Genomic DNA, 57,671 nt, shown 5'->3' on the forward strand with positions numbered 1-57,671 from the left:
GGAATTATTGAATATCAGATAAAATTTATTCGGTTCATATTCCGGAATACGCAGCGATTTCCAGATGGGCGGGTAGCCTTCTCCCTGAGAGACAAGGATCTGGTCATTATTCCCTTGAGAAAGGCTGTTGTCTGTTGTATTCAGAACGACTATTTTATTTCTCAGATTCAGATCTCCGTTCACATCCAGTTTGGCCTTCGGAGTATCTGTATTAATACCCACCTGTCCGGACAGCAGCAGTCCTGCTCCAAGAAATAGAGTTAATATTATTTTTCTCATCAGTTGATTAATTGTTTTTATAAGTAACATACTCAATCACATCTATCTTCATAATAGATTCAAGAGTAAATGCATTGGAAACCGTGTTGGTGTCTGATATATTACGTCCTATGGCAAACTGGGATCCCGAACTGGAAGTAGAGATCTTACGACAGGCTACTTCAAGCCTTTGTGTGCCTATAGGTACATTTTGTTCAGTATAGTTAAGGGTAAAAATATACTCCTGTATTCCTGCTTTTTCGCTGTTGTTATTTGAAGCAATCCTGTCCGGACGTACCGCAACAAGCCTTCCGTTTCTGAAAACACCACAGGTAAAACTTATGTTCTGGGAAGCCTGTGCATTCGGGGCTTTTATTTCAACACCGGTCTGAAACTGATAAGTAAGTCTGTTTTTCCCGTTTTTGATATCGAAAATATTTTTCAGGCCTTCAATTTTCACCCATGTTCCTTTTGAAGTATCGGTAATATCATCTCCCACATTATTTTTGTATATGCCATCACCGGTAGCTAAGTTAGAAAGGGAACTTATCCCGTTCTGATCTGAAGACACATACGAATTGATTAATTTGTACTGCCCCTCTTCCATAAAGGAAACATTCAATGATTTCCATACAGGAGACTTTCCTTCTCCCTGTGAAACCAAAACCTGGCCGTTAAGCCCGGCTTTTCCTGCCTCGGCCGAACTTCCGCCTACTCTAAGTTCTCTTCTTAAGGTGGTCTTCCCGTTTACATCGAGAGTAGATTTAGGGGATGTAGTCCCTATTCCCACCTGCGCGCTGACACAGAATGAAACAAGTCCAAAAGCGCAACAAAATATAATTTTTTTCATAATTGGGCCACAAAGATACAAATTATCAACCTAAAAAAGCAACCCAATTAATTCTAACTATGTAGAAATAAAGCATTTACACCATCGAATTAGTTGTACAAAAAAGTAGAATTATTTCTACAAGTGATTAATCCGCTCTTTATTTTCGCTGAAAAACCCTCGTTAAGCCCTGTAATAGAAGTATTTCACGAATTATTTTTACTCATTATACTGTGATTTTCAGTCACTTTTTTATGGATCAACTGTTCAAAATAATTATTAAAATTTCTCAATAAAAAAAGATCTGAAAAGTAAATTTTCCAGATCTTTTATCTATTTTGAATAAAAATTATTTGCTTTCAGAGATTTAAAAACTATTTTTTATCAAAAAAAACGTCATTCTATCCATTTATTCATGTCCTATGATTGCCTTTAGAAGACTATTCACTTCATCCACATTTTTTACTTTTTCTTTTCTCATCATCAACTGATTACCTTCCTTTCCGATTTTTTCTTTCAGCTGAGCTTCAGTCGGATTCTGAGTTAAATAGTTGATGATATGCCTGAAGCGGTCGGTCTGATAAAATTTATCCTGAGGATTACCTGGAAAATATCCCAGGAACACCCCGTTTTTCATCACGATTTTATCAAATCCTATATCTGCTGCAAGCCATTTCAGGGAGACACTTTTTAATAAATTTACCGCCTCTTTGGGAAGCGGACCGAAACGATCAATCAGTTCAAGTTCAAACTTGTGAAGTTCTTTTTCACTGTTGATCTCTGCAATTTTCTGATAAAGCAGCAGCCTCTCCTCTGTATTAGAAATATAAAAGTCAGGTAACATTAATTCAAGATCAGTATCGATATTAACATCCTTTACAGACTTGAAGAGCTTCTGACGGTCTTCCTCATTTTCAAATAAGTTTTCAAAATCGGCATCGTCTTTCAACTCCTCCAGCGCTTCCTGCATTAGTTTCTGATAGGTTTCAAAGCCCATCTCATTGATAAAGCCGCTCTGCTCTGCTCCCAGAAGATCTCCGGCTCCCCGGATTTCCAGGTCTTTCATCGCGATCTGAAAGCCACTCCCTAAATCAGAAAACTGTTCAATCGCTTCAAGACGTTTACGGGCATCAGAAGTGATCATATCATAAGGAGGGGTGATCAGATAGCAGAAAGCCTTCCTGTTGCTTCGTCCTACTCTTCCTCTCATCTGGTGAAGATCGGCCATTCCGAAACGCTGGGCATCATTAATAAATATAGTATTGGCATTCGGAACATCCACTCCACTTTCAACAATGGTAGTAGAAACAAGAACATCATATTTTCCGTCCATAAAGTCAAGGACATTTTTTTCCAGCTGTTTTCCTTCCATCTGGCCGTGCCCTGTGATTACCCTTGCATCCGGAACCAATCTTTGGATAAGTCCTGCAATATCTTTAAGATTCTCAATCCTGTTGTTGATAAAATACACCTGCCCGTCTCTCTGAAGTTCATAAGAAACAGCATCCCGGAGCGTCTCTTCATTGAAACCGATCAAATGGGTATCAACGGGCTGTCTGTTGGGCGGTGGTGTCTTAATTACAGAAAGGTCTCTTGCTGCCATCAGGGAAAATTGCAGCGTTCTGGGAATTGGAGTTGCTGTCAGTGTAAGCGTATCTACATTACTTTTAAGAGTTTTTAGCTTATCTTTTACAGAAACACCGAATTTATGCTCTTCATCAATAATCAGAAGTCCAAGGTCTTTAAATTTCACAGAATTGCTTGCCAGCTGATGGGTCCCGATGATGATATCTACTTTTCCGTTTTTCAGATCTTCAAGTGTTTCAGATTTCTGCTTAGCAGTTCTGAAACGGTTTACATATGCAACATTCACAGGAAAATCTTTCAGTCTTTCTTTAAAACTCCTGTAATGCTGAAACGCCAGAATAGTGGTAGGAACCAGCACAGCAACCTGTTTTCCATCTGTTGCTGCTTTAAATGCTGCACGCATGGCAACTTCCGTTTTTCCGAAACCTACATCGCCACATACCAGACGATCCATCACGGTATCTGCCTCCATATCTTTTTTCACATCAATGGTAGCTTTTTCCTGATCAGGTGTATCTTCATAAATAAAGCTTGCTTCCAGCTCGTTCTGCAGATAGGAATCCGGAGTATATGCAAATCCTTTTGCTGTTTTCCGCTGTGCATATAATTTGATAAGGTCGAAAGCAATCTGTTTTACTTTCGCTTTTGTTTTCTGTTTCAAAGATTTCCAAGTTGGCGAACCAAGCTTGCTTAGGGTAATCTCTTTTCCCTCCGGACCATTATATTTCGAAATCTTATGCAGCGAGTGGATGCTCACATACAACAGGTCTCCATTTTTATACGTCAGTTTGAAACATTCCTGAATCTTTCCGTCATTATTCACTTTTACCAGTCCCATGAACTTTCCGATACCATGATCAATATGAGCAATATAATCTCCGATTTTCAATGACATCAGGTCTTTCAATGTAAGCTGCTCAGATTTGGCAAAAGTATTTTTTGCTTTATACCGCTGATATCTGTCAAAAATCTGGTGATCCGTATATACCAATAATTTATGTCCGCTGTCTACAAAACCTTCATGCAGTTCAGATTTAAAACTTTTAAAAGGGAGTTCGTGTTCCAGTTCTTCAAAAATAGACTCAAGCCTTTCTTTTTGTTTTTCTGTGGAAAACGAGATCCATGTATCGAAACCTGCATTTTGCTTTTCTTCAAGATCTTCAATAAGCAGTTCAAAATTTTTATGGAAAGACGGCTGCGGAAGCTGTTCCATTTTAATTTCTGTGAGATCTCTGAGGCCTTCCATCGAAATCCCAGCAAAATCAACCGTTGTAAATTTTTTATAATCAAATAAAAACTCCTGATCTGAAATAAACAGTTCCTGAGGTCTTCTATGAGCAATATCTTTATTCAGCGCTTCATATTTCTCAAGAGATTTTTCATAAAATGTTTTGATTTTCTGCATTCCGGTCGCTCCATTCCGGGAAATGATAAAACTCCCTTCCGGCAGAAGCTGCAGTAATGAAACCCTTGTTCCTGTCACCGAAAAATTCATATTCGAAACCAGCTGGAACTCTTTTACTTTTTCTACTGAAAGCTGGGTTTCTATATCAAATGTTTTAATACTTTCCACTTCATTTCCAAAGAAAGTAATACGGTAAGGCTTTTCGTGGGAATAAGAAAATACATCTACAATTCCCCCTCTTACTGAGAACTCTCCGGGCTCGGAAACGAAATCAGCCTGCTGAAAATGATAATGTGTAAGAAGCTCATCTACAAAATCAAAGTCCAGCTGATCTCCTGTTTTTATATGATGAGAAATGGCTTTAAAGTCTTCTTTTTTAAGAACTTTCTCCGATAAAGCTCCCGCATAGGCAACAATCACTTTGGGAGATCTCCCTGAATTGATCTTATTTAAAACCTCTGTTCTCAAAACAAGATTGGCATTCTGCGTTTTCTCAACCTGATAAGGTTCCATATGGGTTGCCGGAAAATACAAAACTTTATCTTTCCCCAGCAGATCTTCCATTTCAGTATTCGCATACAGGGCATCTTCCTTATCATCAACCAGATAAAGGATATTTTTTTTTCGTGTGAGGAAAAGCTCGGCAGTAAAAATAGAAGCTGAAGAACCAGCATTTCCCTTCACGGAAATATGCTGGCTCCCTTCCAGCTGATCAAAGATCTCTTTGCCAAATTCTTTCTGAAGCAGATCGGGAAGAAATTTTTCGTTGATAGGTTTTAGCTGCATAAATAGTAATTGTATAAACGACAAAAGCGATTTCGGAAGTTCTCCGAAACCGTGTCTGAGCGGCAAAGATACGTATATTTTTCTCTTTTTTAAGAATTCGGGTTTTGTATAAAAATTAACAAAACTTTAAAACAGATACCCAAATCTTAATTTTTTACCAATTCATTTAATTATACGTTAAAAAAATATTGTTTTTAACCCCATGGCATAAAGTTTGGAAATTTTCCTTTAACAAACTTTTAAAGAAATAGTATTATGAAAAAAGCAATTAGAATTTTAGGAATTTGTATGCTGGTATTTTTTACAGCGTTATCTTTTTCATCGTGCAGCAGAGATGATGACCCTGTAAATAATGACTTTTTTGCGGGAACCTATAAAGGCAGTGTTTCCTATAATGACGGATCTACCAACATTAATACAGACAACGGAAGTGTATTTGTGACCAAGATCGCCAGCGGTACAAAGTATAATTTTGCATTCTCTAACAGCATCCCCGATTTGAACGGAATAGAATTTGAGCAGCAAGGAGACCATACTCTGGTTATGATAGGATCTAATGCAACATCTTACATCAGAATTGATAATAATGAGCTAAAGATCTTATACATAAAAGATGGTAAAACCTGGACTGCCAACTGTACACGATAAACCAACAATTCATACTTACATCAGAGCCTGTTTAAAATAAACAGGCTCATTTTATGCCTTATATCAACGTTTTAATTTTTTTTTAAGCAGTAATAAACTTTAGTTAAGTTTAAAAACATCCGTTTTTCCAGCCCGTTTTTTGATTATCTTTACTTAAGAAAACAAACAATAAAACCCTATGAAAAAATTATTAACTGCAATGTCTTTGGTACTAGGCCTAGGGCTTGCAACTGCCCAACAGACTGCTCCTGCTTCCGGCACAGCCCCTCATCAGACTACAAAAACAGTAAAAGCTCCTGAAGCCAAAACAGCAAAACCGGCAGCCAAAATGAAAAAAGACGGTACACCGGACAAAAGATATAAGGAGAACAAAAAGCTAAAAAAAGACGGCACTCCTGACAAGAGATATAAAGAGAACAAATAAACTCAACATATAGTTGTTATTTTCATAATCAAATTTCGAAGAACCGGTGAAGTTATTCACTGGTTTTTTTTGTAACTCATAGTCTAAAGCTTCAAAAAATATGCTCAATCTGACAAATCTACGAGCGAAAATTTTTTAATACCAATTTTTTCTTCAATTCTAAACAGGATTTAAATAGAAAGAATGGCCGATATATAAGAAGATTGAAAATATATTTCACACAAGGATATTTATGTCCTGTATAAATAAGATAAACGAAACGGTATTATTTATTTTATGCTCATTTACCATCATTAAAAATCCCTAAACTTTTACACCTGAGCAAAGAAAATGGCTTAAGATTCTATACTTATTTATAAATTTGAAGCATGTTAAACTTCATCAAGAAAAATGCAGCACTGATCTGGGCAAAAAAACATGTCCGGAAAACTGAAGAATTCAAGAAAAATGCTGAACAAAACCAGGAAGCCCTGCTTCTCTCTCTTGTTAAAACTGCCCAGAAAACGCTTTTCGGGCGGGAGCATGATTTTGAGAATATCCATTCGGTACAGGAGTTTCAGAAAAGAGTTCCTGTTGCAGATTATGAAGATTTAAAACCCTATATTGAAAGAGTAAAAAGAGGGCAGGCCAATATTCTATGGACAGAAACCCCTGAATATTTTGCCAAAACATCGGGAACAACTTCGGGGTCAAAATACATTCCTATTTCCAAAGAAGGAATGCCTTTTCAGATCGCAGGTGCACAGAGTGCTCTTTTCCATTACATTGCTCAAAAGAATAACGCAGATTTCGTTAAAGGAAAAATGATCTTCCTCCAGGGTAGCCCGGAGCTGGAAGAAGTTTTCGGAATAAAAACAGGACGTCTTTCCGGCATTGTTGCCCACCACATTCCCGGTTACCTTCAAAAGAACCGTCTTCCAAGCTGGGAAACCAATATCATGGAAGACTGGGAAGCCAAGGTCGACAAAATTATCGAAGAAACAGAGAAGGAAGATATGACCCTTATCTCGGGTATTCCACCATGGCTGATCATGTATTTTGAAAAACTGACTGAAAAACATGGTAAAAAGATCAAACAGCTTTTCCCGAATCTGCAGCTTATCGTAACGGGAGGCGTTAATTACGAGCCTTACAGAGATAAAATGGAAGATCTGCTGGGTGGAAAAGTAGATACCGTACAGACCTTCCCCGCATCTGAAGGTTTTTTTGCCTTCCAGGATGATTATACGAAGGAAGGACTACTTCTTTTAACCAACCACGGAATTTTTTACGAATTTATTCCGTTAGAAGAATACGGAAAGCCCGGAGCACGACGCCTGTCATTAAAAGAGGTTGAACTTCATAAAGATTATGCTCTTATCCTGACTACCAATTCAGGTCTTTGGGCCTATTCCATCGGGGATGTAGTGAGATTTATCTGCAAAGATCCTTATAGAATTCTGGTAAGCGGCAGAACCAAACATTTCACTTCCGCTTTCGGAGAACATGTTATTGCTTTTGAGGTAGAAGAAGCAATGAAAACCGCTTTGGAGAAGTTCCCGGCGCAGATCACAGAATTCCATCTTGCACCGCAGGTGAATCCCAATGAAGGGCTTCCTTATCATGAGTGGCTGATAGAATTTGAAAAGGAACCTGAAAATATGAATCTTTTCCGAAACGAACTTGATGATCAGCTACGTAAACGCAATATTTACTATGACGATCTGATTACCGGAAATATCCTGCAGAAACTTCATATCACAAAACTGAGGAAAAACGCTTTCCATGAATATGCTAAATCCCAAGGAAAATTGGGTGGGCAGAATAAAATCCCGAGGCTGGCCAATGACAGAAAAATTGCAGATCAGTTAGAACTTCATAAATTTTAAAGATATTTTTTTAATTCCAAAAACGTATATTGGAAAAAAATTATAAATTTGAAAAACTAAAAAATAATAATGAGAGCATCTGTACTTTTAAAATCAGCTTTATTAACCTCTTTATTTGTTATCTCCTCATGTGCTACGACAAAGTACAGTGATGATATTTCAAAAAATAACTATTCTAATCTGGAAGCCGGAAGAATGTATATCGTTACCATGAAAGACGGTTCTCCGAAACAGAAAATGCTCTTTAGAAATGTAGACGGAAATAACCTCATCGGGACTGCCGGTAAGAAAGACAGTACAGAAGTAATCATTCCAAAATCTAATGTAGCTGCGGTGAAAGATAGATCTAAAGCCAGAGTAACAGCGGGTGCTACGGTAATTGGTGCTGCAGGTGTTGCCGCCATCGTGATCAGTTCACTGAGAGCAGACTAAAATAGATTTTATCTTTCAGAACTTATTTGATTTATCATTTAAAAAACAAATATACAAACAGCCTTAAATAAATATTTAGGGCTATTTTTGTGCATGATTTCTTTTACCCCGTTAAAAACATTAGAAAATATTGAATTCAGGAATCTTCTTACGGGAAGATTTTTTATTGTTTTAGCCTTCAGGATGCTTGCTACTTTATTGGGATGGTGGGTATATCAGCTGACAAAAGACCCGTTTTCAATTGGGCTGATAGGACTTTCGGAGGTGATTCCTGCGGTAAGCTGTGCGTTATATGCAGGCCATGTCATTGATATGAATGAAAAAAAGAGATTATTACTGATCTGTAACTATGCTTATATTTTCCTGATCGGACTGCTGCTGATTCCTGCTTTCTTCAGGATGGAAATGCATTTTGACGGGCATCAGACTACCTATTTTATATACGGAGTTATCTTTTTTACGGGTATTGCGCGGGCATTTATAGGACCTATTGTTCCTTCTATGATTCCTAAGATTGTAAAAAAAGAAAATCTCCCGAATGCTGTTACGCTTAATCAGGCTACATTTCTTATCTCTTCGGTATGCGGACATGCTGCAGGCGGGCTTCTGATTGGGTATTTCGGAGTAAAATGGACATTGGTAGTCATTCTTTCTCTGATATTTATTGCGTCGCTTTTCTTTTGGCAGCTGAATAAACAGTATTCGGAATATAAAAAAGAAACGGTAAATGTTGTTGACAGTATGCGTGAAGGGATTTCCTATATTTTTAAAACGAAAGAAATTTTAGGGGCGTTATGTCTTGATATGTTTGCTGTCCTTTTTGGCGGCGCTGTCGCCATGATTCCTGTTTTTGCCACAGACATACTGGATGCCGGAGCGGAAGGTTTCGGATTATTGAATGCGGCATCTGATATTGGCTCCATGTGTATCATCACTATTCTCTCGATTGTTCCGTTACGTAAAAACCAGGGAAAAATTCTTTTGGCAGTTGTTACCGGATTTGGGCTTTGCATTATTGGTTTCGGGCTTTCTAAACTGTATTGGCTTTCCTTTATATTTTTAGTGATGAGCGGAATGCTTGACGGCATTTCTGTTGTCATCCGTGGGACCATTGTACAACTTAAGACACCGGACCATATCCGGGGAAGAGTTCTGAGTGTCAATTCAATTTTTATTATGTCCAGCAATGAAATGGGTCAGTTTGAAAGCGGGCTGATGGCTAAGCTGATGGGGGTTGTACGGTCTGTTGTATTCGGGGGAAGCATGACTGTTCTGATTGCTCTACTTGTAGGAAGCACCAATCCGAAGCTGAGAAAAATGCAGTATTAATTTTTCTGACAAAATTTTTCTTTAATCAGAACAAAATTCAGAGACAATTCCCCTTTTACTTTTTCTTCTAACGTAAATACAATTCATCTACGGTTATTAAATCTTGCTATACTTTAATAGAAAGATAAAATTTGTATTACTGTAATTCATTGATAATTAAAAAAAGATTAAAATACTAAACAATTGATAATCAACAGGTGTTTTTTAAGTATATTTGATCAGGAAATATTCATTTTAATGAAAATACTATAGCAAAACGGCCTGCCCTTTTTTGTTATTTAAACCATTCGTTCAACTTTCAGGAGTGGTATTATTCATGTCTTATGGGATTACCAGGGCTATAGTTAATTCACACTAGTTTAATAAGCATTACCTTATAAAATTAAGATAAAAACATTCTGAATTTCCAGAATCATCTGTTATAAATTAATAGTTTGAGATTCAGAAACATACAATAGTTGGCCAGACTATTCGAAAATAAATCCTGTAAAAACAGGCTGCCATTAACTAAAACCTATATGAATTAACATTTTTAAATAATCAGATATGAAAAAAACTCTACTCTTTTTAATTTTATTTTTACCCATGCTCTTTTTCGCTCAGCAAGACTGCATTACAGCGATGTCGGTTTGTGGTAATTCCAATATTTCCTATATTCCCAGCGGACCCGGAGTTCAGGAATTACCTGACGGGAGCTGCGGAATTTATGAGGAAAGGTACTCTGTTTGGTATAAATTCACTATTGCAACAGCAGGAACTCTGACTTTCGTGATCACTCCTTTACAAACCGGGGCTACAGATTACGACTTTTATGTATGGGGCCCGAACGTAACCTGTGCCAATAAAGGAAATAGTATAAGATGTAATACTCTATATACATCGGGTGCTACAGGACTTAATATGACTACAACCTTTCCTTTTGCTGGTGCCGGCACAGGAAATACAAGTGATTGGGTAAGGTACATGGATGTACTACCTGGAGAAACCTATTACCTTCTGGTAAATAATTACAGTGCCAACACAAACGGATTTTCCCTTACATGGGGAGGAACCGCTACCCTGGCTTCACCTTTCAATGATCCGGCAATTACCCCTCATCCATTTGTACCTCCGGGAGTTCCGGCGGCCAATCCAGCCAACCCGTCAGAAGTAGTTATTTGTACGGACCCTGCCATTTTTGATTTTTCCACTTTAACATCAGGAATCGTAAATGGTAATGCCAATTTCGTTGTTACCTATCACACCAGCCAGAACGAAGCTCTTTCCGGAAACAATCCCATTCTGACCCCTCAAACGGTGAACACTACCGGAGTATACTATTACAGTGTTCATTATGAAGATCCTACCAATCCGAACAACCCGATAAATTCCTGCCGACAGACAGGGAAATTCAAATTCAAACAGGGGAATATAGTTGCCACAGATGCTACTTTGACGATGTGTAACAACAACGGCGCGGGAACAGCGGTTTTTAATCTGACAACCGCTAACGTATATAATGATCCAAACGGTACAGCGGTAAAAAAATATTATCCAACCATGGCTGATCTGAATGCAGGAACTAATGAGATCACCAATCCGTATGCTTACCTTTCATCAACAAATGTGATTTATGTACTGGTAACCACTCCGCAGGGATGTACTGCAACAGCCAAAATCAACTTAAATCTTTATGCTGTAGTTGCCGTAAATGATACAAGTCTCAGATCCTGCTTTATAGAATCTAATCCCGCAACCGCTTCATTTAACCTTACCAATGCAACAGTAACTTCTGTACTCGGCGCTACAAAAAGATATTTCCCGTCATTTACTGATGCTGAAAATGCAACCAATGAAATTCTGAATCCACTTACATACATTGCTCCAAGCGGCGTAATATATATAAGAGTAACCGACACCCGAGGCTGTTATTCAATTGCTAAAGTGACGTTAACGGTTATTGCGCCAGTAAAGTCAAATATTCTGGAAGATAAAATTATCTGTATTGAAGATAAAACTACTCTGGATGCAGGACCTGGGTTTGCCAGTTATGAATGGAGCACAGGAGCGACTACACAGTCCATCAGCAATGTGGGAGTAGGAACGTACTGGGTAAAACTGAATACAGGAGGATGTATTACCACACAGACTGTAAAAGTTTATGCTTCCGACCAGCCGGTAGTGTCTAATATTGATATCAGCAGCAATACCATCACAGTGAACGTGATCGGAGGAACTCCAGCCTACAAATATTCTATGGATAACATCAACTGGCAGGATTCCAATATATTTACCAACTTATCCAGAGGCGATCACAAAATCTATGTAAAAGATGCTTATGATTGCGATCCTGTTGAAATAGGCGTAGTAGTCCCCAACCTTGTGAATGTAATTACGCCAAACGGAGACGGCGTAAATGACGTGATCGATTATTCTGCCATGGCGGGTAAACAAAATCTCATATTCAGTATCTTTGACCGATATGGGACAAAAATTCATCAAGCTGATAAAAACAATGGCTATAAATGGGATGGAACCGTAACCGGCAAAAAAGTTCCTACAGGTACATACTGGTACTCCGTGACCTGGAATGAGAATGATAAAAAGAACACTTCGTTTAAATTCTCAGGATGGGTAATGGTGAAAAACAGAGAGTAATCTAATTTTAACCAATACCAGATTTATAAACGAAAAGACCGCTTCATATGAAGCGGTCTTTTCGTTTTAGCTTATTTTCATCAAGGTGATACAGTACTATTTCAACTTTAAAAGGATCAATTCCAACACGTTTTATCCATTACACAATAATTTATCTAAAAAATTGTTTTCATCTTTATAAAAAAGGATGAGAATAATAAAAACGAAAATTTCCACACACCAATCCCAAGTTAGTAATATTAAAATATAAACCCACAATACGCTTATTTTATTAAATATATCACAAATTCTTTAATTTAATTTTAATAATTTTCTATATTTGCTTAATAAAAAATTCCCCTTTATGAATAAACTTTTATTAATTTTAGGCTTTCTCATGGCTGGCTCCTGGGCATCTGCCCAAGTGTTTTCAGATCAGGCTTTACAACAGTCTGTTTTGAAGCTTAACGATGCCAGTTCAGAAAATGACTATGACACGCTTTTCAAAATATTTTCAGAAACTAACACCTCTGAAAAGTGGCAGGCTAATTATTATGCTGCTGCAACCATGTATCTGAAGACCAACTTCCTTCTGTCAAATTCTCCTAACAAAAATCTTAGCGAATCTAACGAACTGGCGAATAAACTGGCAACTCAGGCTCTTGCGTCTGAAAAGAACAATGGCGAGATTAATACCCTTTTAGGTCTCATTCATTTTCAGAAATTCAGAATAAAGACCTCTACAGATCCTCAAAAGGAACTAAAAACGGTTACAGGATATATGAAAAAAGCAGAAACGGTTTTGAAAAACAATCCAAGGCTTACGTTCTTAAAAGCAGAGCTTGCTGAAAGATCAGGCAACAAAACCGAAGCTATTAAATTGCTTCAAAAAGCAACAGCAGAATTCAATACTTCAAACTCTTCTACCGGCAGTCCAAACTGGGGCAAACAGCTAGTTGGAGCAAATTAATAATAAGATGATTGTAAGAACGCAAAAAGCTGAACTCTTGCTGTTTTCGGATTCAACACCGACAGGATTTCAAGATATACAATATATGTATAATTTTTCTTTAAAAACAGTAATAAAAAGCAACGTTCTTTTCAAAATTCAACAGTTTTAAATATTTGTTTTTTTAAATCCCCCCTTATGAAAAAAGCATTACTTGTTTTCTTAATTATATTTTCGCATATCCTATATGCACAGTCAGACTGTACCTCTGCAATGGCAGTCTGTGGAAACTCCAATATTTCCTACACCCCAAGCGGCCACGGAGACATTGAAGAAGAACTGGGAGGATGTCTGTCTGTAGATGAAACATTTTCTGTATGGTATTCTTTTACTGTAGAGACAGGCGGAACCCTTACCTTTGAAATTGTCCCTAATAATCAGGGCGACGATTATGATTTCGGGGTATATGGTCCTAATAGGCCGTGTGGTAATTTAGGAGGTCCTATCCGTTGTTCATATTCAGGAACCCCTGGAAATACCGGCCTTAGTATGACTGCAACCGATACTACAGAAGGTGCGGGCGGAGACAAATGGGTTAAATACCTTGATGTACTTCCCGGACAGACTTATTATATCGTAATTAACAATCACAGGGAAACGGCTAACGGATTCCAATTATCATGGGGAGGAACAGCTACTCTATCTTCTCCGTTTACAGATCCTGCTGTGCAGCCTTATCCATTCAATCCACCAGGAATTCCGGCTGCAAATCCAGCAGATCCAAGAGAAGTAATTGTTTGTACCAATCCGGCGATTTTTGACTTTTCAACGTTATCAACAGGTATACTTAATGGTAATCCTAACTTCAGAATTACTTATCATACAAGCCAGAATGACGCCCTGATCGAAAGCAATGCAATTACCACTCCTATTACAATTAATACTACAGGTATTTACTATTACAGTATTAGCTATACTGATCCTACGAATCCGGACAATCCAATCAACAAATGCAGGCAGACCGGTAAGTTTAAATTTAAGGATGGAAGCATTGTTGCTACCGATGCCACACTTACTCAGTGTAACAATAATAATGCGGGTACTGCAACGTTTGATCTGACCTCAGCCAATGTATTTGGAGATCCAACAGCAACTAAGAAATACTACCCTACTATGTTCGACCTGAATGCAGGTACTAACGAAATTACAGGTAGCTCTCTGTATCAGTTTGTTTCTGCGGAAGGAAAAATTTTCGTAAAAGTAACTTCTCAATTCGGATGTATTGATGTTGCAGAGATCACCCTTAAATTCCACCCGGTAGTTACTGTAACTGATGCTTTTTTAAGAACATGTTTCCTTGAAAGTAATCCTTCTCTTGGAGAATTCAATCTTACCAACGCAACAGTAACCACTGTACTCGGCGCTACGAAAAAATATTACCCTTCACTTACAGATGCAATAGATGGTACTAATGAGATTTTAGCTCCGCTTACTTACACAGCACCAAGCGGTGTAGTATTTGTAAAAGTATTCAACAACCAGGGTTGTTATGCCATTGCTAAAGTGACCTTAACGGTTATTGCACCGGTAAAATCTAATGTTCTCGAAGATAAAATTATCTGTATTGAAGATAAAACTACTCTGGATGCAGGACCTGGGTTTGCCAGCTATGAATGGAGCACAGGAGCGACTACACAATCCATCAGCAACGTGGGAGTAGGAACTTACTGGGTAAAACTGAATACAGGAGGATGTATCACTCTGCAAAAGGTAAAAGTATATGCTTCTGAACAGCCAGTAATATCTAATGTTGATATCAGCAGCAATACCATCACAGTGAACGTGATCGGAGGAACTCCGGCCTACAAATATTCTATGGATAACATCAACTGGCAGGACTCTAATGTATTTACCAACTTATCCAGAGGCGATCACAAAATCTATGTAAAAGATGCTTATGATTGTGACCCTCTTGAAATAGGTGTAGTAGTTCCTAACCTTGTGAATGTAATCACACCAAACGGAGACGGCGTAAATGATGTGATCGATTATTCTGCTATGGCGGGTAAACAAAACCTTATATTCAGTATCTTTGACAGATACGGAACAAAAATCCACCAGGCTGATAAAACCAACGGATACAAATGGGACGGAACCGTAGGAGGTTTAAAAATCCCAACCGGAACTTACTGGTACTCTGTAACCTGGAATGAAAACGACAAAAAGAATACTTCGTTTAAATTCTCAGGATGGGTAATGGTAAAAAACAGAGAATAATTCTTTAATAAACATAAAAAACCGCTCTACGGGGCGGTTTTTTCAACATAAATGCTGAATCAAATTATTTGTTTAACTTGTTTCATTAAAAAATCGTTTAAAAATGAAAAAAACACTACTTCTTTTTATCCTATTTCTATCGCAGGTATTTTACTCGCAGTCCGACTGCGTCACTGCAATTCCGGTCTGTGGGAACTCGAATATCTCGTATGACCCTAAAGGACCAGGGGTTGTTGTAGACATACCAAAACCACCGAATGTTCCTGCCAACCTTTGCCTAAAAGATGGTGAGCACTTTTCCGTATGGTATTCGTTTACGATAGGACAATCCGGTACTCTTACATTTGAAATCACCCCAAATGTTGACCCGAACGGACCTCATAATGATGCCAACAGTGCAGATTACGACTGGGCCGTATGGGGACCAAGCCCTGTCTGCGGAAGTATCGAGAGTTTAGGATCTCCTATTCGTTGTAACTACGCACCCAGAACAGGAGACTGGCCTTATCCTACAGGATTGGCATCCCCTGCACCTAACGGTAGTTACGAAGCTCCAATGAATGTAGTAGCCGGCCAGACTTATGTATTACTGGTAGACAACTTCAGTCATAATACTTTAGGGTTCTCATTAACTTGGGGAGGAACAGCTACTTTAGCATCACCTTTCAACCACCCGACACTTTCTCCTAATCCATTCCTTCCTCCGGGAGGAGCGGGGCCAACCCCTACTTCTCCTCGTGAAGTGCCAATCTGCTCACTTCCGTCTTTATATGATTTTACTACTCTTAGTAATAATATTGTCAATGGTAATGAACATTTCTCTGTAACGTACCACCGTAATAACAACGATGCTCTTACAGGTGATGCCCCTATCGAAACTCCTATTACCGTAAATGGAACATCTACTTATTTCTACAGAGTAAAGTATACTGACCCTGATGATCCAAACAATGCACTGAACAAATGTTTCATTACAGGAAGCTTTAAATTTAAAGAAGTTAAAATTACCGGCAGGGACGCAACCGTTTTAGGTTGTAATAACAAGGAAGAAGGCACAGCAAAATTCGATCTGACTACCGCAGACATATTCACAGGTACGGTTACGAAGAAGTACTACCCTACCATGGCTGACCTGAACGCAGATACGAATGAGATCACTGACCCGGCTAACTATGTTTCCAATGAAAAAATAGTATATGCAAAATTAATTTCTGTGCATGGATGTACAGCTATAGCCGCTATCAGACTATCATTCTATCCGGTTGTGAAGCTTAAAGATGCTGTTATTGAAGAATGTTATCTTGAAAATAATACTACATCATCTGTATTCAATCTTACCCTTGCAAATATTGGTGCACTTGATGCAGATATTAAAAAATATTACAAAACGTTAGAGGACGCCGTTGAAGAAACAAATGCTATTCAAAATCCTGAAAATCACATGACTGAAAGTACAGTAGTTTATGTAAGGGTAACGAATGCCACTCAATGTTACTCAATTGCTAAAATCACACTAACAGTACTTCCTCCGGTAAAATCTACCGTATTGAAAGACAAAACAATTTGTGCTGAAGCCAAAACAACATTGGATGCAGGACCTGGATTTGACGGATACGAATGGAGCACTGGTGAAAAGACACAGTCCATCAGCAATGTAGGAATAGGAGTACACTGGGTAAAACTGAAAACCGGAAAATGTTTCACTCTTCAGATGGTAACGGTACGTGCTTCTCAGCAGCCTGTTATCTCTAGTGTGGAAATCACTAACAATACAATCAAAGTAAATGTTACCGGAGGAACAGCACCGTATAAATATTCAATAGACGGTTTAACATGGCAGGATTCTGATACATTTACAGGACTTCCGAGAGGGGAAAATGAAGTATATGTAAAAGACTCATACAACTGTAACCCGATCCATATCACCATTACAGTACCTAACCTGATTAATGCAATTACTCCGAACGGAGATAAAGTAAATGACGAGATTGATTACTCCGCATTATCTTACAAAAAGAATCTGATCTTCATTGTTTATGACAGATACGGAAACAAATTGCATGAAGCAGACAAATTTAAAGGCTACAAATGGGACGGAACGGCATTTGGCAAAAGAATCCCTACAGGAACCTACTGGTACACCATATCATGGAACGAAAATGATAAAAACAGCACTGAAATTAAATATTCAGGCTGGATACTGTTAAAAAATAAAGATTAAACAACTTTAAAATATCCGGAAAATCACCTCAGCAATGGGGTGATTTTTTTATCCACAAACCTTATCTTCTGTTAACAGCCTGTTCCGAAAGATTGTGAACAATTTGTTAAATACTCACTTTAAATTATTTTTTAAATAAACTATCTTTGCACCATGGCGCAGAAAGAAACATTATCATCCCTTACCCACGGAAACTTTGCAAAAGAATTGTCAATTGCGGATGGGAAAATGCCTCCTAATGCAGTAGACTTCGAAAGACTGGTAATCGGAACTTTTTTAATTGACAAAAAAGGTCTGGACCACTCTATTGACCTTCTTACTCCGGAAGTTTTTTACGACCCAAGACATCAGATTATCTTTTCTTCGATATTAAAGCTTTACGAAGGCAATCACCCTGTAGACTTAATGACCATTATCCAGGACCTGAAAAAAACAGATAAGCTCATTCAGGCGGGGGGTGATCATTATATCATTGATCTCACTATGGGAGTAAGTTCATCCGCCCATATTGAATACCATGTACGTGTTATTCTTGAAAAATATATTTTAAGAAGTCTCATCAATGTTTCAGCTAATGTGATTGACTCTTCCTATAAAGAATCTACCGATGTATTTGAACTTCTAGACAAAGCTGAACAGTCATTCTTTGAAATCACCAACGGAACCATCAAAAAAGGTTTTGACACCGCCAACTCATTGGTAAAACAAGCTATTGACACCATCAAATCTCTGAAAGACAAACAAGGGCTTTCGGGAGTTCCGTCCGGATTCAGGGATGTAGATAAAGAAACGGGGGGCTGGCAAAATTCCGACCTTATTATTATTGCCGCACGTCCGGCGATGGGTAAAACGGCCTTTCTTCTTTCCATGGCAAGGAATATCGCCGTAGGACATAAAATCCCTATGGCATTATTCTCTCTGGAGATGGCATCCGTACAGCTTATCACCAGAATGATCGCATCAGAGACCAGAATCTCATCTGAAAAACTGAGAAAAGGAACTCTTGATGATGAAGAATGGCAGAGACTATTTTCCAATGTATCTGAACTGGAAAACGCACCACTGTATATTGATGAAACCCCTTCCCTATCTATATTTGACTTCCGTGCCAAATGCCGAAGACTGGTTATGCAGCATGGCGTAAGACTGATCATGGTGGATTACCTTCAGCTGATGACGGCCGGCAGCGGCGGGAAAGGCGTAGGAAACCGTGAACAGGAAATCTCTATGATCTCCCGTTCATTAAAAGCCATCGCAAAAGAATTAAATGTCCCGGTAATTGCACTTTCCCAGCTTTCACGAAGCGTGGAAACACGCCCTGGAAAAAGACCTCAGCTTTCCGATCTAAGGGAATCCGGAGCGATTGAACAGGATGCGGATATCGTATCATTTATTTTCAGACCTGAATATTACAAGATTACGGTATGGGATAATGACGAAGAAGGACAGGAAACCTCTACTGAAAATCAGGCTGAGCTGATCATCGCAAAACACAGAAACGGTGCAACTGCAGATGTAAGATTGTCCTTCCTGAAACATTTTGCAAAATTCGGAGATATTGAAGCAGCTCTTGACGGGGGTGCAGGAGGATATCCGTCTAATTTCGGATCTAATGAACCTAGTGGATTTGACAAGATAAAAACCACTATTCAGCCTGGAGCAGCATTTGATCTTCCGGATAGTTCAAAACTTTCAGGATCATCCATGAATGATTTTGATGATGATGATGATTTCCCTTTCTAATTTTTTAGCCTTGTAAAGTACTTGAAAATCGAAATATACACTGACGGAGCCTGTAGCGGAAATCCCGGAAAAGGAGGATATGGCATTCTCATGCGTGTGCCTGAAAAAAATTATCAGAAAACTTTTTCCAAAGGTTTCAGAAAAACCACCAACAACAGAATGGAGCTTCTTGCTGTGATTACCGCCTTGGAAAAACTGAAATCAACAGAAAATGATATCCATGTTTATACAGACAGTAAATATGTTGCCGATGCCATCAATCAGAATTGGCTTTCCGGATGGATTAAAAGAGGCTGGAAAAATGTAAAAAATCCGGATCTCTGGAAAAGATTTGCAGAACTCTATAAAATTCATACCCCAAAAATGCACTGGATAAAAGGGCACGCAGGGCATTTTGAGAATGAATTATGTGATAAACTGGCCGTGGCGGCCGCGGCTTCTGCAGATTTAGAAGTTGACAATTATTTTGAAGGGCTGGAAAACAATACACTTTTTTGATTTAATTTTTATCAATTCTAAAATTGAATTGAAAACATTCACTATTTCATCTAAGCTTTAACTATATTTTGAATATTTTATATCATTATAAGTAAAATTAACATTATATTTATTAATCAGGATTTAATATATTTACACATCTAATAAAAATAAATCTGATTCAATGAATAAAAATTTATTGTCTTATATTTTTCTCCTGTTATGTTTTTTACCAGGAGCTCTATTTTCTCAAACCTATCAACTTGCTGGAAATCCGGTAAATACAACAGGATGGACCATGGTTTCACCCACCCAGGTTAATGGCGATTTTATACAACTGACACCGGATACCAATAGCCAATCCGGATCGATCAGGCTGAACGATCCTATCAATCTGAAATACTGTGACAAATGGAGAGTAGAATTTGATTTCAGAATGGATTCTAACCAGACAGCCAATGGAGACGGAATTGCTTTTTGGTATTTAGCAAACCCCCCGGCTACAAGTGTACAAGGTGCCGGTATTGGAGTTTCTCAAAATGCAGTTGGTTTTATTGTAGGGTTTGACAGTTATAATAATACAACCGCTGCAACAATGAGCAAAGTACATGTTGCTTACGGGCAGGTTGTTAACACAAACGACACGAATAATGTAGAATTTTTCAATGTTCCGGGAAGCTCTTTTCATTCACCGGATCTGAATTCAACCCAGCCTTTTCAGGGTACCACATTCAAACACGTTGAAGTAACGGCTCAGGTAGATCCGGCAGCTCCAGCTAACTGGATTGTACAGATAAAAATTGATAATAATGTAATCTGCAACCAGTCTTTTACTCCTTCAGGTGCTGCTGCCGCAATGACTATAGGATATTTTGGTTTTTCAGCATCTACAGGAGGTGCAAGATCCAGACATTCCATTAAAAATGTAAAAATCTATACAGATAAAGTTCCTATTCTTCAGCCTACTGCTACACAGTCTTTCTGCCCGAATCCAAGTACCGGATACGGATCTGTAAACTTAACGACTTTCAACTCTCAGTTTGTCAGTAATCCATCAGCGTATACCTTCACCTATTTACAGGGATCAACACCGATAACCAATCCAACAAACTTTCAGTTCAACGCCAACACAACCGTTACTGTTATTGTAAAAGACAACGCCGGAGTATTGTGTGATAACCCGGATGGAAAGATTCAGCTGGTACTTGCACCATTCACTGCTAACGACAGAATCCTTACCGCCTGTAATAACAATAAATCAGGAAAGGCAATTTTCAATCTTGAATCCGCCAACGTAACTGGTGTTCCGGGTGTTAGCAAAAAATATTACAGAACCCTCAATGACTTAAATGCCGGGACAAACGAAATTACGAATCCTTCCAGCTATCTGTCTCCCGCCGGATCAGTATATGTAAAAGTAACAACTCCTCTGGGATGTACAGGAACAGCTAAAATCGATCTTACATTCTACCCGGATACACCTGTAAAAGAAGCCACTCTGGAGTCCTGCTTCATAGAAACCAATGTTACGAATGGAATATTTGATCTTACTTCTGCTGATGTAACTTCATTAACAGATCCGCCAAAAAAATATTATACAAGTATCGCAGATGCTCTGGCTGGTACCAACGAGATCATGAATCCCAATCTGTATATGTCCGCAAGCACCGCTGTATTTGTAAAGATAACAGATACCAATGGATGTTTTGCCATTGCAAAAATCAACCTTGTTGTACTTCCTCCGGTGAGATCCTCAGTTTTAAAAGATAAAATCATCTGTGTGGATGCCAGAACCAATCTTGATGCCGGCCCAGGCTTCGATGGCTATGAATGGAGTACAGGAGCAAAAACCTCTTCTATCCAAGGAGTGGGTGTTGGCCAGTATTGGGTAAGGTTAAAAACAGGTGACTGTATCACCACCCAATTAGTTAAGGTCATTGCTTCTGCTAATCCTGTTATTACCAGTATAGAGATCAGCAATACAACCGTTATAGTGAATGTATCAGGAGGTACTCCTCCCTACAGATATTCTCTGGATGGCCTCAACTGGCAGGATTCAAATACTTTCACAGGACTGCACAGAGGAGAAGCTAAAGTACATGTAAAAGATTTCTATAACTGTGAACCTGTAGCGATACAGATCACCGTTCCAAATCTGATCAATGCCATCACTCCTAACGGGGACAACATCAACGACGTAATTGACTACTCTATACTTGCTTACAAGAAGAATCTGGTGTTCACCGTATATGACAGATACGGCAATAAACTATATGAAGCCGATAAAATGAGAAACTTCACATGGGATGGAACAGCATCAGGAAAAAAGATCCTTACAGGAACTTACTGGTACAGCATCTCATGGAATGAAAATGACAAGAACAATACCGCTACAAAATATTCTGGCTGGATATTGGTAAAAAACAGAGAATAATTGTCCCGTATAAAAATCACTCCTCCCCTGGAGTGATTTTTTTATAAGCAAAACTAAAAAGTATCTAAGCAAACTAACACAGTCTTATTAATTTAACCGTAGTTCGGGTTAAGGAAGTTTAAATATAAAAGGTTGGAAGATGGAAGAAGGAGGTTGGAAGTCACTTTTGACTATAAATACTGAAAACCTCTGTAAAATCAAATTAGCTAAAAAAGATGGCAATCTATTATTGATGACCTTCAGAACCTCCCTCTTCCATCCCCAGCTTCCAAGCTCTATAAATCAAAAATTCTCATCCCGCCTCACGTTAATTTATTTATCCATTTCTCATAGATACATTAAATTAATTAACAAATTGACAATTTATATTATGTAATTGACAATTATACATTACATATCACGAACCAAAATAAATATATTTACAAGTACAACCCAAAACTAATCCACTTCATGAAAAGAAAACTACTCTTTTATTATTTAACCATTTTATTAGGCTTCTCAGGGCAAACGTTTTCTCAAACCTACCAGCTTACAGGCAATCCTGTAAATACTACCGGGTGGGATCTTGTATCAAACGCAGCAGTCAGTGGTGATTTTATAAGACTTACCACAGATAACACCAGCCTGTATGGAGCCATAAAATTAGCCACTCCCATTACATTGAGCTATTGTGACAAATGGAAAGTGGAATTCGACTTTAGAATTGACGGAAACGGAACCACCCAATTCGGAAGAGGTGACGGTTTCACCTTCTGGTATCTTGCCAATCCCCCTACAGGATTCGTTTCAGGAGGAGGTTTGGGAGTTCCCGGAAATGCATCAGGGCTAATGGTTGGTTTTGATATTTTCAACAATACCACAGAAGGCCAGATGAGCAAAGTACATCTTTTGTATGGAACGAATGATACCGCCGGAAACAATATCGAATTTAACAACACTCCCGGAAGTACATTTCACTCTCCGGATCTGAATCCTACCCAGCCATTTGTTGGACCAGATTTTAGACACGTAGAAGTAAACGGCGAAACAGATCTTACCAACCCTGACAGATGGATTATTAAGATTAAAATCAACGGCGTACAGATTGTTGATCAATCTTTTGCTCCGTCAGGAGGAGCAGTGGGAATGTCTCAGGGATATTTTGGATTCTCGGCAGCCACCGGAGGTGCAAGTGCCAGACATTCCATTAAAAATGTAAAAGTTTATGTAGATAAAGTTCCTATTCTTAACAATACGGTAACTCCTTTTGTCTGCACCAATCCTGCTACAGGAAACGGCATTGTAGACCTTACTTCTTATAATGCCCAGTTTGTTAATAATCCTGGCAATTATGTTTTCACCTATTATGTATTGGGAAGCTCTACTCCTATTTCCAATCCTACCAGCTTCCAATATTCTGGAAATACAACAATCAAAGTGGTGATCAAAGATCCCAGCTCTACCCTGTGTGACAACGGAGATGGCGTCATACAACTGAATCCAACTCCATTTGCGGCAGACAATGCTACCTTAACAGGATGTAATAACAACAATGCGGGAACCGCAACATTTGATCTTACCTCCGCAGCAGTCACCAACATTCCGGGATGTATTAAAGAGTTTTACAATACAATGCATGATCTGAATGCAGGGATCAATCAAATTCCCAACCCTACCGCTTATGCTTCCGGAGCTGCAACCATATTCGTAAAGGTAACTACCCCCCAAGGATGCGTAAGTACATCAAAAATAACATTAAACCTTCATCCAATAGTAACAGTAACGGATGCTCCTTTAAGATCATGTTTCCTTGAAGCCAATCCTTCACTGGGAACATTCAACCTGAGTAATGCTACGGTAACCACAGTAACAGGAGCTACTAAAAAATACTATCCTTCTCTGACAGATGCCATTGACGGAACCAATGAAATTTTAAACTTCCTTGCTTATACGGCTCCAAGCGGTGTCATCTATGTAAAAGTTTTCAATACACAGGGCTGCTATTCTATTGCAAAGGTCACTCTGACAGTTATTGCTCCGGTAAAATCCAATGTTTTAGAAGATAAGATTATCTGTATTGAAGATAAGACAACACTGGATGCAGGACCAGGATTCAGTAGCTATGAATGGAGCACAGGAGCAACCACACCGTCTATCAGCAATGTAGGCGTTGGAACATATTGGGTAAAACTGAATACAGGAGGTTGTATTACTACACAAACAGTAAAAGTTTATGCTTCCGAACAGCCAGTAGTAACCAGTATTGACATTTCAGGAAGTACAGTGACCGTTTTCACCAATGGCGGAACTCCTCCGTACCAATATTCAATGGACAATGTACATTGGCAGGAGTCCAATATCTTCACCAATGTGGCCAGAGGAGAAACCAAAATATACGTTAAAGACAGCTATGATTGTGATCCTATTATCGTCAATATTACCGTACCTAATCTTATCAATGTAATTACTCCAAACGGAGACGGTGTAAATGATGCTATTGACTATTCTGCACTGGCAGGAAAGCTCAATCTGGAAATAGGAATATTTGACAGATACGGATACAAACTTTTCCTTGCAGACAAATCCAACAAGTACAGATGGGACGGAACCACCAATGGAAGCAAAAAAGTCCCTACCGGAAATTACTGGTATTCTGTAACATGGAATGAAAATAACAAAAACAGAACCCCAATAAAATTCTCAGGATGGATCATGGTAAAGAATAGAGAATAATTCATCATTATCAGTTTTAATATTTGAAATCACTTCGGAAACGGAGTGATTTTTTTATTTGATTTTAAACACGCTTTATTCGCATTCAATTCTTAAATTTGTCCTATGAATTATTTGGAAGCTTTAAGCAGAAGATATTCTGTGAAGAAATTTAACCATGAGATCATTCCTCAGGAAATCCTGCATAATATTCTTGAATCAGGAAAACTGTCGGCCAGCTCATTGGGACTTCAACCTTACAAAATCTTTGTTGTTGAAAGTGAAGAAATGAAGCAGAAGTTAATTCCTGCTTTCTATAATCCTTCTCAAATTTCTACGTGCTCCCATCTCATTGTGATCATTTCAAAGAAAACCATTGAGGAAAACTATATCCGGGGATACTTCAGTCATATTTCTGAAGTAAGGGAAACTCCGTTGGAAAATCTCGATCTTTTTAAAAAAAGCATTACCCAGCATATCAGCCAGAAAACACAGGATGAAATTTTCACGTGGGCAGAAAAACAATCTTATATAGTACTGGCCAATATGATGTATGCCGCCGCTATCGAGAATATTGACTCATGCCCTATGGAAGGCTTCCGGCAGGATGTGATAGAAGAAGTTCTGAATATCAATCCCGAAACCGAAAAAGTAACCGTTACCCTCGCTTTAGGGTACCGTTCCGAGGAAGATCACTTCCAACACATGAAAAAAGTACGAAAACCAAACGAAAAATTGTTTAAATTTATTTGATATTAAACGATTGTACCTAAAGCAAGCATATGATAAAAGCGGATGTATTAGTAATTGGTTCCGGTATCTCGGGACTTTCTTATGCCATAAAAGTTTCTGAACAGTTTCCTGATGCCAAGATCATCATCGTAACCAAATCTGACGAAGACGAAAGCAATACGAAATATGCACAGGGCGGACTGGCCGTGGTCACCGATTTCAAAAACGATAATTTCGACAAACATATTGAGGACACCATGCGTGCCGGAGACGGTGAAAACAAACGCGATGTGGTGGAAATGGTAGTAAAGGAAGCCCCTGCAAGATTTAATGAAATTGTAGAATGGGGCGCCAACTTCGACATGAAAAACGGAAAATTTGCGTTAGGAAGAGAAGGCGGCCACACGGAAAACCGCATTGTACACCACAAAGACATCACCGGCTTTGAAATTGAAAGAGCACTGCTTGAAACAGCCAATAGCAGTCCTAATATTGAGATACTTGATCATCATTACGTTATAGACATCATCACCCAGCACCACGTTCCGGGAAAAGAACTGAACGAAGGTGATATTCACTGCTACGGAGCCTACATTCTGGACGAAAAGTCAAGAAAAATCAAGAAAATCACATCAAAGATCACTTTGGTGGCTACCGGAGGGGCCGGACATGTTTACAAAAATACAACCAACCCTACCATTGCCACCGGTGACGGAATTGCTTTTGTAGCCCGTGCCAAAGGAAAGGTTTCCAACATGCAGTATTATCAGTTTCACCCAACCGCACTTTACAGCAAGATTGACGGCATGCTTTTCCTGATTTCAGAGGCGGTGCGTGGAGACGGCGCTAAATTAAGAACCAAAAAAGGCGAAAAATTTATGCATAAATATGATGAGCGTGAAGAACTGGCCTCCAGAGACATCGTGGCAAGAGCCATTGACAATGAAATGAAAATTTCCGGGGACGAATATGTAGGTCTGGACTGCCGCGAAATGGATCATGAAAAATTCCTTGAACACTTCCCGAATATTTATAAAAAATGTAAAGATGAAGGAATAGACCCTTTCACACAGCTTATTCCTGTTGTTCCTGCCTGCCACTATCTGATGGGCGGAATTGAAGTAGACCGAGACGGGCAATCTTCCATAAGAAACCTTTTTGCTGTAGGTGAATGTACCAATTCAGGCCTTCACGGAGCCAATAGACTGGCTTCAAATTCTTTACTTGAAGGTTTAGTTTTCGGGCACAATGCCGCTATGAAAACAGTAAAACTGCTGAATGAAAACAACTTCAATTTCGATGATCTGAAAGCAGTACCGGAATGGGACGAGGAAGGTATGAAAATCATGGATGAAATGGTTATCGTAAGCTATCTCAGAAAACAGCTTCAGGAAATGATGAGTGACCTGGTAGGTATCGTGAGAAGCAACAGACGTTTAAATATGGCACTCCAGAAACATCAGGAGATTGCCGCTGCTGTGGATGAAATTTACCGTTACTCCATTCTTTCCCCTCAGTTATCAGAACTAAGAAACCTGACCACCGTTGCCCATCTTATCATTACCGAATCTATGGAAATGAAAGAAAATAAAGGAGCATTTTACAATAAAGATCTAGCCTAAACAAAATAGTATAATGAAAAAGCCCAGCTACGTTACCGATAAAGCATTAAAAACATTTATTAAAAACGCTCTTGAAGAAGACATTCAGGATGGCGACCACTCCACTCTTTCCACCATTCCTCAGGATCTTGAACAAAGCGCCAAGCTTTTAGTAAAACAGGATTGTATCTTAGCAGGGGTAGAGCTGGCAGAAATTATTTTTAAAACTTTTGATAAAAACCTGAAGGTTGAAACCTTCATCAAAGACGGAGCTGCCGCAAAAGTAGGAGATGTCGCCCTTATTGTAACCGGAAGCGCAAGGTCTATCCTTTCCACCGAAAGATTGATCCTGAACTGCATGCAGCGAATGAGCGGAATTGCCACTTTAACTCACGAGTGGGACTCAAGACTGGTGGGAACAAAAACCAAACTTTTAGACACCAGAAAAACAACGCCTAATTTCAGAATATGTGAAAAATGGGCAGTAGCCATAGGCGGAGGAACCAATCACAGATATGGATTATATGATATGATCATGCTGAAAGACAATCATATTGACTACAACGGAAGCATTACCAATGCTGTAAAAATGGCTAAAGACTATATCAAAACCCATAAGAAAAAATTAAAAATTGAGGTAGAAACAAGAAATCTTGACGAAGTTCAGGAAGCCATCAAAGCAAAAGTTGACAGAATCATGCTTGACAATATGGATGTTCCAACGATGAGACAGGCCGTAGAAATGATCAATGGATTATGTGAATCTGAAGCATCAGGTGGAATTACCCGTGATATGTTAAAAGAAATAGCCTCTACAGGAGTTACCTTTATCTCCGCCGGAGCCCTTACTCACTCGGCTGAGAATATCGATTTGAGTCTCAAAGCCGTGAAATAGCGTTGTATTTTTAATAAAAAGAGCCCCTGTTTGTTAAAAATTCAACAATATGATTTTTTTCATATAGAAATTCAACTTTTGTCCATAATACTGAAAATCAACAACATAAAGCTTATTAAGATTTAGTAAAAATTAACATTGAGTTAATAATAGTTAAAATTTATTTTGCGAATTTTGCAGAAAATTAAATCTAATTATTACTAACGATTATGAAATTAATCAACAAATCGATGCTGTCTGCAGTAATCACACTTTCTACAGCCAGTGTCTATTATGCTCAACAAGTTCAGGACACCGCAAAAGCGAAGTCTAATGACATTGAACAAGTTGTATTAACTGGTGTTGCCGATATCGCTAAAGATAGAAAAACTCCGGTAGCAGTTTCAACAATTAAAGAAGCTCAGATTGTTGAAAGATTAGGAAATCAGGAATTCCCTGAAATCTTAAACACAACCCCGTCTATTTATGCAACTAAAGGAGGCGGTGGATTTGGAGACGGTAGAGTTAATGTTCGTGGATTTGATATGAACAACACTGCTGTAATGATAAACGGTGTCCCTGTAAATGACATGGAATCCGGATCTGTTTACTGGTCAAACTGGGCAGGACTATCTGACGTAACTTCTGCAATGCAAGTACAAAGAGGTCTTGGATCTTCTAAATTAGCAATCGCATCTATTGGAGGTACTATTAACGTACTAACAAGAGCGGCGGACAAAAAAAGAGAAGGTAACGTTACTGTAGGACTTGGTAATGATGGATATCTTAAAACTTTATTTTCATACAATACAGGTAAGTCAGCAAAAGGATGGTCTTCTTCGTTCTTAATGTCAAGAACAGCAGGAGCAATGTATGTTGATGGAACTGATTTTGAATCATATAACTATTATTTCGCTTTAGGTTACCAACCTAATAAAAAGCATGATTTCCAGTTTACTTTTACAGGTGCTCCTCAATGGCACATGCAAAACTATCAGAGTAGAATTTCCGATTTCATTAAATATGGTGAAAACGGAGAACCTAACAGAAGATATAATCCAAACTGGGGATATTTAAAAGGAGATGTTTACTCTCAATCCGTTAACTTTTACAGCAAACCTGTAGCATCTGTTAACTGGGATTGGAATATCTCAGAAAAATCTAAGTTATCCACTGTATTATATGCTTCTTGGGGAAGAGGTGGAGGAACAGGTTTCCTAGGAGGTATTAATGGTAATAATATCAACAGTGCAAAACTTAAAAATGACCAGGGACAAATCAGATTTGATGATATCTATGCATGGAACCAAGGAGCAGCCATCCCAGATTTCTCAAACGCTGCCGGTACAGCAGCTCCTGCTAATCCAAATCCGGGAATTGCCACCAGAACTAGTGGTCTTGTAAGAAGATCACATATTAATTCTCATGACTGGTATGGTTTCTTAACTAACTTCCAACATAAAATTAATTCTAACTGGAGCTTCTCTGCAGGTTTAGACGGAAGATATTATTATGGTTACCACCCGGGTCTTATCTCAGGAATGTTAGGGAATTCAGAATATCGTGAAAACAGTAACCTGAATGCAGCACCATACTACTCTGTTACACAATCTTACGAGCCTAAGCCTTCTGCTAATCCTTTTGTAAAAGCAATCAAAGATAATTCACAGATTGCCAGCAGAAACTTTAACGGAGAAGTAATGTGGTTAGGAACTTTTGGACAGTTGGAATACTCAAACGATGCCATTTCAGCATTTCTACAAGGGTCACTTTCCAATCAGCAGTTCCAGAGAATTGACAATTGGGTTATAGACGGTGTTACCAAACAACAAAATCAGGTAGTTAATACTAAAACCGGATTTAAAGGAATTTGGGGATACAATGTTAAAGCTGGTATCAACTATAATATCAATGAGCAGCATAACGTTTTTGCCAATATGGGTTATTATTCTAAACAGCCTAATAACTATGCGGTATATCCAAATAATCAACAGGTATTAAATTCTAATCTACAGAACGAAAAAATTGCTTCTGCAGAGTTAGGATACGGATTCAGAAGTTCTGCTTTCAGAGCTAATGTTAACCTGTATTACACTTCATGGAAAGACAGATTCCAAAGAGTTACCAATGTTAATATTAATACTCCTACCCCATCAAATCCAAATAACCAAACCAGAGCTTATGTAAACTTATTAGGTGTACAGGAAGTTCACATGGGGGCAGAATTCGAAGCATTCTATAAAGTTACAGATTACTTAGAATTAAACGGTATGTTCTCAATAGGTAACTGGAAATACAAAAACAATCCTGTTGGAGAATTATTCGATGATAATAACGTTGCTATAACTGATCCTAAAACTAACAGTAACTCAGTACAGCTGGCGTTAGATGGTATTAAAGTTTCTGATGCAGCACAAACAACTGCAGCTTTAGGATTTACTTTAAAACCAGTAAAACAACTTAGCGTTTTCAGTACTTGGAGATATGCTGATAATTTATACGGAACATTTAACATTGACCAAAATTTCATCATCAATAATGGCGTAATTCCAAAAGCAGCTGAAAAAGGAGCTTTAAAGATGCCTAGCTATAATCTTTTTGATTTAGGTGTATCTTATTCTTTCAACCTGAATAACGGAAACAGACTTATTGTAACGGGTAATGTTTATAACCTGTTTGATACTACTTATATCTCTGATGGTAAGTCTTCAAATCATGTTAAAGATGTTGCTGATTTCAAAACATCTACTAATACTGATCAGCAGGCACAGCAACTATATAATGCTTACATCAACAATCCAGCAAACTTCTACAAAGGTTTGGATACTTCTAACCAAGTATTCTTTGGATTCGGAAGAACATGGTCTGCATCAATCTCATATAGATTCTAATATTATAGATTTTATACCTATCAAATCCCGGCGAAAAGCCGGGATTTTTGTTATATTTGTGTACAAAAAAATTGATTATGGATTTTTACAAAATTTTACTTAATGCCCACAAAGGATTCGGGTATCTTGAGCTTCTTTTAGTAGCATTATTTATTATTGCGCTTTTAGCAACCATGTTCGGCTTCAGCGGCAAAGTGAACAAATTTTTGAAGAAGACCACGCTCTTTACAATGATCTTCTTCCACATCCAGTTCCTCTTGGGAATCATTATGTTAGTGATCAACTTTACTAAAGGAATGGATATGGGATCTGTGATGAAAAATGCAGATTTAAGATTTCAATATGTAGAACATCCATTTTCTATGCTTATTGCGGCCGTATTGATGACCATCATCAACAAAAAAGTAAAATCCAACGATACCATTTCTTTAGGAATTGTAATCATGGGGCTTATAGCGGCAGGTTTATTTGCATTCGCATTCCCTTGGACAAGAGTCTTTGGGGCTTAAAAACATAAAAATAAGTTATCATTTATGAGTTAACTTTTTAAATAGTTTAATCTTTAAATTTTTAATTAAATCAATGAAAGTAGCTGTAGTAGGTTCAACAGGAATGGTTGGACAAGTTATGCTTAAAGTTTTGGAGGAGAGAAACTTCCCTGTAACAGAATTAATTCCGGTAGCATCCGAAAAATCTGTAGGCAAGAAGGTGAAGTATAAACAGAAGGAATTTACGATTGTAAGCATGAAGGACGCTATAGCTGCCAAACCTGATATTGCTATTTTCTCTGCAGGAGGTTCTACTTCCCTGGAATTCGCTCCTCTTTTTGCAGAAGTCGGAACAACGGTTATCGACAATTCTTCAGCCTGGAGAATGGATCCGGATAAAAAACTGATCGTTCCGGAAATCAATGCCCATGTTTTAACCAAAGAAGACAAGATCATTGCCAACCCGAACTGTTCAACCATTCAGCTCGTAATGGTTTTAGGACCTTTGAATAAAAAATATGATCTTAAAAGAGTAGTCGTTTCCACCTATCAATCGGTAACAGGAACCGGTAAAGCTGCTGTAGACCAGCTGAACTCAGAGATCAGCGGAGATGATTCCGTAACCAAAGTATATCCTTATCAGATCTTCAAAAATGCTCTTCCTCACTGTGATGTATTCAGTGATGATGACTATACAAAAGAAGAGATCAAGCTGATGAAAGAACCTAAGAAAATTTTAGGGGATGACACCTTCAACCTAACAGCGACAGCTGTTAGAGTTCCGGTACAGGGAGGCCACTCAGAAAGTGTGAACATTGAATTTGAAAATGAGTTCGACCTCAACGAAGTAAGAAAAATCTTATCCGAAACCCCGGGCGTAGTAGTAATGGATAACGTAAAAAACAACGAATATCCAATGCCGCTGTATTCCGAAGGGAAAGACGAAGTTTTCGTCGGCAGGATAAGACGCGATCTTTCACAGCCCAAAACGCTCAACCTCTGGATCGTAGCAGACAATCTGCGAAAAGGAGCCGCAACGAACGCTGTACAGATTGCAGAATACTTAGCAGCCAACAACTTAGTTTAAACTAACAAAATAAAAAAGGGTCTCAAAATTGAGATTCTTTTTTTTATCAAACCTATGGACAAAAAAAAGAAAAACAATAAAGATAAAATAGGCTTTCAAAAATGGATTGCCGGTTTTGGAGTCATTCTTTTCATCGGAAAGATCATCGCCTGGAAACTCACCAATTCAGATGCTGTATTTTCAGATGCCATGGAAAGTATCGTAAATGTAATCAGTGCATTTATGGGCCTCTACTCTCTTTATCTTGCTGCAAAACCCAAAGACGAAGACCATCCTTACGGCCATGGAAAGGTAGAGTTTGTCACATCCGGTATAGAAGGGGCCCTGATTGCCATTGCAGGAATCATGATTATTTATGAAGGTGCTCACAGTCTTATCGTCGGAAAAACTCTTGACAAGCTGGATCTGGGCATATGGATTATAGCAGCAACGGCTATTGTTAACTATCTTCTTGGCTATATTTCCATTAAAAAAGGTCAGGCAGAGAATTCACTGGTGCTTGTTTCTTCCGGAAAGCACCTTCAATCTGATACCATAACCACTCTTGGCGTAGTAGTCAGTTTAGTCGTTGTATATTTTACTAAAATCTATTGGCTGGATTCAGCGGTAGCCCTTGTTTTTGGAGCTTACATTATTTTTGTAGGCTATAAAATTGTAAGAAAATCCTTAAGCGGGATTATGGATGAACAGGATCCGGAACTTCTTAATCAGATCATCAGGGTTTTGGAAGATAACAGGAAAACAGAATGGATTGATGTTCACAACATGAAAATCCAGCAATTCGGGGCCTCCCTTCATATTGATGCTCATATTACTTTACCCTGGTATTATAGCCTCCGCGATGCCCATAACGAGATGGAAAAAATGATTGTCCTTCTTGCCCAAAATATCAAAAGAAATATCGAATTCAATTTCCATATGGATGATTGTAAAACCATCTCATGCCCGGTCTGCCAGATCAAAGACTGTCCGGTCCGCGAAAAAGACTTTGTAAAAAGAGTTAAATGGACTCCTGAAAATGTAACAAGTGTTGATAAGCATTCAGTAGAGTAATAACTGGTACCATATTCACTTGTTTAACCTGAATCGGGTTAAGGAATTAAAGGCTGGAAGAGGGAAGTCGCTTTTAGTTATAAATACTGAAAACATCTGTAAAATCAAATTAGCTAAAAAAGATGGCAATCTATTATTGATGACCTTCAGAACCTCCCTCTTCCATCATCTGGCTTCAAACTTTCATCAATTAGATATTCTTATTCTGAACTAAGGTTATTTACATTCTCTCTCAGCTTTCTTTCCCCATAAGCATCTGTCTTCTGTAGTAAAACACAGGGACAATTAGCAGCAATGTTAGAGGCTGAATGACGAACCTCCTCATATAAAAGGAAAAAAGGTATCCGATACCGAAACGGTCATAGATACAGTAAAGGTAGATTGGAAGGGTAATTACAAAGATAATCGCGATCAGAAGAGCGCCCTGTATTGTCCAATCCCGTTTTTTAAACAGACACTGAATAATCAGGCAGGAAAAGAGCAGATTCAGCAAAAATCTGAAAAGATGTGATATGATCAGCTTTCCCCATTCAAAGTGTGGAAATTCAATATTTTTATTGGCTTCATGAAAATAATCCAGAAAAGGATCATAAAAAATCTGTCCTTCAAGCAACCTCACCCCTGCAAGGCCGCAGATTCCTGCTATTACCAGAAGCCAGTTAAGAATTCTCATGTTTTAAAGCAAAAAATTTGATCCATATCAGCCAAAGAATTACCACTGTACCATAAATAATTGCTGGGAAAACAAAATCATGGAACATTTTTCCGTATTCAGCATGATCGGTCATCACAATATTCAGGGCAGCAATCCTTATGAGATTCATTACATACAACAAAGCAAGGCCTGCAAGAGCGAATACAAACGTTTTTGCCCCTTTATAAAAAGCAAATACAAAAGCGGCAAATAAAATCATTACAGAAACGGCATTACAGCCTTCCACCATTCTGGTGGCATAATCCGTCTTTACATAAAACCAGACCTGTTCATTTTTGATATCATCATAAAGACGTGTTGGATAGCCCAGCGCATTCTGGATACTACTTACCTGTCCGGCAATCATTCTTGAAAAAAGATCAAGTCCCTCTCCTTTTCCGCTGTTCAGATAAAACTGATATGCAAAAAGCAGCACCATATAGATGATGATGAACCTCAGCAGAATAAGTAAAACAGGCTTAAAATCCTTTAACATACTGCAAAGATAAAAATTAGGGTGAAAATGAAAGAGAAAAGTTAAGGTTTTGGGAATGAAACATTGAAGCAGGAAGATAAAAAATATGAGAAACCTTTAAAACAAGTGAAAATCCAAATCAAATACATAACCTTGATAATCTTCACCTTACAAGCATCCAAAGCCTCCATCCGGCATCTATTCTCTACTCACTGTAAATTAGTATATTTGTTTCCATATTATGACTTCCGAAAACGCAAAACGATTTTTTGAAAATTATCTGGGTGAAACTTCTTCTGAGTTTATTACATTAGCTCAAAGCGGCTCTGCGAGGATGAATTTTCTGGCCGCATCCGGCACCCGGAAATATATTGTAACCGGCAATGAGAATATTCCGGAAAATGAAAGTTTTCTTTATTATTCTGAAATTTTCTCTGAGCTCAACCTTAATACCCCAAAGATATTTGCAATTTCTGATGACAGAAAAATGTATATTCAGCAATATCTTGGGCAAAATACCCTTTCAGAGCTTATTACCAAAGAAGGGCTTTCCCGCCGGATACAATCTCTGGTAAAGCAAACTCTGGAAAAACTTTTCCAGCTTCAGGTTCTTACACAAGGGAAAATAGATTTCGCTAAAACTTTTGAATATGAAAGTTATGATGAACTTCCGGTGATCCACGATCTGTATTACTTTAAAAACTTTGTAGCAGATGTGCTCGAACTGGAGTACAAAAAGTCAGCTTTATTGAAAGAATTCAGAAAAATAGCCACTCTTATTGAAACCCTGGAGCCCAAAGGGATTATGATCCGTGATTTTCAGGCCAGAAATATTATGGTGGATGAAAATGACGGGGTTTCTTTCATTGATTACCAGTCTGCGATGAAAGGACCGTTGATGTATGATGTAATTTCTTTTCTTTTTCAGGCTAAAGCCAATTTTCCGGAAGACTTTAAAAATGAAATGCTTGATTTCTATATTTCACAGTTTGAAAATATGGAAAACCAATCTCAACTAAAAAAATCGGTAAGACCATTACAGATGATGAGATTCCTGCAGGTACTTGGTGCTTATGGATTTAGAGGGCTCATCCAACGGAAACAGCATTTCCTTACTAGTCTGGAAATGGGAATCAGAAATATTGCCCAATTCGCAGAATACTGGGAACAGATGGATGACTATCCTGAATTGAAAAAAGTGATCAAACAACTCACAACGGAGGAAACAAAATTAAAAATTAATGTCATTTTAAACCATTAAGAGCTTTTAAATGTTAAGATTAATGTTTTCACAGATAATATAATAAAGTCTTAAATTCTTTTATTAACGAACATTATAAAGAGCTCCTGAATAATTTTGATTGATCAAAATCTTAATTTCCCTTAAAACTTAATCAACCTTAATAGTTCAAATAAAATAAAAAAAGAAGAAATGCTACACATCGACATACACAGTTTTTCGTACAAAAAAGGAGGAATTCCTAAAGACAATACCGGAAACGGAGGCGGTTTCACTTTTGATTGCAGAGGAATTCTGAATCCCGGAAGAATTGAAGAATATAAAACGCAGACCGGAAATGATCCCGGCGTTCAGGAATATCTGGAAACCCAAACCGAAATGCCTAAATTCCTTGAGCTGGTAAAAAACATCATTTCCATCAATATCGACAATTATCTGGAAAGAGGATTTGAAAATCTTCAAATCAGTTTCGGATGCACCGGGGGGCAGCACAGATCTGTCTATTCAGCGATCAAAATTGCCGAATTCATCCGCGAAAAATATCCTGAAGGTACAGAAATAAGCCTTCACCATGACGAACAGCACCACCTGAATATCGGTAATCAGTAATGAGCAATAAGTAATTTTACTTACGATTATTCATGACCTATTATCCATCACTTATTACCCATACTATATGAAAGCTCTCATTTTCGCAGCAGGAAAAGGCACAAGACTGAAACCTTTTACAGATCATCATCCAAAAGCTTTGGCTAAAGTAAACGGCATACCACTTTTAGAAAGGAATATCCAATACCTGAAAAGTTTCGGAATTACCGATTTTGTGATTAACATTCATCATTTTGGGGATCAGATTGTTGACTTTTTACATAAAAACAGTAATTTCGGATGCAGCATTGAAATCTCTGATGAAAGAGAAGAGCTGCTGGAAACAGGAGGCGGCTTGATTTTTGCTAGAAAATTCCTCGATCACGGGGAAGATTTTCTGATCATGAATGCTGATATTTTAACGGAAATCAATATCAATGCGCTGGTAGAATACCACAAAAAGATAAAAGATTTTGCTACATTAGCGGTTTCGGACCGTGAAAGTTCGAGAAAACTTCTTTTCAATGATGATATGGTTTTGAGAGGCTGGCTGAATGTACAGACCGGAGAACAGAGACTTGCGGAATTCAACAAAGGTTTCAAAGCTCTTGCCTTCAGCGGCATTCACTGTATCAACCCCGTTATCTTTGAAAAAATAAAAAGAACCGGCAAATTCTCTGTTATGGAAGAGTATCTTGACCTCATGCAAACCGAACATATTCACGGTTTTGTACATGACAGCATCCTGGTGGATGTAGGAAGACCAGAATCTGTAATAGAAGCCGAAAAACATTTTAAATAATTTTGCAATGGAAATAGATGGAACCAGGGATGAGAGTTTAGTAAATCCGGAACTTGATATTAACGAAACAAAACTACACAATAGTCTCAGACAGAAAACCTGGGACGAAACCATTACCAAAGACAGCTGGATGGTTTTCAAAGTAATGGCAGAATTTGTTGATGGCTATGAAAAACTGGCTAAAATAGGCCCGTGTGTATCCATATTCGGTTCTGCAAGATTGAAACCGGAAAGCCCGTATTACGAAATGGCGGTAGAAATTGCTGAAAAGATCACCAAACTGGGCTTCGGAATCATTACCGGAGGCGGACCGGGGATTATGGAAGCAGGAAATAAAGGTGCTTTCAATGCTGAGGGAAGATCTATAGGGCTTAATATTGATCTGCCGTTTGAACAGCATTTTAACCCGTATATCAATAAATCATACTCTATGAACTTTGATTACTTTTTCGTACGAAAAGTAATGTTTGTAAAGTATTCTCAAGGTTTTGTGGTGATGCCGGGCGGTTTTGGAACCCTGGATGAGCTTACGGAAGCAATGACCCTTATTCAGACCAATAAAATAGGAAAGTTCCCTATTGTTCTTGTAGGAAGCAAATTTTGGGACGGTCTGCTGGATTGGTTCAAAGCAACCCTGCTGGAAGAAGGAATGATCGCAGCTGACGATCTTGACCTGTACAGAGTCGTAGACACTGCAGATGAAGCTGTTGCTCACATCAAAGCATTTTATGATAAGTATTCTGTGAATGTTAATTTTTAATTGGCATATTATTTGTGACTTATATAATAAGCAAGTATGATTGTAAATCTATTAATTAAGATGAAAAAACTTTTATATATATCAGGAATTTTAACATTTTTTGTGTTAATGAGTTTTATGTATGTAGACTTTTTCTCTTCAATGACCAAAGTGGATTATATCGACGGAAGCAAAACATTGAAGTTTACCACAAAAATGAATACCAACCATATCTCTGATGCTATTAAAATCAATCCGAACACGGCTGGATTTGAAGCAGAAGTAAAAAAATATGTGAACAATAATTTTGATGTGTACGTTAATGGGGCTCCGAAAACGATTACCTTCACCGGAAGTCAGGTCAGCGGAGAAACGGTATGGGTATACTTTGAAACCGGAGGCGTTTCAGACATCAATACCTTAAAGATTAAAAACACGATCCTTTTAAGTTCTTTCCCGAAGCAGAACAACGTAGTTAGTGTTTCTTACAAAGGAAGCCAGAAAGTAATGAGTTTCCAGCGGGGCAAGGAAGTGAATGAAGTATCGTTCTAAACAAACAGAACAATTTAAAATATAACCACTGCTGATGCGGTGGTTTTTTTGTGGGTGTAAACTTCCCTAAAAATGTGTCCATTTAAAGATAGAGTTTTTGGCTTAAAAAACTTTAAATATGAAAAAGAGTAAGTATTCAGAGAGTCAGGTTTTTGGAATTTTGAAAGAACAGGAATTTGGTAAAAGTGTAATAGAGATATGCCGTAATCATGGCATTACGCAAGGTACTTTCTATCGTTGGAAGAGTAAATATTCAGGTATGGAAAGTTCGGATATTCAAAAGATGCGAGATCTGGAGTCCGAAAATTCTAAGCTTAAGAAACTTTATGCCGAACGATGTTTAGAGATTGAAGCTTTAAAAGATGTTTTGTCAAAAAAGCGGTAAAGCCTTCTGTACAGCGTGAAATTATCAACTTTATTTGTAAGAAATACCATTTAAGTGAGCGTAGAAGTTGTTTGACAATAGGTATCAGTAGGCGAAGTTACCGTTACACAAGCATTAAAAATGACGATGAATTAATTGAAGTTTTGACACAACTTTCACAAGATCATCCAGGTTATGGTTTTTGGAAGCTCTATCATAAGCTTCGGGATTTGGGATATATTTGGAATCACAAACGGGTTCATAGAGTCTATGTAGCTTTAAATATGAGTATTCGCAGAAGGGTAAGAAAAAGGCTTCCCACCAGAGTCAAAGAAAGTATTAATATTCCTTTAGAACCTGATGAATGCTGGAGTATGGATTTTATGAGCGATAGTTGGTATGATGGGAGAAGATTCAGAATATTAAATATTGCTGATGATTATAACCGGGAATTACTGTCCATGGAAATTGATACAAGTATCTGCTCTGCAAGAGTAGTAAGGGTTTTAAATAGTTTAAAACAACAAGGACGCAAGCCTAAACGCATAAGAGTTGATAATGGACCTGAATTTATATCTAAAAATCTTCAGCTATGGGCTCAGGAAAATAAAATAGAAATTCATTATATACAGCCTGGAAAACCAACACAAAATAGCCTTATTGAAAGACTGAACAAAAGCTGCAGAAATGAACTTCTCAATATGTATGTCTTTAAAAGTTTACAAGACGCAGAAGAAAAAGCAAATCAATGGTGGATAGAATATAACTATAATAGGCCCCACGAAGCATTAGGGAACATAAGTCCTAAAAAATATAAACAAAAAATGAAAGAAGAATCTATCATTTAGAATGGAAACAAAATTGGGGAGCTTACAACAGAACTTGACGTATTTTTTTAATAATTATCAGATTAGAATAAAATACAAAAAGACCGCCTTTTTCAAGACGGTCTTTGTATTTAAAATTTGGTATCTATTGATTATAGAGCCTGAATATTATCTAACTGAATGGTTGTGGTAACCCCACTTCCGTTTCCAGTATATTCAAACAGGATAAATCCGTTTCCTGTTACTGAGGCAGGGATATCATATGTTCCTGCCGGTGCCAATGTTCCGTAACCACTTGTAGGAGTTTGCGGAATTGTAAAAGCAGAAGTAATATCTACTTTTGTAGCAGCCGTAATATCCCCAAGCGGAGTATAGTTTGTAGTATAGTACACTTTTAATGCATTACCATTGAAGAACCCAACGTTAACGTCAAACTTAAACTTGCTGGCTGCAGTAAAGTCAACTGGTACGGCAAAATAAGTTACATAGTTTCCGGTACCTGAATTAGCTCCTAATTGGATATATTTGTTAGTACCGAACGTTTTCAACTGCCAGTATCTGTTTCCTAACAGAGGATCATTTACATATTTAGGATATACCTCAAGGTTGGCAGGAGTAGTCGGATAGCTCTCAAAATCTTCAAGGAATGCTCCTGAGTAAGCAATTGCTGTACCTCCTTTAGGCGGCGTTGCATCAATTCTGCTTCCTTTGAAATTAACATCTTTAGTATTTCTTATAAGCATCTGCCATGTAGAGTTATATTTGCTCACCACAAAAGTGATATCTCCGTTTCCTGTTGGCAATAAAGTAGCTCCTTCAGAGAAGAATCCTGAGTTTCTCAGAGTAGTAGAACCTCCAGCACCATCTTCCAGTCCACGGTCTGTATCTACACCAGCTCCTCCTACGTAGTCAATATATGCCTTATTTACAGGATATACATCATTGATAGAGAACTGGGCATTAGAAACTTTAACCAATGTATTGATGTACTGATCACTCTTAGCAGCATTAAGGCTAGGTAATTCTACAGGTTTGATATTAACAACCTCAAGTCCGTTTCCACCACAAACGCCGGAAACATATCTGCCTAATAAAGAAGCAGGAACTCTTCCGATAGCATAAGTAGGATCTACAGAACCAATTTTAACTGTTCCTCTGTCAAGTCCTAATCTTAAACCTTTAGCATTAATTCTGATATGTGCTCCTACAGGGAAATCAGCATAGTTGCTGGATCTGTCAACTTCAATCTGAAGACCAGCAGTTGGGTTTTCCGGTTTATCCTGGAAAGAAATGGTTTTATAGAAGTTTCCACTTTCATCAGAAGAAATCACATAACCGTCAAAGATCTGATCAGTTTCAATGAGTTTAAACCCGGTAGCAGGTGCCTGAGCTTTAAAATCTGCAAGCGAAATGTTTGGTGCTGCAAATTTGTTCTCACACTGAATTGGAGGGGTATCCCACTCATCTTTTTGTACACAAGAGGTAATAGCCATTGCTGCAACTGCAATTCCTGTTACCGAACTTAAGTATTTCTTTATGTTCATTTTGATAATTTTTAAATTAAAGTAGTTAAATAGCCTGATTAAAATCTAAACTGTAAATTCACGAAATATGATCTTCCTTGAGTATACCAGTATTTTGGTGCAAACAAAGTAAACTCTCTGTCAAAATCCTGAGCAAAACTAGTATATTTTGCATTTCTTGTCTGCTCGAATCCTCCTGTAATATACTTTCTGTTGTCCAGAATGTTATTTATTGTTCCGGAAAGTAATACATAATATTTACCAATCATCCAGGATTTACCGGCATTAGCATTCAGGAAGAAAGAAGAAGGGAGTTTGTTCGGTCGTAAAACTCTTCTTAACTCTGATTCTGTTAAGCCGTAAATTGGTGTAGAAGAATTATCATTCTGAACAAATGATTCTGTTCTTACTAATGCAGCCGGATCAAGATAATTTTCATCAAAATAGTTCCAGTTAGCACCTACCCACCAGTATTTCGGGTTATTGTAACGGAAACCTAGAGAGAATGCCTGTTGAGGTGTTCCTCCCTGACGGTAAGACTTAATATAAGCTTTTCCCATACTTGTATAAGGAAGTCCGTTGGCAAAAGCACCTACAGCATCTGAAGCAAAATAAGTGGTAGGATCATTCTGATACGTATATTGTCCGATACTTGCCAGACCTTGTAAGGATAATGTAGGCAATACCTTCACATCAACTCCTAATTCCAAGCCCATATTTCTTTTCTTCACATCAGTCATGATCTGAGAAACGAATGCACTCTGAACATTGGTTTGGTTACCGTCAGCATCAACGCTTGCTAATGGAATACCATCTGCAAAGAATCTCTGAACTGTAGTTTCGTTATCGGTATCCACTAAGAAACCTGTAAATCTCATTTTTAAGAAAGGTGTAGCAATAACATAACTAAGGTCATTAGCATTGACTACCATATTTTTCACTCCAGGAGCAACAGATCCGTTAACTCTTGGGTTTACAAATAAGTCTTCTAAATAAGGAGCCTGAGAATAATAAGCTCCGTTATAAACCAAGAAGTTTCTTCCGTTTAGCTTATAGATAAGCTGTCCTTTAAGACCATAATTCCAGTAGTTGTAATCACCACCTTTTCCGAATGAGTCTTTGTATAGATAATGTTTGAATAAGCCTTCTCTGTTGGAAGTTGAATATCCTGCCATAGCAGAAACAAATACATCAAATTTTCCGGTTGAGAATTTTACTCCAGGGTTTACTTTTACTTCCTGTCTTCTGAAAATATAATCATACCCCATTTTATCTCCTACTCTCTTGGTTACATTTTCTTCACCATCATTAAATAAACCTGATTTTCCTGGCTGGTTTGTCGCTGCAAATGGATCTCTGTTCAGTACAAAATCTGCACCCAGAAGATCATTTACCTCTCTGTATTGCTCAGAATAATAGTTTTGATAAGATACGTTCAATAAGAATTTAGTAGTATCGGTAAAGTTATGCACAAAGTGAGTGGCCGCATTCCAGATTTTATCATCGCTTACATCATTTACTAAATAATATAAAGCTCTTTTACCTGTCTGCCCGTAATAAGTACCTGGAGCCTGAGACATATTTCTTCTGTAAAGCTTATCCCAATCCAGCTGTGTAACTCTCGGATCTCCTGACTGCCATGCCGCCAATGATGTTCTGTAAGCATCCTGCGCTGTCGTCATTGTTCCATCAGCATTTACCACTGAAGCATCAGGATTTAAAGAATCATAATAACTTGGAAGGTTTCTGTAATAAGTCGGAGAAGGGTTTTGTACATTCTGCCAGTCTAAACGGGAACCTTTATCTTTTCCGAACTGGTAAGAAACGGAAGTCCAAAGTGAAGATTTTTTATTAATTTTCCAGAAATCCTGAATTTGGAAGATAGGCTGGAAACCTTTTCTTACTCTTTCACTTCTCTGTTCTCCATCCTGGTATCCCCAATACGAACTATAATGTACACCTCTGTAATCATAAACTTCCTGGGTACTAGGGCTTGCAGTAGATCTTCTGTAAGGAGCTCCGATAAAGTTGAATGTCATTGAATGCTTGTCATTAAACTTTTTCTCAATTCCTAAATAAGTTCCGTAAGCATCATAGAAAGTTCCTTCCTGGATCCCTTCTTCAGCCCATCTTCTTGCCCCCATTACAGTGAATGCCCATCCGTTTTTGTTCATTCCAGAAGAATAACGTAAAGAAGTTCTGTTTCTGTAATTTCTGTTGGTTAAAGATTGTGTAAACTGAAATCCTTTTCTATACTCACTAGCTTTTGTGTTTTTGTAAACCACAGAGCTATTACCACCAAAAGCGTATTCAGACGGAGAATGGTTAGCTGAAATCTCAGGATATCTTGTAATTTCATTAAGACCACCCCAATTTCCGAAATCAACATTTCCGTTATCAGATTTCAACATGGAAACTCCATTCAGCATTGACTCTCCGGTTCTTCCGTCAATTCCTCTCGGACGGAACCAGTAAAATCCTAGATCAAAAGCAGCAATTCTGCTGAAGATGTCCTGAGAAGACTGTAGCAATCCTACTGTAGAAGCCTGACCGCTGGTTCCGTCATCATCGTCATCACCCTCAATGATAGCCAGACCTTGATCTGCGCTTGTAAGAGCAGAATATAGGGTAATAGCCCCTAAATCCTTTCTTTTCTCGTCTGCTGCTACATCAAACTCCATTACTTTCGTCTCGAAGTTTGGTTTCGCAATCACAATTTGGTAATGGCCCGGCTGAAGGTCTACAAACTGGAAGTATCCAATTTTATCAGCCGTTACATCATTCTCACTCCCTTTAAGATCTACTTCAGCCTTTTCAACAGGCTTTCCTTCCGCATCCTTAAGATACGCAAACACAGTGGTCTGCGCAAAATAGTAGGAAGCAGGAAGTAAAGTAAATAAAGAGACTAATGATAGTTTTTTAATCATGAGTATATTTATTTTTTTTAATACTTTTCTTCTTAATTTTCAACAGTTTAAAACTTGGGGGCACAAATTTAATCAAAATTTAGAATTTAAAACTTTTTTAACATTATTTTTTCTTAACATTGCACACTTTTATGAATCATTATATAAAAGAATTATATTTATACTGTTTTAAATTTACAAATATTTAAAATGGGATGAATTAAAAAAAGGTAAATTTGTCGTTTAAATAATTTTAATACTCTAGAGGATGAAGAGATTTATGAGTTTTATGGCCATCGTTTTTTCAATAATGGCTTTTGCACAACAGGGGAAACTTAGGAAAGTGGCTGCTGTTGGCTTTTTGAATGTAGAAAACCTTTGGGATACTATACGTTCAGCAGATTATATTGATGGTACTAAAGACATCCGCAATCCTGCTTTTCACAGAAGCATCCCACTTGACTCTATCAAGTTTTTAGAAGCTGAAAAACATGACGGGCCGTGGAGCGATGATGCTTTAAAGGGTAAAAAAGCCGTACGATACCAAAGCGGTTCAGAAGAGTTTACTCCAAGCAGTGCTAAGAACTACAACACTAAAATCTATAAGGCAAAACTAGCCAACGAAGCTAAAGTAATTTCTGAAATGGGTGCCCAATATACCAAAACAGCTCCTGCTGTGGTAGGACTTATTGAGGTAGAAAACAGACAGGTAATTGAAGATCTTATCAAGCAGCCTGCCCTGGCAAAATATGATTACGGAATTGTTCATTACAATTCTTATGACTACAGAGGCATTGATGTTGCCCTGATTTATCAGAAAAGAAGATTTACAGTAAGCAACTCTTTAAAGAAAGAATTAAAGATCTTTGATGAGAAGGGAAAAAGAGAATATACCAGAGATATTCTGGTGGTAACCGGATTCCTTGATAATGAAAAAGTAGCTTTCTTCATGAACCACTGGCCTTCCAGAAGAGGAGGTGAAGCAGTTTCACTTCCGAAAAGAAATGCCGCTGCCGCTTTACTTAAGCAGCAGATGGACAGCGTAAGAGCAGCAGATCCTTCTACTAAACTCTTCGCAATGGGTGACTTCAATGATGATCCTGTAAGTGCGAGTTTAAAAAACCACTTAAAAGCAGTGGCCAGCCCTAAAGATCTAAGCGAAACGACACCGTATCTTAACTTAATGTATCCTCTATACAAAAAAGGGATTGCTTCTTTAGCATATCAGGATGCTCCGAACCTGTTTGACCAGATCATCGTTTCTAAAAATGTGATTGCTGATCAGGTAACGAAAGAATATTCTGTTTACAAAGCAGAAATCTTTGCTCCTGCTTATTTGGTGAACAAAGAAGGTAATTATAAAGGCTATCCTTTCAGGTCCTGGAACGGTGATCAGTTCACCGGCGGATACAGCGACCACTTCCCGGCTTTTGTTGTTCTGCAGAAAGAACCATAAAAAATAAAACGGCACTCATTTTTGAGTGCTTTTTTTTATGTAAATTCATGATTATGAAAAACATACTTATCATTCTCCTGTTTTCATGTCTTCCTCTAAGCTGTTTTTCCCAGGACAGCCCCAAGAAGAATGAAGAGAAATCTGAAATGAAACCGTCTAAAAATGAAGATGGTGAATGGGAACTTACCGTAATGGATTCTCAGTTTGACTACTTTTTAAATGCAGTAGCCAAACCGATTAGTCAGTATTCTGAATCTTATCTGAAAACAAAAAATACATTTCTGGTCACAGAATGGAATTCTTACTACAATTCCGGGAAATATAGGAATATCATACAATCCGGAATTGATTATGATCCCAAAGAGAAGTATGGGATAAAATTTGAGTATAAACTCTATCAGGTATTTGCTTATGTCAACTGGCGGTACAAACTGAAAATGAATGGTCTTTCCGGAAGTGATGTAACCCGGTGATCTATTTGCTAACCATTTTTATTCAAATGATCAACCATAAAAAAAGGTTCAGAATTGCTTCTGAACCTTTTATTTTTATAATAGCTAAAAATTATTTGTTGAATAATTCCTCTACTTTATCCCAGTTTACTACATCAAAGAAAGCAGAAACATAATCAGGCCTTCTGTTCTGGTAGTTCAGGTAATAAGCATGCTCCCAAACGTCTAATCCAAGAACCGGAGTTCCTTTTACATCTGCAACAGGCATTAATGGGTTATCCTGGTTTGGAGTAGAAGATACTGATACGGAACCATCAGCATTCTTAACTAACCAAGCCCATCCTGAACCGAATCTTGTTTTAGCCGCATCAGAGAAGTCAGTTTTGAATTTATCAAGACCTCCGTAGTTTTCGATAGCTGCTTTTACATTTCCTACAGGCTCTTTGCTTCCGCCCGGCGTAAGAATTTCCCAGAATAAAGAGTGGTTGAAGTGTCCTCCTCCATTATTTCTTACTGCAGGCTTATCAGTTCCTGTTTTACAGATCTCTTCAATTGTTTTGTCTGCAAGATCAGTTCCTTCAATAGCTTTATTTAAATTGTCGATATATGCCTGGTGATGTTTTGTATAGTGGATCTCCATTGTTTTTGCATCAATAGTAGGTTCCAATGCATCATAAGCATATCCTAATTTTGGTAATTCAAATGACATAATTTTTATTTTTAATGTTATATCCAAATTTAGCCATTATTTAAGCTATAATCAAAAACTGGGGATTACTTTAATAAATCTTTAACATTGATATATTGATTTAGAATGAATTAAATTTTAATTTATACCCAACTATTTCTACATTTACCCCATAAATTGTATTTGATAAAAGTAAAAATCATGATTTCTCTGCTACTTTGTGTATTCTTATCTCTTACCGCACAAACTAAGGAAGACTTAAAAAAGAAATATGAAGACAGCGACCTGAATCAGAAAACGGAAAAAACGATGAAATCTCAAAATGTTTATCCTGACAGCATTCTTCTTCCTCCCTTCACTACACTAATTCCTTTTACACCTTAAAAGAGGATATTGAAGATTTTGAATCCATTTCCATTGATCTGGAAATTGGCAATGAAGTTCCAAAGGATTATTATTTTTATATAGCACCTTTCAATCTGGAATTTAACAACATTCCAATCTACTGCGGTATCTAGTCAAAAGGAGATGGTATCGGCTCAAAAACAGGAAAGCAGGATAATTATATTCCTTTCAACGGAATTTTCTCCAGATGGTATGAACGAGATAGAAATGCTTTAAAAACTGACGGTTATTTCATCAGCTCTGACGGAGAAGGAGACTTCATCAACGTAAGAAACCCAATTAACTGGAACAAGGGAACCTACCGCATTACGATCAAAAAAGATGGCTATATCCCGGGAAAGGCTTTTCCACAAAATATCAATGAAAAAGACTCTTATTTCACCTGGGGAGAATATGAACACACATGGCTTACTATGACTGCAGAAGATTTAAAATCCCACAAAATGATCACAATAGGCTCTCTGGCATTTCCCGGAAAGAAAATTAAAATGAATAAAAATATAATTTCATTTCTGGAGCAATACAGATTCATTATTGATTTTGCCTCTAAGCCCCGTTTTAAAGGCTCTGAAGACCATCTGTATTACAAAGATATTCCTTACATCAAGGTTATCCAGAAAAATATATTAATCAATGGAAAGCCGGCTCGTATTGAAAAATTGAAAACCCTTCATAATAATACCCATCATCCTGACCAGGATTCGATCAAAGGAAAAATGCCTGTATTATCAACGGATAAATTTAATCCTAAAACGAATGAACTTATTTTAGAAACAGGAATTTTAAATCCCAATAAAAAATAGAAAAGCACGGAGACATATGATCTCCGTGCTTTTCTTTAACAACAATTAAATTAACTTATTTATTCATAGACATCAGGAACTCTTCGTTGTTCAATGTTCCTTTGATGTTTTTATTCACAAATTCCATAGCTTCCACAGGATTCATTTCAGAAAGGTACTTTCTCAGAATCCACATTCTTTGGGAAGTTACTTCATCAAGAAGAAGATCATCCCTACGCGTGCTGGAGGAGACAAGATCAATTGCAGGATAGATTCTTCTGTTGGCAATTTTTCTGTCTAGCTGAAGCTCCATGTTACCTGTTCCTTTGAATTCTTCGAAGATCACTTCATCCATTTTAGAACCGGTATCGATAAGAGCCGTTGCAATAATCGTTAATGAACCTCCGCCTTCAATTTTTCTGGCAGCACCAAAAAATCTTTTTGGCTTGTGAAGGGCATTCGCATCAACACCTCCGGAAAGAACTTTTCCTGATGCAGGTGTCACGGTATTATAAGCTCTTGCCAGTCTGGTAATAGAATCCAGTAAGATTACTACATCATGTCCGCATTCTACCATTCTTTGGGCTTTTGCTAAAACAAGGTTAGCTACTTTTACGTGCTTTTCTGCAGCTTCATCAAAGGTAGAAGCGATAACTTCTGCATTTACACTTCTTTCCATATCGGTAACTTCTTCAGGACGTTCGTCAATCAGAAGAACCATCATATATACTTCAGGGTGATTGGAAGCGATAGAGTTCGCAATATCTTTAAGAAGCATGGTCTTACCCGTTTTAGGCTGGGCAACGATCATCGCTCTCTGTCCTTTTCCGATTGGGGCAAACAAATCAACAATTCTTGTTGACATTGTTGAATTGTTCCCGGCAAGATTGAATTTCTCTTCAGGGAAAAGCGGAGTTAAATATTCAAAAGCGACACGGTCTTTGATGAAAGCAAGATCACGGCCGTTAACTTCTGTAGGTTTTAATAATGAAAAATATTTTTCACCTTCTTTTGGAAGTCTTACAATTCCTTTAACCGTATCTCCGGTTTTCAAACCATAATTTCTGATCTGTGCAGTAGAAACATACACATCATCAGGAGAAGAGATATAGCTAAAATCTGATGAACGCAGGAACCCGTAGTTATCGGGAAGGATTTCTAAAACCCCTTCAATGCTTACCATACCGTCGAAACTAAACTCTTTCTTATGTTCGGTATGCTCTTCAGCTTTCTCAGCATGCCTGTGCTGATTTTGATTCTGGTTCTGGTTCTGATTTTTATGCTGATTTCCGCTGTTTTGCGGATGATTGTGTCCTCTTTGGTTTTGAGGTCTGGCCTGAGACTGAGGGTTGTTAGGCCTTTCTTCTGACGGAGCAGATTCTTTGGGTTCTGTGTTTTTTGGAGCTTCAGGCTTTTCCTGTGGGGCAGCTTCTGTATTACCTGTATTGGTGGTAACCCTTTTTCTTTTCTTTTTGGCTGCTGCCTGTGCTGGTGTTTCTTCAGGAACTGCTGGCGTTTCAGCTTTTGGTTCTTCCGGTTTTACTTCCTGAACTACCGGTACTGTTTCTTCTGGTTTTTCTTCAGCTTTAGGTGCTTTTTCTGACGGAGCTTTTGCTTCTGCTTTGGGCTTGGCCGCAGTTTTTCTTGGGGCCGCTTTTTTCGCTGGGGCTTTTGCAGGTTTCTCTGCTGGGGCTTCTTCAGTGGTCACACTGGTTTCTGTGGCGTTGAAATAATCTTTTGAGACTTTGGGATTAGAAGCCTGAAAGTCAAGAATAGCAAAGATCTTATCATTTTCATTGCTGTTTCTTGCAACTTTAACGCCCAAATCTTTTAAGATTTTAGTCAGTTCCGTTACGGATTTTGACCTTAACGTTTCTATGTTAAACATATTTAATGTAAAAATGTAATTAATTGTGAGTAAGAAAAGTAAGTCCGGTGACTTTTGTTTTCAAGTACATTGTATAATGCAAATCTACACTTATTTTTGAATTGTGCAAAATTTATATTATTTTTGCCTGGAATTTGAGATTCAATGCTACAGAGAATACAGACCATATGGACGTTATTAGCAGTTTTAGCTGCTGTTTTCCTTTTTATTTCAGGACAGGATGTTGCTGTTTTCGGCAGTATTCCGGTGATTGATATAAGCTGCATCGTGCTTGTTTTAGCAGGAGCATTGAGTATTTTCAGTTTCAAAAACAGAAAAAGACAAATTTTGCTGAATACCACCAGCATCATTATAAACGTTTTGTTGATTGGCGTATTGGCGTATTGGTTACTCAACTTATCCGGAGGAATTCAGTTTCCTGAGAAGGGTATTGAGCCAGTTTTCCCATTGATCGCGGTGATCTGTCTGCTTATTGCAAACACTTACATCCGAAGAGATGAGAGGCTCGTAAAATCTGTAGACCGACTTCGATAGCCTTACAACGATTTTTTGAGTGAGAACAGTTCCGAAAGGAGCTGTTTTTTTATTTGGGCATTTTCAATTTAAACTTTAAACCTCCAATCTTTTTGATCTCTTATCATATATATTAACCCGTTGTGCATTATGAATACAAAGAAATAAGTTGTTCATTCGATTGAAAATCAGTAAATTGTTTTTACCACAAAACATTTACAATGAACAACTTAATTGCAAATTACGAAAGAATTTTGGAGGTTTTACGGGAAATTTCAGATGAAACACTTTTATCTTACCAGAGACGTATTCCCAAAATGAAGGATTTAGAGGTTGTAAGCCTCGTCTTGACTGCCGAATATATGGGTATTGTCGACAGTATGCCTTTGGAAATCTGTAAAATCTCCAGAAGCGCACGCTCTAAAATATGTAAAGATAAACAGTATTGTTATCCAAACAGAGGTTTTTGCGCATCACAGCAAATGTCTTTTTATGGCTACAAACTTCATTCGGTTTGTTCTTTGAACCGTGTTTTTCAAAGTAATAAGAAGGAATTATGCAAAAACATTTGAAGGATTCAAAACAAGAGTTTTAGCAAAGATTACAGCTCTTACAATTGTTCAATTTATTAATAAAAACTATTTAAACAAAAAAATCAATAATCTAAAGTCAAGCATAATTTAAAACGCACAACGGGTTATTTTTAATAATTTTTAAGGACAACTGTTTTTTGATAATAAATGACTCATATTCTCTATTTAAATTATCCATTGGATATTTACAATTTTTTTATTATCCTGCTCTAGGTTGATGTTTTTTTTAATAAAATTTATGTGAGAGACACACTCCATTTAATTATGACCGGATTCGTCTACGTGATTACATGTTGTGTTGTTAATTCGGATTGAACTGAATATTGAAATTCTTTAAATAATCCTCTATTGGTTCCATTCCCATTTTTTTTCTTCTTTCGTTCACAGTTTCAGGATTTTCTAATTTATACAATTTACCATTTTCGATTTGTGAACCATATATTTGGGGGTTTCCTTCGTCCATTAAAATCCTATCTTTCATCAATGCATATTGTTGTTTAGATAAGTCTCCATTTTCAACCGCTTTCTCTATTTGTGGAAAATACTTTTTTCTGATTTCTTTAGTACTATGTTGCAGTCCTAACCAGATTGCATCCATTTGTTTTTGACCTACCTCCTTTAATGTTGGCATACCACACTTTTCAATAATGCTAATCACTAATTCTTGATTCCTATGGTCTTCTTTAGCGTATTTGATGAGTTCGTTTGATTTTCTAATCTTTTGGTCACTTTCTAAAACTTCGCTCAAGATTTGATTTTTTTTGCTGCAATCGACTTCAATAATATCTACTGAACCTACATAGACAAATTTATCCTTATTCATATAAAGGAATATTGATATCATTAAAACAAGAGCAGTTAATATGCTAAATAATATTTTTTTTATTTTCATTTCTATTTTTGTGTCATATTCCAAAATAGATTGACCATTTTTGGTTAAAAATTAATTGTAAAAATAGGAATTATTTTTAAACGCACGCTCTAAAATATGTAAAGATGAACAGTATTGTTATCCAAACAGAGATTTTTGCGCATCACAGCAAATGTCTTTTTATGGCTACAACTTCACGCGGTTTGTTCTGTGAACGGTGTTTTTTAAAGTATAGACCTAAGTCCGGCATCTATTCATGATATTCACTTTTTGAAGGACATTAAAGAACGGTTGTCTGATTGTATCTTGCTTGGTGATAAAGGGTATCTCTCATCAGAGGCACAGGTAGATTTGTTTAATTATGCTAATATTACCTTGGAAACTCTGAAAAGAATCAACCAAAAAGACTACAAACCACAGTTTTGCTTGTTTAAAAAGCACAGAAAAAGAATTGAACCATTATTCTCTCAGCTATGTGACCAATTTATGATAAGAAGGAATTATGCAAAAACATTTGAAGGATTCAAAACAAGAGTTTTAGCAAAGATTACAGCTCTTACAATTGTTCAATTTATTAATAAAAACTATTAAACAAAAAAATCAACAATCTAAAGTCAAGCATAATTTAAAACGCACAACGGGTATATAACGGGTATATATTAATAATTTTATATAACTTGATGCAACATTTCCGTTAAAAATACGACAGATCATTCCAAATAGTAATTAACATGAAAAAATTAACCCTTCTTGCTTTATCTATATTCTCAATTGGTATTTCCGCTCAGGAAGTTTCCAAAGAAAGAGTACAGACCATCCTTTCAACGCTGGCTTCAGACGAAATGAAAGGCCGTGAAATCTGGACTCCGGAAAATGATAAAGCGGCCGAATACATCGCATCGCTCTTTAAAGAAAACAATCTTGAATACTGTACGGGCAATTCTTATCTGATCCCATTTGAGTACAAAGGAAAGAAAGCTTATAATGTATGTGGAATCAAAAAAGGAAAAACAGATAAATATTTAGGATTTTCAGGTCACTTTGATCACATAGGAACCAGCGATAAAACCGGAGACAATATTTATAACGGTGCTGATGACGACGCCAGCGGAATCACTACTCTAGCGGGTATTGCTGATTATTTCAAAAATAAAAAGCCGGATTTCTCAATGGTTTTCATTGCATTCAATGGGGAAGAAAAAGGAATGCTGGGCTCCAAAGCGATCTCAATGGATGCCAATCTTGATAAAATCTACAATAATATGACCGCGCTTTTCAATTTTGAAATGGTGGCTACAGAATCTCAATGGGGGAAAAATGCCCTGTTTATGACGGGTGATGAGTTTTCTGACCTTGATGAGTTGGTGAATAAAAATGCAGCGAACGGAATGAAAATCAATCCGGATCCTTATGCTTCACAACAATTGTTTTACAGATCAGACAATGTAAGTTTTGTTAAAAAGAAAATTATTGCCCATTCATTCTCTACTGTAGATATGACAAAAGCCCACCACTACCATAACGAAAGTGATGATGTAAGTGTTGTAGATTTCGACAATTTAACAAATATTATCAACAATTTCGGGAAAACGCTTGAAAAATTAAAACCAGCCAATTTTGCTCCGAAATATAATGACAAAGTAAAATTTTAACAGAATAAAACCGCCGGAATGGCGGTTTATTTATTATAAGCCCTTTCATTCACCTTCAATCTGAAATAGTAATAAAATTCACTGTATATCAGACTTCTGATAAGAATTGTAACAAAATCAAATTAATAGACACCTATTAAATAAAGTAAAAAAAGGATTTAGAACGTCTGTTCCTTTAATTTTACGTAATTTTGCTATCCAATTTTTCATTGAATGAAACCATTACAAAGAATACTACATTTCGCAAAACCCCACCGAAAATACCTTTTCGGGAGTATGTTTTTCAATATCCTTTACTCATTGCTCAACATTTTATCTGTAGGAACAATGCTTCCTATTTTAGGATTAATGTTTGGGACTATTGAGAAGCAGGATAAACCTCCTGTATGGTCCGGAGAAGTTGGTGATTATTTTGAATTTTTAAAAAATAAGGCCTATTATTTTGTGCAGGCAGAAATTGATCAGCATGGCGCTGTTCAGGTATTGGCTGTTCTTTGTGCAATAACTGCGTGTTCATTTTTATTGAGAAATATTTTCAGATATATTGGTGCTTTCCTATTAGTTAATTACCGAGTGGGTATTACCCGTGATTTAAGAAGTGCCATGTATAATAAGTTTCTTCAGCTTCCTGTTTCTTTCTTTACGGAACAGAGAAAAGGAGATATGATGTCCAGAATTTCCAATGACATTGGAGGTGTAGAAGGCGGAATTATGGGGGTATTGGTTGATCTTATCAATGCTCCGTTCATGATCATCTCTTCACTGATCGCCTTATTTATATTATCTCCACAGCTTACCTTATTCTCATTAGTTGTTTTTCCTGTCATGGGTCTTCTTATTTCGTGGACGGGAAAAAGCTTGAAGAAACAGGCTTATCAGGCACAGGCTGAATTAGGAAATCTTTTTTCACTGGTAGACGAGACATTAAAATCTTCCAAAGTAATCAAGATCTTCAATGCGGATAAAATCCTAAAGAACAGATTTAATCAGACAACAACCAACTGGCAGAATTTTGCCATTGATATGAGCCGAAGACGGGAATTAGCCTCTCCTATGAGCGAATTTCTTGGTTCAATAACCATTCTTATCATTACCTGGTATGCCGGAACTCAGATCCTTGAAGAGCAGACAATGCAGCCTCAGGCTTTCCTTGTTTTCATCGGGATGTTCTTCCAGATCCTTGATCCTGCTAAAAAATTATCTAGTGCGATCTCTTCTATTCAGGGAGGAATGGCAAGTTTAGACAGAGTAGCGGAAGTTCTTGATTATGATCTGAAAGTAGAAGAAATTGCAGAACCGGTATCGATCTCTACGCTTAACAATCAAATTGAGTTCAGAAACATTGGTTTCTATTATGATAAAGACAATGTGATTCTTAAAAACTTTTCACTTATTATCCCTAAAGGAAAAACCATTGCTCTTGTAGGACAAAGCGGAAGCGGAAAGACAACGATTGCCAACCTTCTGGCAAGGTTCTATGATGTGAGTGAAGGTGAAATCCTAGTTGACGGAACCAATATCAAACATTTAAAACTGAATGAATACCGCCAGCTCTTAGGAATGGTAACCCAGGAATCTGTTTTATTTAATGATACGGTTTACAATAACATCTTAATGGGTAAACCTGAAGCCACAAGAGAAGAAGTCATTGCGGCAGCCAAAATAGCTAACGCTGATTCATTCATCACTCAGCTTCCTGAAGGTTATGAATCCAATATTGGGGACGATGGAGGAAAACTTTCCGGAGGACAGAAGCAAAGAGTTTCCATCGCCAGAGCTGTATTGAAAAACCCTCCGGTGATGATCCTTGACGAAGCTACTTCAGCCCTGGATACAGAATCTGAAAGATTTGTACAGGATGCCCTTGAGAAAATGATGGAAAACAGAACTTCTCTGGTGATTGCCCACAGGCTTTCTACTATTCAGAAGGCAGACTGGATCGTCGTTATGGAAAAAGGGGATATTGTAGAACAAGGAACCCACCATGAACTGATCGCTAAAAAAGGAATGTACCACAAACTGGTGGAACTTCAGAATTTCGACTAATCGTTTATTGAATTAAATTTCATTCAAATGAATCCTATACAAGAGTACTTCTACAGAATCGATGAGCCTGAAAGAAGTACTCTTTTGTTTTTACGTAAAAAGATCCTTGAATCTGATCCCGAAAACATTACAGAAACGTTAAGTTTCGGACTTCCATTCTTCAAGTATAAAAAGAAAATGCTGTGCTATCTCTATTACAGTAAAAAGCATAAGAAACATTATGTAAGCTTTTATCACGGAGACCGGCTTGATCATCCTGAACTGCTTCAGGAAGACCGCAAAAAGTTCAAAATACTTCTTATTGATATGGAAAAGGATCTGCCTGTGGAGCTTATTATAAGCCTTACGGAAGAAGTTAAGAAATACATAAAATAAAAACTGCGGTATGGTTTCCCATACCGCAGTCATCTTTAAAAACTTTTTTCATCATTTTGTATTAATTCCACTGAATTCTGCCTGTTTAAGTGCCCATGCAAAAGCATTGGCTGTAAAAGTAGAATTATAAATTAATGTTCCTGCTGTCCCATAAGTTGTTTTAGGTGTTGGTTTTTTATTTACATCTAAAATAAACGGACATATTGTACTTGAGTTTAAATCACCCGTATTTCCGCTTTGAGAATTAAATCCTCCTTCTCCAACCCATATCAGGTTGAAACTTTTATGTTTAAATGCTGTGACAGCACCCGCAACTGTACCTGTGTTGTTATTGGCATTAGTCGCATTGGAGTAAACACTTATTTCTCCTGATGGCAATCCTGTAAAATATACAACATCTGTAGCATCATCTCCCCAAAGCTTGCCCCGGATATCTCCGAAAGGACCATTAGTTATATCATCGGAAGTAATGGGTAAAGTATACGTTCTTCCGTCTCCGGAACCTCCTGTTGTAGATTGAGAAATACTCGGATCGTTAAAGATTGTTCTAAAGAAATTCTGATTCCCTGAATTATCTTCACAGAATGAAAGAACAACACCTCCTTTTTGCAGATATTGCAGGAAAATGGAAGCTTCAGCAGCATTCATTCCATAGCTGTACCCTATTACCACGATATCAACGGGAGCAGAGCCTAATAGCCAGGTATTCAATTGGGCAGCACTTGGAGAATTGCTTCCATCAATAATCTGAGACCATCCTTCATATTTTACGGTACTTGCAGGAAGTGTTCCATAATTAGTATTGGTTGTAATTAATGTATTGGAAGGTCTTCCGCTATTGCTAAGATTATATCCATACGTTGTTCCAAGCCCTATTGTAAGCAGTTTTTTTGCAGGAATCACCACTATAACATTCACACTGCAGGTGGTAGAAACTCCTCCCTGACTGTCAGAAGTGATCGTTATCTTTTTTACGGCTGTGGAAGAGGGTGTACCCGTTCCGCTTAAGGTAACATTCTGGTTCCCTGTCGCAGTAAATGTTCCTGAACCTCTGAAAGAAATTCCATCTACGGTATTGGTTGTAATGGTATAGCTTCCTAATGAGGAAACATTAACTGGTAGTGTAATTGTATTGGAGGCAGTAAGAGCGGTTCCAACTTTATAAACTCCATTTACCGTTGCACTTCCACAGCTCATGGTATAGCTTCCTGCAGGACTGAGCACATTAACAGAAACAGGAGGAGTACAGGTTATATCGGTACCATTGGCTGTCAATGATACAGTATCTGTCTGAATATTCAGAGGGGTTCCCTGTCCTGCGATCTGGATCGTTTGTGTTCCCGTATTAAGAAAAACACCCGTTCCATAGAAATTATATCCGTTGGAAGTCGTTCCCGAGATGGTATAATTCCCTGGTTTGGTCACATTCACAAAAATGCTCAGATAGTTTGAAGGGGTTAACTCACGACCTTTCACATAAGTTCCCATGGCTTTGGTATTGGCGCAGTCAACTGTAAACACTGCTTTTCCAAGCTGCCCG

46 protein-coding genes and 2 pseudogenes (2 of these 48 only partly in view) are annotated in these 57,671 nt (G+C 37.7%); 37 read left to right on the forward strand and 11 right to left on the reverse strand.

Features of this window, described 5'->3' with window-relative positions:
* The 3 genes from J2Y40_RS18680 to mfd form a co-directional block, all read right to left on the reverse strand.
* A protein-coding gene (locus J2Y40_RS18680) for a hypothetical protein (protein WP_153397408.1) crosses the window boundary here: on the reverse strand, window positions 1-279 show its beginning. It extends 537 nt beyond the left edge of the window; only the first 279 of its 816 coding nucleotides appear in the window; it begins with the start codon at window positions 277-279; the stop codon falls past the left edge of the window.
* Between the two features lie 7 nt (window positions 280-286).
* Window positions 287-1,108: a hypothetical protein gene (locus tag J2Y40_RS18685; RefSeq protein ID WP_153397406.1), complete on the reverse strand. Its 822-nt coding sequence runs from the start codon at window positions 1,106-1,108 to the stop codon at window positions 287-289.
* 388 nt (window positions 1,109-1,496) lie between these two features.
* A complete protein-coding gene (gene mfd, locus J2Y40_RS18690) occupies window positions 1,497-4,865 on the reverse strand; it encodes a transcription-repair coupling factor (RefSeq protein ID WP_153399954.1) in 3,369 nt (1,122 codons plus the stop codon).
* 255 nt (window positions 4,866-5,120) lie between these two features.
* Between mfd and J2Y40_RS18695 the strand changes: the two genes are divergently transcribed.
* The 20 genes from J2Y40_RS18695 (at window position 5,121) to J2Y40_RS18790 (ending at window position 33,700) form a co-directional block, all read left to right on the forward strand.
* Window positions 5,121-5,513 (forward strand): hypothetical protein, encoded by a 393-nt coding sequence (locus tag J2Y40_RS18695; RefSeq protein WP_153397404.1) that lies wholly within the window; start codon window positions 5,121-5,123, stop codon window positions 5,511-5,513.
* Window positions 5,514-5,691: 178 nt separating this feature from the next.
* The gene (locus J2Y40_RS18700) at window positions 5,692-5,937 is read left to right on the forward strand and encodes a hypothetical protein (protein WP_082377044.1); all 246 of its coding nucleotides are present in this window, start codon (window positions 5,692-5,694) and stop codon (window positions 5,935-5,937) included.
* A 368-nt stretch (window positions 5,938-6,305) separates the two neighbouring features.
* Window positions 6,306-7,805, forward strand: a complete 1,500-nt coding sequence (locus J2Y40_RS18705; RefSeq protein ID WP_310000698.1) for a GH3 auxin-responsive promoter family protein — start codon at window positions 6,306-6,308, stop codon at window positions 7,803-7,805.
* A 69-nt stretch (window positions 7,806-7,874) separates the two neighbouring features.
* A complete protein-coding gene (locus J2Y40_RS18710; protein WP_153397400.1) occupies window positions 7,875-8,237 on the forward strand; it encodes a hypothetical protein in 363 nt (120 codons plus the stop codon).
* Between the two features lie 93 nt (window positions 8,238-8,330).
* Window positions 8,331-9,566: an MFS transporter gene (locus J2Y40_RS18715; protein WP_153397398.1), complete on the forward strand. Its 1,236-nt coding sequence runs from the start codon at window positions 8,331-8,333 to the stop codon at window positions 9,564-9,566.
* Window positions 9,567-10,112: 546 nt separating this feature from the next.
* Window positions 10,113-12,203 (forward strand): T9SS type B sorting domain-containing protein, encoded by a 2,091-nt coding sequence (locus J2Y40_RS18720; RefSeq protein WP_310000701.1) that lies wholly within the window; start codon window positions 10,113-10,115, stop codon window positions 12,201-12,203.
* Between the two features lie 343 nt (window positions 12,204-12,546).
* Window positions 12,547-13,152, forward strand: a complete 606-nt coding sequence (locus J2Y40_RS18725; RefSeq protein WP_153397394.1) for a lipopolysaccharide assembly protein LapB — start codon at window positions 12,547-12,549, stop codon at window positions 13,150-13,152.
* Between the two features lie 177 nt (window positions 13,153-13,329).
* On the forward strand, window positions 13,330-15,408 hold the full coding sequence (locus tag J2Y40_RS18730) for a T9SS type B sorting domain-containing protein (RefSeq protein ID WP_153397392.1): 2,079 nt from the start codon (window positions 13,330-13,332) through the stop codon (window positions 15,406-15,408).
* A gap of 103 nt (window positions 15,409-15,511) precedes the next feature.
* Complete coding sequence (locus J2Y40_RS18735) at window positions 15,512-17,629, forward strand: T9SS type B sorting domain-containing protein (protein ID WP_310000702.1); 2,118 nt, start codon at window positions 15,512-15,514, stop codon at window positions 17,627-17,629.
* A gap of 153 nt (window positions 17,630-17,782) precedes the next feature.
* Complete coding sequence (gene dnaB, locus J2Y40_RS18740) at window positions 17,783-19,372, forward strand: replicative DNA helicase (RefSeq protein ID WP_153397388.1); 1,590 nt, start codon at window positions 17,783-17,785, stop codon at window positions 19,370-19,372.
* 21 nt (window positions 19,373-19,393) lie between these two features.
* Window positions 19,394-19,870 (forward strand): ribonuclease HI, encoded by a 477-nt coding sequence (rnhA, locus tag J2Y40_RS18745; RefSeq protein WP_153397386.1) that lies wholly within the window; start codon window positions 19,394-19,396, stop codon window positions 19,868-19,870.
* 163 nt (window positions 19,871-20,033) lie between these two features.
* Window positions 20,034-22,283 (forward strand): lectin-like domain-containing protein, encoded by a 2,250-nt coding sequence (locus J2Y40_RS18750; protein WP_153397385.1) that lies wholly within the window; start codon window positions 20,034-20,036, stop codon window positions 22,281-22,283.
* 450 nt (window positions 22,284-22,733) lie between these two features.
* A complete protein-coding gene (locus tag J2Y40_RS18755; protein WP_310000703.1) occupies window positions 22,734-24,995 on the forward strand; it encodes a T9SS type B sorting domain-containing protein in 2,262 nt (753 codons plus the stop codon).
* Between the two features lie 105 nt (window positions 24,996-25,100).
* Window positions 25,101-25,727 carry an NAD(P)H-dependent oxidoreductase gene (locus J2Y40_RS18760; RefSeq protein ID WP_310000704.1) on the forward strand — a complete coding sequence of 209 codons (627 nt, stop codon included), beginning with the start codon at window positions 25,101-25,103 and terminating at the stop codon, window positions 25,725-25,727.
* 29 nt (window positions 25,728-25,756) lie between these two features.
* Window positions 25,757-27,328: an L-aspartate oxidase gene (nadB, locus tag J2Y40_RS18765; protein WP_153397379.1), complete on the forward strand. Its 1,572-nt coding sequence runs from the start codon at window positions 25,757-25,759 to the stop codon at window positions 27,326-27,328.
* 13 nt (window positions 27,329-27,341) lie between these two features.
* A complete protein-coding gene (nadC, locus tag J2Y40_RS18770) occupies window positions 27,342-28,202 on the forward strand; it encodes a carboxylating nicotinate-nucleotide diphosphorylase (protein ID WP_153397377.1) in 861 nt (286 codons plus the stop codon).
* A gap of 209 nt (window positions 28,203-28,411) precedes the next feature.
* Complete coding sequence (locus tag J2Y40_RS18775) at window positions 28,412-31,072, forward strand: TonB-dependent receptor (RefSeq protein ID WP_153397375.1); 2,661 nt, start codon at window positions 28,412-28,414, stop codon at window positions 31,070-31,072.
* Window positions 31,073-31,149: 77 nt separating this feature from the next.
* Entirely contained in the window at window positions 31,150-31,581 is a 432-nt protein-coding gene (locus tag J2Y40_RS18780) for a hypothetical protein (RefSeq protein WP_153397373.1), read from the forward strand.
* Window positions 31,582-31,654: 73 nt separating this feature from the next.
* The gene (locus J2Y40_RS18785; protein WP_153397371.1) at window positions 31,655-32,647 is read left to right on the forward strand and encodes an aspartate-semialdehyde dehydrogenase; all 993 of its coding nucleotides are present in this window, start codon (window positions 31,655-31,657) and stop codon (window positions 32,645-32,647) included.
* A gap of 54 nt (window positions 32,648-32,701) precedes the next feature.
* A complete protein-coding gene (locus J2Y40_RS18790) occupies window positions 32,702-33,700 on the forward strand; it encodes a cation diffusion facilitator family transporter (RefSeq protein ID WP_153397369.1) in 999 nt (332 codons plus the stop codon).
* Between the two features lie 232 nt (window positions 33,701-33,932).
* On the opposite strand, the gene J2Y40_RS18795 is transcribed toward J2Y40_RS18790, so the two are convergent.
* Window positions 33,933-34,373: an exosortase F system-associated membrane protein gene (locus J2Y40_RS18795; protein ID WP_310000705.1), complete on the reverse strand. Its 441-nt coding sequence runs from the start codon at window positions 34,371-34,373 to the stop codon at window positions 33,933-33,935.
* Window positions 34,360-34,890 carry an exosortase family protein XrtF gene (xrtF, locus tag J2Y40_RS18800; RefSeq protein WP_310000707.1) on the reverse strand — a complete coding sequence of 177 codons (531 nt, stop codon included), beginning with the start codon at window positions 34,888-34,890 and terminating at the stop codon, window positions 34,360-34,362. Before xrtF ends, J2Y40_RS18795 begins: the two co-directional genes overlap by 14 nt.
* 220 nt (window positions 34,891-35,110) lie before the next feature.
* On the opposite strand from xrtF, the gene J2Y40_RS18805 reads away from it, so the two are divergent.
* From J2Y40_RS18805 to J2Y40_RS18835, 7 genes are all read left to right on the forward strand, one after another.
* A complete protein-coding gene (locus tag J2Y40_RS18805) occupies window positions 35,111-36,130 on the forward strand; it encodes a phosphotransferase (protein ID WP_310000708.1) in 1,020 nt (339 codons plus the stop codon).
* Between the two features lie 171 nt (window positions 36,131-36,301).
* Window positions 36,302-36,718, forward strand: a complete 417-nt coding sequence (locus J2Y40_RS18810; protein ID WP_153397361.1) for an RNase adapter RapZ — start codon at window positions 36,302-36,304, stop codon at window positions 36,716-36,718.
* A gap of 67 nt (window positions 36,719-36,785) precedes the next feature.
* Window positions 36,786-37,499 (forward strand): nucleotidyltransferase family protein, encoded by a 714-nt coding sequence (locus tag J2Y40_RS18815; RefSeq protein WP_153397359.1) that lies wholly within the window; start codon window positions 36,786-36,788, stop codon window positions 37,497-37,499.
* Window positions 37,500-37,506: 7 nt separating this feature from the next.
* A complete protein-coding gene (locus J2Y40_RS18820) occupies window positions 37,507-38,259 on the forward strand; it encodes a TIGR00730 family Rossman fold protein (RefSeq protein WP_153397357.1) in 753 nt (250 codons plus the stop codon).
* A 60-nt stretch (window positions 38,260-38,319) separates the two neighbouring features.
* Window positions 38,320-38,790 carry a DUF6702 family protein gene (locus tag J2Y40_RS18825; protein WP_231128713.1) on the forward strand — a complete coding sequence of 157 codons (471 nt, stop codon included), beginning with the start codon at window positions 38,320-38,322 and terminating at the stop codon, window positions 38,788-38,790.
* A 118-nt stretch (window positions 38,791-38,908) separates the two neighbouring features.
* Window positions 38,909-39,175, forward strand: coding sequence for a transposase (locus tag J2Y40_RS18830; protein WP_310000710.1), 267 nt, complete (start codon window positions 38,909-38,911; stop codon window positions 39,173-39,175).
* A gap of 32 nt (window positions 39,176-39,207) precedes the next feature.
* Complete coding sequence (locus J2Y40_RS18835; RefSeq protein ID WP_310000745.1) at window positions 39,208-40,002, forward strand: IS3 family transposase; 795 nt, start codon at window positions 39,208-39,210, stop codon at window positions 40,000-40,002.
* Window positions 40,003-40,133: 131 nt separating this feature from the next.
* Here the strand turns inward: J2Y40_RS18835 and J2Y40_RS18840 are convergent, their stop codons facing one another.
* Both J2Y40_RS18840 and J2Y40_RS18845 read right to left on the reverse strand, forming a co-directional pair.
* Window positions 40,134-41,525 carry a DUF5689 domain-containing protein gene (locus tag J2Y40_RS18840; protein ID WP_310000712.1) on the reverse strand — a complete coding sequence of 464 codons (1,392 nt, stop codon included), beginning with the start codon at window positions 41,523-41,525 and terminating at the stop codon, window positions 40,134-40,136.
* Between the two features lie 38 nt (window positions 41,526-41,563).
* Entirely contained in the window at window positions 41,564-44,431 is a 2,868-nt protein-coding gene (locus tag J2Y40_RS18845) for a carboxypeptidase-like regulatory domain-containing protein (RefSeq protein ID WP_310000714.1), read from the reverse strand.
* A gap of 247 nt (window positions 44,432-44,678) precedes the next feature.
* Between J2Y40_RS18845 and J2Y40_RS18850 the strand changes: the two genes are divergently transcribed.
* Together J2Y40_RS18850 and J2Y40_RS18855 are read left to right on the forward strand one after the other, a co-directional pair.
* The gene (locus tag J2Y40_RS18850; RefSeq protein WP_153397341.1) at window positions 44,679-45,866 is read left to right on the forward strand and encodes an endonuclease; all 1,188 of its coding nucleotides are present in this window, start codon (window positions 44,679-44,681) and stop codon (window positions 45,864-45,866) included.
* 53 nt (window positions 45,867-45,919) lie between these two features.
* Complete coding sequence (locus J2Y40_RS18855; RefSeq protein WP_310000717.1) at window positions 45,920-46,339, forward strand: DUF6146 family protein; 420 nt, start codon at window positions 45,920-45,922, stop codon at window positions 46,337-46,339.
* 91 nt (window positions 46,340-46,430) lie between these two features.
* On the opposite strand, the gene J2Y40_RS18860 is transcribed toward J2Y40_RS18855, so the two are convergent.
* A complete protein-coding gene (locus J2Y40_RS18860) occupies window positions 46,431-47,027 on the reverse strand; it encodes a superoxide dismutase (RefSeq protein WP_153397337.1) in 597 nt (198 codons plus the stop codon).
* A gap of 180 nt (window positions 47,028-47,207) precedes the next feature.
* On the opposite strand from J2Y40_RS18860, the gene J2Y40_RS18865 reads away from it, so the two are divergent.
* Both J2Y40_RS18865 and J2Y40_RS18870 read left to right on the forward strand, forming a co-directional pair.
* Entirely contained in the window at window positions 47,208-47,390 is a 183-nt protein-coding gene (locus J2Y40_RS18865; protein ID WP_153397335.1) for a hypothetical protein, read from the forward strand.
* Window positions 47,391-47,854: 464 nt separating this feature from the next.
* A complete protein-coding gene (locus J2Y40_RS18870; RefSeq protein ID WP_310000721.1) occupies window positions 47,855-48,214 on the forward strand; it encodes a hypothetical protein in 360 nt (119 codons plus the stop codon).
* A gap of 55 nt (window positions 48,215-48,269) precedes the next feature.
* Here J2Y40_RS18870 and rho read toward each other — a convergent pair whose 3' ends face one another.
* A complete protein-coding gene (gene rho, locus J2Y40_RS18875) occupies window positions 48,270-50,081 on the reverse strand; it encodes a transcription termination factor Rho (RefSeq protein ID WP_153397331.1) in 1,812 nt (603 codons plus the stop codon).
* Between the two features lie 144 nt (window positions 50,082-50,225).
* Here rho and J2Y40_RS18880 point away from each other — a divergent pair, with 144 nt between their 5' ends.
* A complete protein-coding gene (locus J2Y40_RS18880; protein ID WP_153397329.1) occupies window positions 50,226-50,615 on the forward strand; it encodes a DUF4293 family protein in 390 nt (129 codons plus the stop codon).
* Between the two features lie 200 nt (window positions 50,616-50,815).
* Window positions 50,816-51,278 (forward strand): annotated as a pseudogene (locus J2Y40_RS18885) (hypothetical protein).
* Window positions 51,279-51,488: 210 nt separating this feature from the next.
* On the opposite strand, the gene J2Y40_RS18890 reads toward J2Y40_RS18885, so the two are convergent.
* Window positions 51,489-52,079 carry a DUF6624 domain-containing protein gene (locus J2Y40_RS18890; RefSeq protein ID WP_153397327.1) on the reverse strand — a complete coding sequence of 197 codons (591 nt, stop codon included), beginning with the start codon at window positions 52,077-52,079 and terminating at the stop codon, window positions 51,489-51,491.
* A 79-nt stretch (window positions 52,080-52,158) separates the two neighbouring features.
* Between J2Y40_RS18890 and J2Y40_RS18895 the strand changes: the two are divergent.
* The 4 genes and pseudogenes from J2Y40_RS18895 to J2Y40_RS18910 all read left to right on the forward strand — a co-directional run.
* Window positions 52,159-52,687: pseudogene (locus tag J2Y40_RS18895) on the forward strand (IS982 family transposase); the annotation flags it as partial.
* Window positions 52,688-52,789: 102 nt separating this feature from the next.
* Window positions 52,790-53,710: a M28 family peptidase gene (locus tag J2Y40_RS18900; protein ID WP_153397325.1), complete on the forward strand. Its 921-nt coding sequence runs from the start codon at window positions 52,790-52,792 to the stop codon at window positions 53,708-53,710.
* Between the two features lie 213 nt (window positions 53,711-53,923).
* Window positions 53,924-55,756 carry an ABC transporter ATP-binding protein gene (locus J2Y40_RS18905; protein WP_153397323.1) on the forward strand — a complete coding sequence of 611 codons (1,833 nt, stop codon included), beginning with the start codon at window positions 53,924-53,926 and terminating at the stop codon, window positions 55,754-55,756.
* A gap of 27 nt (window positions 55,757-55,783) precedes the next feature.
* Window positions 55,784-56,131, forward strand: coding sequence for a DUF1801 domain-containing protein (locus tag J2Y40_RS18910; RefSeq protein ID WP_153397321.1), 348 nt, complete (start codon window positions 55,784-55,786; stop codon window positions 56,129-56,131).
* A gap of 51 nt (window positions 56,132-56,182) precedes the next feature.
* Here the strand turns inward: J2Y40_RS18910 and J2Y40_RS18915 are convergent, their stop codons facing one another.
* Window positions 56,183-57,671, reverse strand: partial view of a hypothetical protein gene (locus J2Y40_RS18915; RefSeq protein ID WP_153397319.1) — the 3' portion only. Its footprint extends 308 nt past the window's final position; 1,489 of the gene's 1,797 nt are visible here — the last part of the coding sequence; its start codon lies off the right edge, out of view; the stop codon is at window positions 56,183-56,185.

This window comes from Chryseobacterium sp. 2987, from assembly GCF_031456375.1.
GTDB lineage: Bacteria > Bacteroidota > Bacteroidia > Flavobacteriales > Weeksellaceae > Chryseobacterium > Chryseobacterium vaccae.

What these genes read in the sequence shown, in the direction of transcription:
- J2Y40_RS18840 (WP_310000712.1), bottom strand. Translation starts at nt 41,525, where the DNA reads ATGAACATAAAGAAATACTTAAGTTCGGTAACAGGAATTGCAGTTGCA.
- J2Y40_RS18820 (WP_153397357.1), top strand. Translation starts at nt 37,507, where the DNA reads ATGGAAATAGATGGAACCAGGGATGAGAGTTTAGTAAATCCGGAACTT.
- mfd (WP_153399954.1), bottom strand. Translation starts at nt 4,865, where the DNA reads ATGCAGCTAAAACCTATCAACGAAAAATTTCTTCCCGATCTGCTTCAG.
- J2Y40_RS18755 (WP_310000703.1), top strand. Translation starts at nt 22,734, where the DNA reads ATGAAAAGAAAACTACTCTTTTATTATTTAACCATTTTATTAGGCTTC.
- J2Y40_RS18810 (WP_153397361.1), top strand. Translation starts at nt 36,302, where the DNA reads ATGCTACACATCGACATACACAGTTTTTCGTACAAAAAAGGAGGAATT.
- J2Y40_RS18720 (WP_310000701.1), top strand. Translation starts at nt 10,113, where the DNA reads ATGAAAAAAACTCTACTCTTTTTAATTTTATTTTTACCCATGCTCTTT.
- J2Y40_RS18710 (WP_153397400.1), top strand. Translation starts at nt 7,875, where the DNA reads ATGAGAGCATCTGTACTTTTAAAATCAGCTTTATTAACCTCTTTATTT.
- J2Y40_RS18795 (WP_310000705.1), bottom strand. Translation starts at nt 34,373, where the DNA reads ATGAGAATTCTTAACTGGCTTCTGGTAATAGCAGGAATCTGCGGCCTT.
- J2Y40_RS18700 (WP_082377044.1), top strand. Translation starts at nt 5,692, where the DNA reads ATGAAAAAATTATTAACTGCAATGTCTTTGGTACTAGGCCTAGGGCTT.
- J2Y40_RS18805 (WP_310000708.1), top strand. Translation starts at nt 35,111, where the DNA reads ATGACTTCCGAAAACGCAAAACGATTTTTTGAAAATTATCTGGGTGAA.
- J2Y40_RS18735 (WP_310000702.1), top strand. Translation starts at nt 15,512, where the DNA reads ATGAAAAAAACACTACTTCTTTTTATCCTATTTCTATCGCAGGTATTT.
- J2Y40_RS18910 (WP_153397321.1), top strand. Translation starts at nt 55,784, where the DNA reads ATGAATCCTATACAAGAGTACTTCTACAGAATCGATGAGCCTGAAAGA.
- J2Y40_RS18780 (WP_153397373.1), top strand. Translation starts at nt 31,150, where the DNA reads ATGGATTTTTACAAAATTTTACTTAATGCCCACAAAGGATTCGGGTAT.
- J2Y40_RS18825 (WP_231128713.1), top strand. Translation starts at nt 38,320, where the DNA reads ATGAAAAAACTTTTATATATATCAGGAATTTTAACATTTTTTGTGTTA.
- rho (WP_153397331.1), bottom strand. Translation starts at nt 50,081, where the DNA reads ATGTTTAACATAGAAACGTTAAGGTCAAAATCCGTAACGGAACTGACT.
- J2Y40_RS18730 (WP_153397392.1), top strand. Translation starts at nt 13,330, where the DNA reads ATGAAAAAAGCATTACTTGTTTTCTTAATTATATTTTCGCATATCCTA.
- J2Y40_RS18900 (WP_153397325.1), top strand. Translation starts at nt 52,790, where the DNA reads ATGAAAAAATTAACCCTTCTTGCTTTATCTATATTCTCAATTGGTATT.
- J2Y40_RS18815 (WP_153397359.1), top strand. Translation starts at nt 36,786, where the DNA reads ATGAAAGCTCTCATTTTCGCAGCAGGAAAAGGCACAAGACTGAAACCT.
- J2Y40_RS18905 (WP_153397323.1), top strand. Translation starts at nt 53,924, where the DNA reads ATGAAACCATTACAAAGAATACTACATTTCGCAAAACCCCACCGAAAA.
- J2Y40_RS18880 (WP_153397329.1), top strand. Translation starts at nt 50,226, where the DNA reads ATGCTACAGAGAATACAGACCATATGGACGTTATTAGCAGTTTTAGCT.
- J2Y40_RS18715 (WP_153397398.1), top strand. Translation starts at nt 8,331, where the DNA reads ATGATTTCTTTTACCCCGTTAAAAACATTAGAAAATATTGAATTCAGG.
- J2Y40_RS18890 (WP_153397327.1), bottom strand. Translation starts at nt 52,079, where the DNA reads ATGAAAATAAAAAAAATATTATTTAGCATATTAACTGCTCTTGTTTTA.
- J2Y40_RS18865 (WP_153397335.1), top strand. Translation starts at nt 47,208, where the DNA reads ATGATTTCTCTGCTACTTTGTGTATTCTTATCTCTTACCGCACAAACT.
- J2Y40_RS18685 (WP_153397406.1), bottom strand. Translation starts at nt 1,108, where the DNA reads ATGAAAAAAATTATATTTTGTTGCGCTTTTGGACTTGTTTCATTCTGT.
- J2Y40_RS18870 (WP_310000721.1), top strand. Translation starts at nt 47,855, where the DNA reads ATGATCACAATAGGCTCTCTGGCATTTCCCGGAAAGAAAATTAAAATG.
- J2Y40_RS18850 (WP_153397341.1), top strand. Translation starts at nt 44,679, where the DNA reads ATGAAGAGATTTATGAGTTTTATGGCCATCGTTTTTTCAATAATGGCT.
- J2Y40_RS18790 (WP_153397369.1), top strand. Translation starts at nt 32,702, where the DNA reads ATGGACAAAAAAAAGAAAAACAATAAAGATAAAATAGGCTTTCAAAAA.
- xrtF (WP_310000707.1), bottom strand. Translation starts at nt 34,890, where the DNA reads ATGTTAAAGGATTTTAAGCCTGTTTTACTTATTCTGCTGAGGTTCATC.
- nadB (WP_153397379.1), top strand. Translation starts at nt 25,757, where the DNA reads ATGATAAAAGCGGATGTATTAGTAATTGGTTCCGGTATCTCGGGACTT.
- J2Y40_RS18705 (WP_310000698.1), top strand. Translation starts at nt 6,306, where the DNA reads ATGTTAAACTTCATCAAGAAAAATGCAGCACTGATCTGGGCAAAAAAA.
- J2Y40_RS18860 (WP_153397337.1), bottom strand. Translation starts at nt 47,027, where the DNA reads ATGTCATTTGAATTACCAAAATTAGGATATGCTTATGATGCATTGGAA.
- J2Y40_RS18760 (WP_310000704.1), top strand. Translation starts at nt 25,101, where the DNA reads ATGAATTATTTGGAAGCTTTAAGCAGAAGATATTCTGTGAAGAAATTT.
- J2Y40_RS18830 (WP_310000710.1), top strand. Translation starts at nt 38,909, where the DNA reads ATGAAAAAGAGTAAGTATTCAGAGAGTCAGGTTTTTGGAATTTTGAAA.
- J2Y40_RS18750 (WP_153397385.1), top strand. Translation starts at nt 20,034, where the DNA reads ATGAATAAAAATTTATTGTCTTATATTTTTCTCCTGTTATGTTTTTTA.
- J2Y40_RS18775 (WP_153397375.1), top strand. Translation starts at nt 28,412, where the DNA reads ATGAAATTAATCAACAAATCGATGCTGTCTGCAGTAATCACACTTTCT.
- J2Y40_RS18695 (WP_153397404.1), top strand. Translation starts at nt 5,121, where the DNA reads ATGAAAAAAGCAATTAGAATTTTAGGAATTTGTATGCTGGTATTTTTT.
- J2Y40_RS18855 (WP_310000717.1), top strand. Translation starts at nt 45,920, where the DNA reads ATGAAAAACATACTTATCATTCTCCTGTTTTCATGTCTTCCTCTAAGC.
- J2Y40_RS18725 (WP_153397394.1), top strand. Translation starts at nt 12,547, where the DNA reads ATGAATAAACTTTTATTAATTTTAGGCTTTCTCATGGCTGGCTCCTGG.
- nadC (WP_153397377.1), top strand. Translation starts at nt 27,342, where the DNA reads ATGAAAAAGCCCAGCTACGTTACCGATAAAGCATTAAAAACATTTATT.
- J2Y40_RS18845 (WP_310000714.1), bottom strand. Translation starts at nt 44,431, where the DNA reads ATGATTAAAAAACTATCATTAGTCTCTTTATTTACTTTACTTCCTGCT.
- J2Y40_RS18785 (WP_153397371.1), top strand. Translation starts at nt 31,655, where the DNA reads ATGAAAGTAGCTGTAGTAGGTTCAACAGGAATGGTTGGACAAGTTATG.
- dnaB (WP_153397388.1), top strand. Translation starts at nt 17,783, where the DNA reads ATGGCGCAGAAAGAAACATTATCATCCCTTACCCACGGAAACTTTGCA.